Source organism: Modestobacter sp. DSM 44400 (genome assembly GCF_900107175.1).
Taxonomy (GTDB): Bacteria; Actinomycetota; Actinomycetes; order Mycobacteriales; family Geodermatophilaceae; genus Modestobacter.
Genome location: NZ_FNOZ01000007.1, coordinates 1 through 55507, shown reverse-complemented (window position 1 = coordinate 55507; position 55507 = coordinate 1). Strand labels below are relative to the sequence as shown.

The window sequence follows — 55507 nt, the reverse complement described above, 5'->3', positions numbered from 1 at the left end:
TGCGCAGCCAGCCGGCGTGGGCCGGCGGCTCGGGGAACGCTGCCATACCGCCATCCTGCTCCGCCGCCGCGGGTCGGGGCAGTTACTCGTGCGCCGATCCTCTTGAGGGATTGTTGAACAACTCTCTAGATTCGTCCGCCAGGAGCACCTCCCTCGGGTGACTCCCACCGCCGACGCGGGCAGACCCCACCCAACCCACCCGGGAGCAGGCATGGCACACGAGCCCGACGGCCCTCAGCAGACCGGCGTCCCGCCGGCGGGCCCCCAGCCCGACGGCAAGCTGACCACCAGCACGCGGTCGACCCTGCTGGGCGCGATGTTCCTGATGGCCACCTCGGCCATCGGCCCGGGGTTCATCACCCAGACGACGACGTTCACCGTCCAGCTCGGAGCCGCGTTCGCCTTCGCGATCGTCATCTCGATCCTCCTCGACATCGCCCTGCAACTGAACGTCTGGCGGGTCATCGGGGTCTCCGGACGGCGCGCCCAGGAGCTGGGCAACCTGGTCGCCCCGGGCCTCGGCTGGGTGATGGCCGCCTTCCTGCTCATCGGCGGGCTGGTGTTCAACATCGGCAACGTCAGCGGCGCCGGCCTGGGCACCGACGCGATGTTCGGCCTGGACCCGAAGATCGGCGGGGCGATCTCCGCGCTGATCGCCATCGGCATCTTCCTGAGCAAGAAGGCCGGGGTCGCCGTCGACCGGATCGTTGTCGTCCTAGGCCTGGTCATGATCGCGCTGACCACCTACATCGCGGTCACCTCTGGCCCGCCGGTCGGGCAGGCGCTGCGGAACGTCGTGCTCCCCGAGCAGGTCGACACCCTCGCGATCACCACGCTGGTCGGCGGAACCATCGGCGGCTACATCGTCTACGCCGGGGCACACCGGCTGCTCGACTCCGGGGTGACCGGCCCGGAGCACGTCCGCGACATCACCCGGGGATCGATCACCGGCATCCTGATCACCGCGGTGATGCGGGTCGTGCTCTTCCTGGCCATCCTCGGCGTGGTCGCCGGCGGGGCGGCGCTGGACCCGAACAGCCAGGCGGCCTCGGCGTTCGGTGCGGCCGCCGGCGAGGTGGGGCTGCGGGTCTTCGGCATCGTGCTGTGGGCCGCGTCGATCACCAGCGTGATCGGCGCCTCGTACACCTCGGTGTCGTTCGTGACGTCCCGGACGAGGACCAGCGACCGCACCCGCACGTTGCTGGTGTGCGGCTTCATCGCCGTCACCACGCTGGCGTTCGTGCTCATCGGCGCTGCCCCCACCACGCTGCTGGTCTTCGCCGGCGCGTTCAACGGGTTGCTGCTGCCGATCGGCATCGCGGTGCTCCTGTGGGTGGCCACCCGGCGCACCGACCTGCTGGGCGGCTACCGCTATCCGCGCTGGCTGCTGGCCATCGGCTGGGTCGCCTGGCTGCTGACCCTGTACCTGGCGGTCAACTCGGTCCGCCCGGTGATCGAGCTCTTCTCGTGAGGGAGGCTGTCGGCATGGACCTGAACTCCGACCTCGGTGAGGGCTTCGGCCAGTGGACCCTCGGGGACGACGACGCACTGCTCGGCGTGGTCACCAGCGCCAACGTCGCCTGCGGCTTCCACGCCAGTGACGCCTCGATCATGCGGCGGGTGTGCGCGAAGGCCGTGGAGTCCGGCGTCGCGATAGGCGCCCAGGTCGGCTACCGGGACCTGCCCGGCTTCGGGCGCCGGTTCATCGACGTGGAGCCCGAGGCGCTCAGCGCCGACGTCGTTTACCAGATCGGCGCGCTGGAGGCCTTCGCCCGGATCGCCGGCGACCGGGTGCGCTACGTGAAGCCGCACGGCGCGCTCTACAACGCGATCGTGCACCACGAGGAGCAGGCGGCCGCGGTGGTCGCCGCCGTCGTCGCCTACGACCGCAAGCTGCCGGTGCTCGGCCTGCCCGGCTCGGCCTGGCTGCGGCTGGCCGGCGAGGCCGGCCTGACCGTGGTGCACGAGGCGTTCGCCGACCGGGCCTACACCCCGCAGGGAACGCTGGTGTCACGGCGGCTGGACGGCGCGGTGCTGCACGATCCGGCCGAGATCGCCCGCCGTTGCGTCGCGATGGCGGCGGGCGAGCCGATCACCGACGTCGAGGGCGGCGAGCTGACCCTGCAGCCCGGTTCGATCTGCGTGCACGGCGACACGCCAGGAGCGGTGGAGATCGCCGGGCAGGTGCGGGCGGCGCTGACGGCGGCGGGGGTCGCGCTGGCCCCCTTCGCAGTCTGATGCGACTGCTCCCCAGCGGGAGCGCCGCGCTGCTGGTCGAGCTGGCCGACCTCGACGCGGTCCTGGCGCTCTACGCGGCACTGACCGACCGGCCGCCGGCCGGGGTGGTCGACGTCGTCCCGGCCGCCCGCACCGTGCTGCTGGTGACCGACCCGGCGGTCACCACCCTGGCCGCGGTGGCCGCGGTGGTCCGGACGACGGTCCCGCGGCCGGGCACTCCGGCGGGCGCCGAGGTGGTCCAGCTGCCGGTGCGCTACGACGGCGCGGACCTCGCCGAGCTGGCCGGCCTGCTCCGGCTCACCCCCGGCGAGCTGGTCCGCCGGCACACCGCCCGGGAGTGGACCGTGGCCTTCTGTGGCTTCGCGCCGGGCTTCGGCTACCTGACCCAGCCCGGCGGCGACTGGGACGTGCCACGCCGGGCGACGCCACGCACCCGGGTGCCGCCGGGCTCGGTGGCGCTGGCCGGGGAGTTCAGCGGCGTGTACCCCCGCCAGTCCCCGGGCGGCTGGCAGCTGATCGGGCGCACCGACGTCGCGGTCTTCGCCGTCGACCGGGAGCCGGCCGCGCTGCTGCGCCCGGGCACCCGGATCCGCTTCACCGAGGTGACCGGGTGACCTGCGCCGGCCTCACCGTGTTGGCGACCGGGCCGCTGACCACCGTGCAGGACCGCGGCCGTCCCGGGCAGGCCGCGCTCGGGGTGGGCCGCTCCGGCGCCGCCGACCGGGCCGCCGCCGCGCTGGCCAACCGGCTGGTCGGCAACCCGCCCGACGCTGCGGTGCTGGAGGTGACCTTCGGCGGCCTGGTGGTGCGGGCCGACCGCGACCTGCTGGTGGTCACCACCGGTGCGCGCTGCGCGGGGAGCCCGGCGCACAACGCCCCGGCCGCGCTGGCGGCCGGCGCTGAGCTGCGGCTCGGCGTGCCGGCGAGCGGGCTGCGCACCTACCTCGCCGTCCGCGGGGGGATCGACGTCCCGCCGGTGCTGGGCTCCCGCTCCACCGACGTGCTGGCCGGTCTCGGGCCGGCCGTCGTCGCCGCCGGCGACGTGCTGCCCGTGGGCGCGAGTCCCCTGCCGCTGCCCGGCGTCGACCTGGCTGCGGTCGCCGAGCCGCCGGCCGGGGAGGTGACCGTCCCGGTGCTGCTCGGCCCACGGGCCGACTGGTTCGACGTCGGGGCGTGGCCCGCGCTGACCGGCACCGCCTACACGGTGACCAGCGAGAGCAACCGGGTCGGCCTGCGGCTGGCCGGGGAGGCCCTGACCCGGCTGCGCACCGGCGAGCTGCCCAGCGAGGGGATGGTCCGCGGCGCGCTGCAGGTGCCACCCTCGGGCACCCCGGTGCTCTTCCTCGCCGACCATCCGGTCACCGGTGGCTACCCGGTGATCGGCTACGTGGCCGACCCGGACGTCGACCGGTGCGCCCAGCTGCGACCGGGGCAGTCCCTGCGGTTCCGCGCCGGGGGCCGGCCCGGTCGGTGAGCGCACCCGGTCAGTCCGCCACCGCACCCACCCGGCCGGGGCGGCCCGGCCTCGGTTCGAGGGCACGTCCGCTCGCGAGCACGGTCCCGGCGAGGGCCACCTGGGCCCCGGCCAGGGCGAGGCCGCTCCACATGCCGGCCTCCGCCCAGGTCCAGCCGCCGGCCATGTGCCCGGCGTGCCCGGAACTCCCCCCGGCGGCGGTGAGCAGCAGCAGGTGCACGAACAGCATGCCGCCGTACATCACGGCGGTGCTCCGCCACACGGCCACTCCGGGGTGGCGCCACAGGGCGCGGACGCACGGCAGGCAGGCCACCGCCATGGCGACGAGCACGGCCCTCTCCCCCGCTTCCCCGTGGCCGCCGACCGCGGCGGTCGCCACGTGCACGCCGACACACAGCGCACCGGTCGCGGCGGCCGTCCTCCCGAGCGTCCCGGTGGTGCCGTCCCCCTCGGCCCTCACGCCTGCCCGACCGGCGGGCCCGCCTCTGACGACCGGTCACGACCTCCGTCAGCCCCGCCCGGGGCCGTGCCGTGGCCACCGGAGTGCAGCCCGTGCGGAGGCACCGGCTCCTCCTCGATGGACCCGACCTCCTCGGTCACTTCCGGGGTCCGGACCCGGACGCTCAGGTACCACGCCAGCCCCAGCAGCAGGGCACCCAGGAAGATCCACGGCAGCAGGTTGTACGGCGAGGGCGGAACCGGGATGACGTTCTTGTAGAAGACGTACAGCAGGGCCAGCACCACGATGACGGCCAGCACGACGGACGCGCCCTTCAGCTCGTCGCGCCGGCGCAGGAAGGCCGGCAGGGCGACGGCCATGAGCAGGTAGGCCAGCATGTACCCGAAGGTCCCGAGGGTGCCGGTATAGGCGTAGATGTTGAACGCCGACGTCCCGGTGGCGAACATGATCACCGGGACGGCGGCGACCACCGGGGTGATCAGCCAGATCGCCACGTGCGGCGTCTTGTGCCGGGGGTGTGCCCGCCCCAGCGCCGGCGGCAGCACCCGCTCCTCGCCCATCGTGTAGAGGACCCGCGCCGCGGCGTTGATGCTGGCGATCACGACGGCGAAGAACGACGCGGTTACCCCGAGGTCGATCAGCCAGGTGACCCCGCCGAGCCCGTTGGCGGTGGCCAGGTCGCTGATCGGCGCACCGCTGGCGGCCAGGCCGTCGGCGCCGCCGAAGCCCAGCACCGTGGAGTAGGACGCGAAGATGTACAGCAGTCCGGCGAGGACGGCGCTGCCGAGCACCGCCCGCGGGATGGCCCGGTGCGGGTTGCGCGCCTCGGCGCCCAGCGAGGCCGCGCTCTCGAAACCCACGAAGCCCAGGACCGCCAGCACGATGCCGAACGTCACCCCGTCGAAGGTGACGCCGTCGAGCCGGAACTGGGACGTGTCGACCGAGAACCCGTTTCTGGCCAGCACGACGACCAGCACGAGCAGCACGGCCGAGACCGAGACGATCTCCAGGACCAGCCCGAGCCGGGTGGAGAGCTTGATCCCGGCGACCGCGAAGGCCCCGGCGGCGAGTGCGGCCACCACGAAGATGACCAGCACCGCTGCCGTCGAGGTACCCGGGAGCCCGATCGTCTCCAGGAAGTTGCCGAGGTAGATGCCGGTGCCGGCGATACCGACCATGGCGATGCACGAGTACCCGATCACCAGGCCCCAGCCGGCGGCGAGCGCCCCGCCGGGCCCGAGCCCCCGCGCGACGTAGCTGTACAGCGAGCCGGACGAGGCGAAACGCCGGGCGAACTGGGCGACGCACAGCCCGATGAGGACGACGACGACCATCGCGGCGAGGTAGGACAGCCACGCACCGCTGCCGGCGTACAGCACGATGAGCGCCGGGCCGGTGGCCATGACCGCGCTGGGTGCGATGCCGGCGACCGACTGGGCCAGCACCTCGACCTGGGTCATCGACTCGTGCGCGAGCCCGGAGTCCGAGCGCGCCACCGGCACGTCGTCCGCGTGGCGGGTCACTCCGCCGCCTGCTCGCGGGCGCTCTCCCCGACGGTCTCGCCGCCGGCGTGGCAGGCCGGCTCGGACCGCGGCATGTCCAGCGCCGGGTTGCCGTCGAAGAAGCTGACCGGCTTGAGGTGGAAGCCGGCGAAGGTGACCGGCATGACCGGCCAGTCCTCGGGCCGGACGACGTGGTGGGCGCCGAAGGAGTACCAGACGACGACGTCGGTGTCCTCCAGCGGCCGGTCGGCCTTGGCGTACTCGAGCAGCCCACCCGGACGCTGGCTCTGGTTGGGGTAGTCGCCGGCGGCGTACAGCTGCTCCGGGTCGTAGGCGGTGACCCACAGGTGCTTGTAGGCGAACTGGGCGCGGTCCCATGCCTGGGAGCCCTCCTGCTGGAGCGGCAGCACGTTGTCCCCCGGCATCAGCTTGTAGCCGGCCGGCTGGCCGAGCTCGTTGACCGAGGAGGGGTTGACGATCTGCCAGGTGCGGGCCACGAACGGGTTGATCAGTCGCTGGGCCTCGCTCTCCCGGGCCAGCAGGGTCTCCTGCGTCACCCAGGCGTTGCCGTAGGGGTTGTCCTCGCCCGGCGGGAGGGCCGCGGCATCGACCTCGTAGACGGAGTTGCGCTCGCCGTCCACCTGCATGTCCAGCCGGACGTTGAAGAAGTGCTGGTGGTGCGGGCCGTACAGGCCAGGCGCCACCAGGGTGCCGAAGCGCGGCTGCTCACCAACCGGCACGGCGCCGGTGGAGATGACCCCGGTCAGCTTGACCTCGAACTGGATCGTGCCGTCGGTGTAGAGGTACCAGAAGAACCCGTACTCGTAGTTGCCAACGGTGGCGAAGCAGGAGATGACCAGTCGACGGGACCGGCGGACCTCCATCTTCTCCGTCCGGAAGTCGGTGTGCTTCCACCCGACGCCGAAGTCCTCCTCGTGCATGCAGATGGCGTTGGGGATCGTGATCGGCTGGCCGTCCTGGTCGTTGGCGACGGCGTCGAAGTAGCGGATCTCGCCCAGGCAGTCGCAGCCGAGCTGCAGCGGGTTGAGCAGCAGGCCGACGCCGTACTCCCCCTCGTCGAACACGTTCTTGATCCGGTGGGTGGGTGCGGGGTCGGCGTACGGGATGTACATCTCCGACAGCGACGCCCGGTAGACGACCGGGCGTAGACGCCCCCGGTCCTCGTAGCCGACCTGGTGCAAGACCAGCCCCTCCCGCGGGCTGTAGCCCACCTGCAACCGCCACTTCTGCCAGCTCACCGCGTGCCCGTCGACGGTGAAGCTGGGGCCGTCCGGCTGGGTGATCTCGATCGGTCGGACGTCGTCCCGGACGTGCGTGTGGGCCGGACGGTTGTCGTCGTCGAACATCAGCTCCGGCATGTAGTTGCCCGCCTTCTTCGGCAGCGGCACCACCCCGTGGTCGCGGACGTCGATGACCTCCATCAGGTCGAGGTCCACCAGGACGACGAGGCCCTCCACCGGGCGGGCGTAGCCGTTGTCGTCCTCCCGGGACCGGACGAACGTCAGCGGCCGGATCAGCCGGCGACCCAGGGGGTCCTCGATGTCGTAGCCGGTGGCCCAGGGGTCGATCATCGCCAGCGAGAAGTCGGTGACGCCGCGCTTGCGCATGGCCTCCTGCCAGCGGGGGTCGGCCCGGGTGATCTCCTCGGTGGCGAAGAACTCCTCCAGCATCACGCCGGGCTGGACGCCCTCGACGACCCGCCACGACGTGACGACGCCCGAGGACAGCGACACGACCGTCTCGATCGCCTGCTGTGCGGCACGGTCGTAGAGGACGGCGAACGCGGCCCGCTCCAGGGGCGCCCCGTCGCCGCCCTGCTGGGCGAGGACCTCTCGCTTCGGCGGCTCCTGCAGGGTGATCGAGACGAACCGGACGCGGGGGCCGAGGTCGCGCTGCTCGCGCAGGATGGCCGACGTCCGGCCGATCTCGTCCGCGCTCAGCGGCTCCAACGGGGACCGGTTGGTCGCCGTACGGACGTCAGGGAACTGGATTGCCACGTGGGTCTCCTCGAGTGGGTGCCTGACCGAGTGGGCCGCGGAGCGCGCCCGGTGCGGCGGACCGTATACGGTGCACGGAAGCTCGCCAAGGCCTAGCGGTGAGCTGCATCACACTGCTAGGAAGGATGGTTCCGTGTCTCTGCGCCGCATCGAAGCCAGCTCGCTCGCGGACCTTGCCTACGAACGGCTGACCGAGGCGCTGCTGGCCGGCGAGCTCGCTCCGGGAGACCGCCTGGTGCAGGACGTCCTCGCCCTACGGCTGGGCATCAGCCGGACGCCGCTGCGCGAGGCCCTCCAGCGGATGGAGCGGGAGGGCACCATCCGAGCGGCGGGCGGGCGTGGGTACGTCGTCCCGGAACTGACCCGCGCGGACATCGGTCACCTCTACGAGGTCCGCGAGGCCGTCGAGGGGCACGCCGCCCGACTGGTCGCCACCCGGGCCACCTCCGCCGTCGACGACATCGAGGCGGCGCTGCACCACCTGTCCGGCGCCGCCGGACCGAGCGGACGGGACGCCTTCCAGGCCAACCGGCTGGCGCACCGCGCGGTCGTCGAGGCGGCCGGGAACCCGTTCCTGCTGGAGCTCTTCGACGATCTCTGGGGTCGCAGCGTGACCCTGCAGGCCTGGGGCGACTACTACGCCTCGGTCCATCCCGGCATCGACCTCGTGACCGACCACGCCGACGTGCTGGCCGCCCTGCGCAGCGGGGACCCCGACCGCGCGGGAGCGGTCATGGTCGAGCACGTGCGCGAGGGGCTGACCCGGCATCACGACCACCGGACACCCGCGGCCGGCGTCGCTCAGGAGCTCGGCGGCTGACCCCGTGCTGCCGCAGACTGCCGGGATGAACGGGCTCGCCGACGGGATCAGGGATCTGGGCCGCGCGTCCGGCCCGCACGGCGAGGTGCTGCTGCGCCGGCGCACCACGGACGACGGTGAGGTGCACCTGGAGCTCGTCGTCGACGGGGTCTTCGCCATGGACGACGTGGACACCTCCACCGAGCGGCTGCTGGCCGCCGCGGCGCTGAGCCGGTGCACCGGCGACGGACTCCAGGTGCTGGTCGGCGGGCTGGGGCTGGGCTGGACGGCGGCCACCGTGCTGACCGACCCGCGGGCCGCCGGGGTCGACGTGGTGGAGCTGCAACCCGCGCTGGTCGGCTGGGCCGCCCGGGGGCTGCTGCCCAGTCTGGCCGGTGTGTCCGACCGGCGGCTGCGGCTGCGGGTGGGCGACGTGGCGGCCGCGCTGGCGGCCGGGCCGGGCCGGTGGGACGCCGTCCTGCTGGACATCGACAACGGACCCGGCTTCCTGGTGCACGAGTCCAACGCGCCGCTGTACCGACCACCGGGGCTGGCGACCGCGCTGACCGCGCTGCGGCCCGGCGGCGTGCTGGCGATCTGGTCCAGCGACCCGGCCCCGGAGCTGCTGGCCGACCTGGCCGCGGTGACCGGCGCCGTCGACGCCGAGCAGGTGCTGCTGCCGGTGGAGCGCGACGGTCGCCGCTACGAGTACGCGGTCGTGCTGGCCCGCCGGGCGGGCCAGCGGTCGGGTCAGCGGTCGGTCGGGGGCACGGGCCGGGGATAGGCCGAGCCGCCGCGCAGCCGGGCGCCGACCGCGACGCGCAGCGGAACGAGCACGATGCCGTCGCGGGCCAGCCGGGCGCGCAGCTGCTTGCGGTGCCGCACCACGCCGACCAGGCCGATCGCCCAGAATACGTACTGCACGGCGAACGCCGCCCGGAAGGCACCGAGGTCGTAATCGCTGGCCCCGCCCGGGGTGAGGGCGTCAAGCACCGCACCGATGGCCAGGATGGTGCACAGCGAGGCCATGAAACCGCCCACGTTGACCACCCCGCTGGCGCTCCCCGAGCGCTCGACCGGGTTCTCGGTGCGCGCGTAGTCGAAGCCGATCATCGAGCCGGGCCCGTTGGTGCCCAGCACCATGACCAGGACGACGAGCAGCCACAGCGGCGCGCGGCCGGGCAGCAGCAGCACGACGGTCCAGATGGTGGCGGTGGCCCCCAGGATGCCGAAGACCAGGTTGGAGCGGCGCAGCGGCCAGCGGCCGACCAGCTTGCCGAGCAGCGGGCCGAACCCCATGCCGACGAGCACGAAGAAGGTGAGCAGCCCGGCCGCGGTCGCCGGGCTGAGCCCCTCACCCAGGGTGAGGAACGGAAAGCCCCACAGCAGGGCGAAGACGGTGCCGGAGAACTGGGTGACCAGGTGGGTGTACAGCCCGATCCGGGTGCCCGGCTCCCGCCAGGTCGCCACCAGGTTGGCCCGCACCTCAGCCATCCCGGCCGGCGCCGTCACCGCCGTGCCGGGCGGGGCGTCCTCGAGCGCCACCAGCACCAGGACGGCGACCAGCACGCCCACCGCGGCGGCGCCCAGGAAGGTGGCCGGCCAGGACGTGTCGCGCAGCAGGGCGACCAGCGGGTAGACGGCCACGATCTGACCGACCTGGCCGAGGATGCCGGTGAGCTGGGTGACCAGCGGGACGGTGCGCCCGGTGAACCACACCTGCACGACCCGCAGCACGCTGATGAAGGTCATCGCGTCACCGGCGCCGACCAGCACGCGGGCGACGACCGCGGTCGGAACGTCGGTGGCCAACGCGAGGACCGCCTGCCCGGCGGCCATGGTCAGGGCGCCGGCCATGATCATCGCCTTGGAACCGAACCGGTCCAGCGCCACCCCCACCGGCACCTGCAGGGCGGCGTACACCGCCAGCTGGAGGACCAGGAACAGGGCGATCGCCGAGGCGCCGGCGGAGAAACGCTCCTGCGCCTGGACCCCGGCCACGCCGAGCGAGCCGCGCTGGAAGATCGCCACCGCGTAGGCGAGCAGCCCGACGGCCCAGACGACGTAGGCCCGGCGCGAGGTCCGGGCGGTGGGCACGCTCGCCGTCGTCACGTCTGGAGAGGACACCACAGTGGCGCTCGTGCTTCCACCCGGGGGCGGTGAGTTCGCTCACCGCAGGGTAGGGACCGTCGATGAGCGTCCTGCAGCGGCTCGCCGGCCGTGCCCGCCCGGTCCCGCGCGGGACCCTCCGCGTCGTCGACCCGAATCCGCTGAACTGGCTCTACGTCACGTACAACACCGTCGAGGAGCTGGTCCGGGTCACCCGGCAGGGCAAGGTGCGGCCGGCGGCGATGCGCGCCTACCGGTGGCGGGACGGCGGCCGGACCCTGCAGGTCATCCTGCACGCCAACCAGTTCGCCGACGGCACCCGGCTGGATTCGGGCTCGGTGCACCGGGCCTTCACCGAGCAGTTCCGCTGGGAGTCCCCGCACCCGCCGGGCACGCAGTTCAACATCGACCGGCGGTCCGCCGTCGAGGTGGTCGACGACCGCACCGTGCGCCTGCACCTGCCCGAGCAGGACGGGCTGGTGCTCGGCAAGCTGCGTGCCACCCACGTGATGAGCGAGCGGTTCTGGCGCGACCTCGGCTTCGGCTACTCGCTGCACGGGACCGGCGAGGGTCACTGGTAGGTGATCGACGCACCGGGGCCGTGGGCCTCCGGACCGTTCATCCTCGTCGAGGGCCGCTCCACCATCGAGACCGAGGCCGTGGTTACCGACGGCGCCGACCGCACCTGGCTGCAGACCGAGGACCGCTCCCCCACCGTCCGGCTGCGCGCGAACCCGCACTACTGGGACCGCACCCGCGGGCCCCACCTGGCCGAGGTCGAGTTCCGCAACGATCTGGACCGGGAGGACGCCCTGGACCTCGTCTGCGACAGCGTCGGCGAGGTCGACCTCGTCACCGAGGTCCCGCCCGCGCAGGCCGACCGGGTCCGGCGGTCCGCCCACGCCCGGCTGGTGGCGGTGGACGCCGTCCGCGCGCTCGCCGGCGTGATCGACCGGGAGGCCGTGGGCCTGCCGCTGGCCGACCGCCGGGCGCGCCGGGCGCTCAACCTGGCCGTCGACCGGCGGGCTCTGGTCCGGGACGCGTTCGGCGGGCACGCCCGTCCGCTGGCCGGGCTCACGCCGCCGACCCGGCTGACCGCGCTGCACCGCTTTCCCGGCCGGCTGCGCGTACCGGCACGACCCGCGCCGGGCCGCCCGGCTGTGGCAGGCGGCCGGCGGGGCGCACCGTTCACTGCGGCTGGCCACGATGGAGGCCTTCGCCGACGCAGCCCACCTCGTCGCCGAGGACCTGCGGGGGGCGCTCGGGATCGAGGTGGAGGTCCTCGTGCTGCGCGGGGAGCAGCAACGGGACGTGCGTCGTCGGCTGGCCGGCAAGGAGCCCCGGAGCTGGGACGTGCTGCTGCTCGAGCAGGGCAGCCAGAGCGTCGACGTCCCGCCGCTGGAGCTGCACCGGGCCTTCGTCGGCCGGTCCGGGGAGTTCCGGGCCGGCCCGGTGGACCCACGGTTCGAGCGGTTGTTCGCCCGGCTGGTCCGGCAGACCGGCCAGCTGCGTCAGGTCCTGGCGGCCAACCGGCTCGACCGCCACGTGACCCGGCAGGCCTCCGCGCTGTTCCTGGTGGCCCCGCAGGTGCTGTACGCGGTCGGGCGACATGTCGACTTCGTGCCCTACGCGACGTCCTTCGAGCTGGCCGAGACCAGGGTCGGGCGACGGCACTGGTCCCGGCGCCGCTCCTGAGTCAGTCGGGACTCCGCAGGACGCTACCCAGCGGCCCCGCAGCCCGGCGGCGGATGTGACATGGACGTCGGCCACTGGACGGAAGGAACGGCCGGCACCCCGTCCGCCGGCGACTACTGTCCGACGCCGTGACAGCGGGGGTTGCAGGACAAGCACGGACCAGGACGGCGCCGCGGGGGCTCGTGCCGGTGCTGCTCTACCTCGGCATGCTCGTCGCCGTCGTCAGCAGCCTGGGTGCCCCGCTGGTCCCGGCGATCGCCGCCGCCAACGACGTCTCGATCACCAGCGCCCAGTGGTCGCTGACGATCACCCTGCTGGTCGGCGCGGTCGCCACCCCGGTGATCGGCCGGCTCGGTGACGGGCCGCGGCGGCGCACCGTCGTCCTGGTCGTGCTGGCGGTGGTGCTGCTCGGCAGCGTGCTCGCCGCGCTCCCGCTCGGGCTGGGGTGGCTGATCGCCGGCCGGGCGCTGCAGGGCTTCGGGCTGGGGCTCACCCCGCTGGCCATCGCCACCGCCCGCACCGTCCTGCACGGGGACCAGTCCCGCTCGGCCGTGGCGGCGCTGTCGGTGACCGTGGCCGCCGGCGTGGGGCTGGGCTACCCGGTCACCGGCGCCATCGCCGAGGTCGGCGGGGTACACGCGGCGTTCTAGTTCGGGGCGGTGGCCAGCGCCGGGGCGCTCGCCGCGGCGGCCGTCGTCTACCCGCCGTCGGGCGATGTGCCGTCCCGGCGGCTGGACGTCGCCGGCGCCGTGCTCCTCGGGGTGGGCCTGGCCACCGGGCTGCTCGCCCTCGGTGAGGGCGAGACCTGGGGCTGGTCGTCCCCGGCGGTCACCGGCCTGGCCGGAGTTGCCGTCCTGGCGCTGGTTGCGTGGGTGATCTGGCAGCTGCGGGCGCCCGCGCCGCTGGTCGACCTGCGGCTGGCGCGGGGCCGGGGCGCGGCCACGGCGCACGCCGCGGCGCTGCTGGCCGGGTTGGCCAACTACCTGCTGTTGTCGTCCGCGCCGCGACTGGCCCAGACGCCGGAGTCCAGCGGCTATGGCTTCGGCGCCTCGATCGTGGTCGCCGGCCTGGTGCTGCTGCCGTTCTCGGTGGCCAGCGTGCTGGCCAGCCAGGTGGCCCGGCGGCTGGACCGGCTGGCCGGCCCGCGCGCGGTGCTGCCGCTGGGTGCGGTGGTGCTGGGCGCCGGGCTGCTGCTGTTCGGCTTCATGCGGGGCGAGCTGTGGCAGCTGTTCGTCGATGCGGCGGTGGCCGGGCTGGGGGTGGGCTGCATCTTCGCGGCGCTGCCGGGGTTGATCGTGGCCGCCGTGCCGCCGGGTGAGACCGGCAGCGCGATGAGCCTGAACCAGGTGCTGCGCTACATCGGCTTCTCGGTCGGCAGTGCACTGAGCGCCACCCTCCTCGAGGTGGCCACGCCCGAGGGGGCGACCGTGCCGGCGAGCAGCGGCTACGCCGCGATCGCGCTCGTCGGCTGCGGTGCGTGCGCGGTCATGGCGGTGCTGACCGCTTTCGCACCGGCGCCGTCGGCTCCAGTTCCCGTCGGGAGTCGGTGAGGATTCGCCGCTGCCTCCTCACTGCGCCCGACGTCGCACTCCGCCCGCACGACTGGCGATCCCGAACGGGGCCGACGCAGGAAACCCCGATCCTCCGGCGGGGTTCCTGGCACCGGCCGGCGGGCGGTGATGGGATGCACCGTGCCTCCCGACCCCACCGGCCCAGCCGCGGACGCCGCCGCTCGGCCGGGCCGGCCGGCCGGTCCTCCGCCGGGACGCCGGCCGCTCGCCCTGGCCGCAGTCGCTTCAGCCGGCATCGTCGCGGTACTGGCCCTCGCCGGGCTCGCCGCCCGGAGCGGGTCGTACACGCGGGCGCTGCCGCCCGACCGCTCGGCCGCTCCGACGACCTACAGCCCGGCACCGTTCACGTTGCCCGGCCGCGTCGCGGCCGTACCGGCGACCACCGCACCAGCCGAGCCGGTCAACCCGGTGACCGGCTGGGTCCTGCTGGCCCTGATACTGGTCGTCGCGGCGGTCACGCTGGCCGTGCTGGTGCGGTTGGCCTGGCGGTTCTTCGCCGGCCGCGCCGTCCGCCGTCGTCCCGATCCGTCGCCGCTGGGCCCCGCGCCCCCGGTCGACGCCGAGCTTCCCGCCGCCGTCGAGCGGGCCCTGCTGGCCGTCGAGCAGCCCGACGCCCGCGAGGCCGTCGTCCGGGCGTGGTTGCTGCTCGGTGAGGCGGCGGCCGTCGCCGGCACCGCGGCCCGGACGTCGGAGACCGCCACCGAGTACGCCGAACGGCTGGCTGCGGTGCACCGGCTGCCGGTGCCGTCGGTGCACCGGCTGGCGGAGCTGTACCGGGAGGCGCGCTTCTCCGGGCACGAGGTCGGCGCCGCGCAGCGCGACGCGGCCCGCACCGAGCTGCAGCTGCTGCGCGGTGCGCTGGCCGGTCGGCCGGCCCAGGGGGCACGGTGAACTCCCGCTGGGCGGCTGCGACGGTGGCCGGTGGCGCCGTCCTGGGTGTGCTGGTCGTGGTGGGAGCCCGGCTCGCCGGCTGGGCGGTGCCGGTCTCGCTCGCCGTCCTCGCCGGGACGACGGCCGGGCTGCTGGCCGCGGTCGCCGCGCGGCTGCCGACGACCGACCCGCCGCCGTCCGCACCGGTTCCGACACCCGAGCCGCCGGCCAGCGCGTCCTTCGGCGACCTCGGCAGCCTCCGCTTCGCCGTCGAAACCGACAGCCGGGACGGCGACCGGTTCGAGGTCCGGCTGCGTCCCCGGCTGGCCGGGCTGACCGTCGAGCGGCTGTGGCAGCGCCGCGGCATCGACTGGCGCACCGACGCCGGGCGGGCCGCGGCCCGCGACGTGCTGACCCCCGCCCTGCTCGAGCTGCTCACCGCTCCCCCGCACACCCTGCGGTCCACCCCGCAGACCCTGCTCCGCTGGACCCGCGACCTGGAGGACCTGTGACCGGCCCCGTGCCCGACATCTCGACCGACCTGACCCCGGTCCGCACGGCCGAACTGGGCGCCGCCGTGCTGGACCGGGTCGGCCAGGCCGTGGTCGGCAAGCGCGACGCTCTGGAACTGGTGCTGGCCGCCGTCCTGGCCGGTGGCCACGTGCTGCTGGAGGACCTGCCCGGGCTGGGCAAGACGCTGGCCGCCCGCTCCTTCGCCCAGGCGCTCGGGCTGTCGTTCCGGCGCCTGCAGTTCACCCCCGACCTGGTGCCCGCCGACGTCACCGGGTCCTTCGTCTACGCCCAGCAGCGCGGGGAGTTCGAGTTCCGGCCCGGACCGCTGTTCGCCGGCCTGGTGCTCGCCGACGAGATCAACCGCACCCCGCCCAAGACGCAGAGCGCGCTACTGGAGGCCATGCAGGAGCGGCAGGTCACCGTGGAGGGGCAGACCTTCGGTCTGCCGGACCCCTTCTGCGTGCTGGCCACCGCCAACCCGGTGGAGTACGAGGGCACCTACGCCCTGCCCGAGGCGCAACTGGACCGCTTCCTGCTGCGCCTGTCCTTCGGCTACTCCCCGCCGGCGGAGGAGTGGCAGGTGCTCACCCGCCGACTGGCCCGTCGGCAGGAGGACGTCGTCCTGGCACCGGTCGTGGACGCCCCCACCCTGTTGGCGATGCGCCGCGCGGTGGAGGCGGTCGACGTCGAGGACTCGGTGAGCCGCTACTGCGTGAGCCTGGCCGCGGCCACCCGCGACCGGCCCGAGGTGCAGGTCGGCGCCTCGCCCCGCGGCGCGCTGGCGCTGGTGCTCACCGCCCGGGCGCTGGCCGTGCTGCGCGGCCGCGACTACGTCGTCCCTGAGGACGTGAAGGCGGTCGGGGTGGGCGCGCTGGCCCACCGGCTGACCCTGCGTCCGGAGACCTGGATGCAGCGCGTGAACACCGAGGACGTCGCCCGCGCGGTGCTGGCCGAGGTCCCCGTGCCGGCGTCCCGACTGGCGGGCACACCCCGATGAGGTGGGAGTCCACCGCGGCCGTCGCCCGGGTGAGCGTGCTGCCGGCGGGGCTGGCGCTGGTGGCGGTGCTGTTCCGGCAGCCGGACCTGCTGGTGCTGGCCGCGCCGCTGGCCCTGGCCGCGCTGCCCCTCGTCCGGCGACCGTCCGGCCGGCCGCGCCCGGTGCTCGAGCTCGGCGTGGACACCGTCGGCGAGGGCGCCGCGGTGCCGGCCGCGCTGTCGGTCGCCGACGCCGGCGGCGCGCAGACGCTGGCATTGTCCCTCGGCACGCCCGACTGGGTCCGCCCCGCCTCGGGAACCGCGGTCGCCACGGTCACCCGGCCCCGCGATGGCGCACCGGTCGGGGCGTCGGTCGCCCTGGTGGCCCGGCGGTGGGGCCACTCCGCCGTCGGCCCGGGCAGCGTGACGCTGTCGGCGTGCGGCGGGCTGCTGCGCGCCGGGCCCGGTGAGGTGCCGGCCCAGCGGGTCCGGGTCTTTCCGCTGGCCGAGCCCTACGCCGGCGACGCGCTGGTGCCCCGGGCCCGCGGCAACGTGGGCGTTCACCGGTCGCTGCGCGCCGGGGAGGGCAGCGAGCTGGCCGGTGTCCGGCCGTTCGCGCCCGGTGACCGGATGCGCCGGATCAACTGGCGCACCTCGCTGCGGTCCGGCGCGCTGCGCAGCGGCGAGCTGCAGGTCAACGCCACCACCACCGAACGGGACGCCGACGTGGTGCTGCTGCTGGACGCCCGGTTCGACGCCGGCACAAGCGACGGCGTGGACGGCCGGGCCAGCGGCATCGACATCGCGGTACGCGCCACCGCGGTGCTCGCCGACTTCTACCTCTCCCTCGGCGACCGGGTGGGCCTGATGACCTACACCGGTCAGGCGCGCCGGTTGCCCGCGCGGGCCGGCCGCGGACAGCGGGACCGGGTGCTCACCGGCCTGCTCGACACCTCCGCGCCCCGCGCCGGTGGCGGGGAACCGCGGCTGGCCGCGCCGGCCGGGCTCGACCCCCGGGCGCTGGTGCTGGTGGTCAGCCCGCTGGTCGGCCGATACGTGTTCGAGCAGGCCGCGGCGCTGGGCCGCGCCGGGCACACGGTGGTGGTGGTGAACACGCTTCCGGCCGACGCCGCACCCGAGGACGCCGGGCCCTGGACGGTGCCGGTCACCCGGCTGTGGCTGCTGGAGCGGGCGACCCGGATCGCCCAGCTGCGGTCCTTCGGCGTCCCGGTGGTGTCGTGGCGGGGCCGGGGCAGCCTGGACACCGTCCTGCAGCAGCTGACCCGGGCGGCGTCGCGGGGCGGTGCGTCCTGGGGCGGTGGCCGGCGGTGAGCCCCCGCGTCGCCCTCGTCGTCGCCGGGCTCGCCGCCCTGGCGCTGCCGCTGCCCTCGCCCACCATCCTGGGCATCGCCCTGACCGCGACCGGACTGGTCGCGCTGACCGTGTCGGCCACCTCGCCGGGGTCCAGTGGGCCGGCGGTGCTGATCGTCGCCGCGGCGCTGTCCTGGCTGACCTCCCCGCACGACGACTCGGTGCCGCGGCTGGTCATCCTCGCGCTGGCGCTCGCCGCCGTCCACTCCGCGGCCGCGCTGGCTGCTGTCGTCCCGTCGTCGGCCCGGGTGCCGGGCCGGCTGACGCTGCGCTGGGCCGGATGGACGGCGGCGGCGACCGCCGGTGGGGTGCTGGTGACCGCACTGCCCGGGCTGCTGCCGGCCGCGCCGCCGCCGGTGCTGGTCACCGGCGCGGCGGTCGGCGCCCTGCTTTCGGCCGTCGCGGTCGCCGCCGCGGTGACGCACCGGAATGGTGTTGGATCGGATCGTCCGCCGGACGCACGTGTGACGGGAAGAAAGCAGGTGCACGGGTGACGCCGGAAGCCAGCCTCTCCGCGGGGGGCAGCGACCTGCTCGACGGGCTCCCCGACGCGGTGATCGTGGCCGGCGACGACGGGCTCGTCCGGTACACCAACGCGGCGGTGACCACCCTGCTCGGGTACGACCCGGACGCCCTGCGCGGCCGACCGCTGACCGACCTGATGCCCGAGCGGTTCCGCTCGGCCCACGACTCCGGGTTCTCCCGCTTCCTGGCGACCGGGCGCGGCGAGCTCTTCGGCGTCACCACCCGGGTGGCCGCGCTGACCGCCGCGGGGGCCGAGATCGCCGTCGACCTGACCCTGTCCCGGCTGACCCCGCCGACGCCCGGGGGTGCCGGCGCCCTCGGCGGCGTCGTCGTCGGCGTCCTACGCGACGCCGGTCCCGCCGTCCTCCTGGAGCACCAGCTGCAGGTCAGCCGCTACCTCACCGCCACCCTGCGGGTCACCGCCGCGCTGGCCGACGCCCCCGATGCCGGAGCCGCCTTCGCGGGCCTGCTCCCCACCCTCTGCGAGCAGCTGGACTGGGACGCCGCCGTCCTGTGGCAACCGGAGGACAGCACCGGCCGGCTGACCTGCGCCGGCACCTGGCACGCGCCGGGCCGCCCCGCGCCCGAGCTGGACGGCCAGAGCCAGCGGCTCACCCTCTCCCCCGGTGAGGGTCTGGCCGGCCGGGTGTGGGAGTCCCACGAGGTTACGGTCGCGCTGGACCTGTGGACGGCGCCGAACTTCCCGCGCGGACCGGCCGCCCGGGCCGATGGCGTCCGCACCGGGCTGGCCTTTCCCGTGCTCGGCGGTGGCGCGGTGCTGGCCGTCTGCGAGCTGTTCTCCCGGGACTCCCGCGCGGTGCCACCGGAGCTGCTGGCGGTGCTCGCCGGCGCCGGCCGCCAGATCGGCCAGTTCCTGGACCGGTTGCGCGCCGAGGCCCAGTTCCGCGCACTGGCCGAGACCCTGCAGCGCAGCCTGCTGCCGGCCCGGCTCCCGGCGGTGCCCGGGGTGCAGCTCGGGTCCCGCTACCGGGCGGGCGGGGAGGACGTGCTCGCCGGGGGCGACACCTACGACGTCCTGCCGCTGCCGGACGGGCGCTGGATGGTCCTGATCGCCGACGTCTGCGGGCTGGGTGCGGAGGCCGCCGCGGTGACCGCGCTGACCCGGCACACCGCCCGCGCCGTCGCCGTGGCCGGTGGCGCCCCGGGTCAGGTGCTGGCCGCGGTGAACGCCGCGCTCCTCCAGGAGGACACCCCTGGACCGCTGCGGTTCGTGACCGCGTGCTGCCTGCTGCTGGACTCCGGCACCGCAGGTGCCGACGTCCGGTTGAGCGTGGCCGGGCACCCGCTGCCGATGCTCCGGACGGCGGACGGGTCGTGCACCGAGGTCGGCACGCCCGGCCGGGCGCTGGGCATCACGGCCGAGGTCTCCCACCCCGAGGCGGCCGTCCACCTCGGGCCCGGCAGCACACTGGTGCTCTACACCGACGGCATCACCGAGGCCCGGGACGCCGCAGGTGTCCAGTTCGACGAGACCGGCATCTGCGCGACCCTCACCGCTGCGGCCGGGCTGTCCGCGCAGGCCACGGCCGACGCGATCGACGAGGCGGTGGCCCGCCACCGCGGGGACCGACGGGGTGCGGGAGACGACCTCGCGGTGCTCGTCCTCGCCTGCTGAGCTGGGTCAGGCGTCGCCCGGCGACAGCAGTGCGGACATCGCCGGCAGCTCGAAGAACGCCGCGGTCGCCCGGGCGCTGGGCTGCCCGCCGTCCGGGTCGGCGCCGGCCGCCAGCAGGTGGCGCACCGTGTCGGCCGACTGCTTGAAGACCGCGGCCGACAGCGGGTCCTGCCCGCGGTCGTTGGTCCGGCTGTGGTCGGCGCCGTGCGCCAGCAGGGCGGCCACGGCGTCCGGGTGACCGTGGTAGGCCGCCAGGATCAGCAGCGTGTCGCCCTTGTCGTTGGTGAGATTGGCCGGTACCCCGGCGTCGAGGTAGGCGGTCAGCTCCTCGGTGTACCCGCCCCGCGCCAGGTCGAAGACCCGACCGGCCAGCTCGATCACGTCCGGGTCGATCGCCCCGCCCTGCTGCTCGCTCACGGCAGGCAGCGTAGGCGACCGACCCGGGGGCTCAGCGGGCGGCGACCCGGTCGGTGAGGGCGAGCACGTGCTGCCAGGCGTCCTGGCAGACGTCGGCCCACTCGTCGAAGGCCCGGTCGAAGAAGGAGTGCGGCGCGCCGTCGTAGACGACGTCGTCGACCTCGGCGCCCGCGGCGCGCATCGTCTCGGCCAGCGCGCGCTGGTCCTCGACCGGGGTGGCGGCGTCGGCGCCGGCGATCAGCATCACGGTGGGCTTCGCGGCGCGGGTCGCAGCCTCCCCCACCATGCTGGGCCGGCCGTAGAACCCGGCGCAACCGGCCAGGTCCAGCGAGCCGCCCGACTGGCGCCAGGAGTTGCTGCCGCCGAAGCAGAAGCCGACGGTCACCACCGGCAGGTCCGGGGCGGTGCGGCTGCGCAGGTACTCGATCCCCGCCACGATGTCGGCGTCGATGCCGGTCTCGGTGGTCTGCGGGATCTGGCTCTGCCAGTCGAACTCTTCCTCGCGGGTGCCGGTCCCGGCCAGGCCCGCGGTCCGTCCGAAGTAGTCGATGGCGACCGCGGCCAGGCCGGCCTCGGCGAACCGCTCGGCCAGCGCCACGTAGTACGGATGGAGCCCGCGGACGTCGGGAAGCACCACCACACCGCCCCGCGGGGTGATGGCCGGAGCGGCGTAGGCGGCGGAGAGCTGGTTGCCGTCGGTGGCGGTAAGGGTCAGCAGCCCCCGCTCGGCCACCTTCCCCGAGCGCGGCGGTGCGGGCGGGCGGCTGTCGTGGTCGTGGCACATGCCCGTCTGTCTACCGCCACACCCGGGCCGTCGCCCGGCGGGGTCAGGCCTCCTCGACGTCGACCGCGGACGGGTCGCCGCCGAACACCTCCGCCGCGACCTCGCGGCGCACGTCGGTCAGCCAGTGGTACTGCCGGTTGGCCTGGGTGATCAGCCCGTCCAGCAGCACCTTGTCGATGCGTGGCTCCACTTCGGCGGCGATCCGGAGCGTCTCGAAGCCGCTGCGCTTGCCGCGGACGGCGGAGGCGAGGAACTCGAACTCGAGCAGCGAGCTGGACGGGGAGCGGGTGGCCAGCCGGCCGTTGAGCTTGGCGCGGCTGGCCTTCTCCGCGATCCAGGCCGCCACCTGCTTGTACTGGCGCACCGGAACGCCGAGAGCGGCCATGGTGGCGCCCAGCGCGGACTTCTCCTCACGCAGCTCACCGAGCAGCTGGCGCAGGGGTTGCTCGTGCCGGGTGCCGCGGTGCGAGCCGATCATCCGGGAGACCAGCTCGATGCCCCCCGTGGAGGCGGCCAGGTGGTCGTTGGTGTAGACGGCGAGCAGGTCGGGGTGGCCAACGCCGCTCGTGGTCGGGTTCTCGGACACGGGATCTCCTCGCGGTGGGACGGCCGGACGGCATCCCCATTCTGTCTGGTCGCCGGGCGGGGGGCACCGCGAGCGAGGGCCGACGACGACCGAACTGATCTCATCTGTGAGATATCGTCGGCCGCGATGACGCTCACCGAGGAAGCCACCGCTCAGTCGCTGCGCCAGATCGGCAACCTGGTGCGGGACGCCCGCCGGCACCACGGCCTGACCCAGAGCCAGCTCGCCGAACGGCTGGCCACCAGCCAGAGCGCGATCGCCCGGATCGAGCAAGGCAACCAGAACCTCACCCTGGAGTTGCTCGGCCGGCTGTCCGCGGCGCTGGAGAGCGAGCTGATCACCGTTGGCCGGTCCGGGCCCACCCACCTGCGGGTGCGCGGCGGCACTCCCCTGTCGGGCCGGGTGACGGTCAAGTCGTCGAAGAACGCCGCGGTCGCCCTGCTCTGCGCCTCGCTGCTCAACCGCGGCCGGACGACGCTGCGCAACGTCTCGCGCATCGTGGAGGTCGACCGGATCCTGGACGTGCTGACCTCGATCGGGGTCTCGGCCACCTGGGACGAGGCCGGCCGCGACCTGACCATCGTCGTCCCCGAGCGGCTGGACCTGTCCGCCATCGACGCCGACGCGGCCCGCCGCACCCGCAGCATCATCATGTTCCTGGGCCCGCTGCTGCACCGCGCCGAGACCTTCGAGCTGCCCTACGCCGGCGGCTGCGACCTGGGGACCCGCACGGTCGAGCCGCACATGATCGCGCTGCGCCCCTTCGGCCTGGACGTCGAGGCGCGCGCCGGGGAGTACCACGCCACGGTCACCCGGCCGGAGTCCCGGGACCGCACCATCGTGCTCACCGAGCGCGGGGACACCGTCACCGAGAACGCGCTGCTCGCCGCCGCCCGCCACGACGGGACGACGACCATCCGCAACGCCTCTCCCAACTACATGGTGCAGGACCTCTGCCTGTACCTACAGCTGCTCGGCGTGTGCATCGAGGGCTTCGGGACGACGACGCTGGTGGTCACCGGCTCCTCCGTGCTGGACGCCGACGTCGACTACCCGCTGAGCGAGGACCCGGTGGAGGCGATGAGCCTGCTCACCGCGGGGATCGTGACCAACTCCGAGCTGACCGTGGCCCGGGCCCCGATCGAGTTCCTGGAGATCGAGCTGGCGATATTGGCCGAGATGGGCCTGCGGTTCGACCTGTCACCGGAGTACCCGGCCGACAACGGCCGCACCCGGCTGGTCGACGTGACGATCCACCCCTCGCAGCTGCGGGCGCCCATCGACAAGGTGCACCCGATGCCGTTCCCGGGCCTCAACATCGACAACCTGCCGTTCTTCGCGGTGATCGCCGCGACCGCCGCCGGCGGGACGCTGATCCACGACTGGGTCTACGACAACCGGGCCATCCACCTGTCCGACCTGACCCGGCTCGGCGCCGACGTCCGGCTGCTGGACCCGCACCGGGTGCTGGTCGAGGGCCCGACCCGCTGGTCGGCCGCCGAGATCGTCTGCCCGCCCGCGCTGCGCCCGGCGGTCTGCATCCTGCTGGCCATGCTGGCGGCCAGGGGCGAGTCGGTGCTGCGCAACGTGGACATCATCGCGCGCGGCTACGAGCAGCTGTATGAGCGACTGGTGGAGATGGGCGCCCGGATCGAGGTGTTCACCGATTGAGCAGTGCGGCATGCGAAGCATCCCGCACTGCTCAAGAAGCATCCCGCACTGCTCAATCGGGACAGGAAGGCGCTCGGCGCAACCCCTGACGTGGCCCTTCGGACCCCGTCAGGGGTTGCGGAGCAGGGTGGCAACCCCGGCGCAGCCGACCGCCCACAGGCCGCTGGCCAGCGTGCCGATGATGAAGCGCTCGGCGGCGACCGGCGCCTTCAGCTCGTTGAACCGGCCGAGCCCCTTCACCGCAATGAGAACGGCGAGCCCCTCCTGCCAGCCGGCGAGCAGGGTGCCGGCCACCGCGATCCGCTCGAGGACGCCGATCCACGCGCCGCCGCGGAGCACCTCCGGGTCCGACGCGCGGCGGCGGGACGGCCCCCGGTCGGGGTCGGCGACCCGGAGCACCGCGGTGGTGATCGGTCCGCCGCCCGTGGCCGCCGTGGCAACGCCCAGCAGCAGCCCGGTCGTCCGCACCGTGTCCGACGCCGGTGCCGCGCGCCACGCCAGCAGCGCGGCCGCGGCGAGCAGCAGGAGCAGCAGCACCGCGCCGACTGGACCCCGGACCCGCTCCCCGCGCAGCGCCAGCAGGGTCCCGGCGAGCACCAGGACGCCCTGCACGGCCAGCGTCGCGATGCTCACTGCTCGACTCCCCCCGTGCTCCGCTCCTCGGTCGCCGGCGCTCCCTGCGATGCTCGCGCGGGCGTCGTCGTCGCGACGCTCATCCACCCGCCAGGGCCAGCAACCGGACCGCGGTCGGCCGCAGGTCGCGCTCCACGTCCCAAAGGCCGGCGGCCAGCCGCTGACCGACCGCCTGCCGGGTGACCCCGAGCTCGGCGGCGGCCTCGGCCTGGGTGCGACCCGCCGTGACCAGGACGATGGCCTCCCACGCCTGGGCGCTGCGCCGGTCGACCAGCACCGCGAGGGCGGTCAGCACGGCCTGGGCATCCGCGGCCGCCGTCGTCGCGGGGCTCCGGACGGCGACCCGGGAGGGCCGCCGCTTGGCTGCCTCCACCGCGGCACGCGCGCAGATGAAGGCGGCGCCGGCGCCGGCCCGGGTGCTGGCGGGCAGCGGGGTCTGCACGGGCCCCGCCCCCACCCCGATGCTCCAGCCGCCGGCGCGCACCAGGTCCAGCACCACGCCGACGACCGCGACCGGGTCGTCCAGCACGCCCTGCAGCTCGTCGCCGGCCGTCCGCTCGAACCGGAGAACCGTGGGCGCACCGGACAGCGCGGACAGCGCGCCGGGCACGCGGTCGGGACCGCGGCGGCTGCCCTTCTGGTCGATGGTCAACACGAACGGCACCCCGCAAGTTAAGCACCTTGCCTGACGTAGAGCAAGGCTCAGGCCTTGTCGACCACGGAGGGTGGAAAGCCGCCGGTGGCGACCGGGCCCCAGCGCTCCACGGTGACGCGCACCAGCGACTTGCCCTGCCGCGCCATCGCAGCGCGGTACTCGTCCCAGTCGGGGTGCTCGCCGCTGATCGACCGGAAGTACTCGACCAGTGGTTCCAGCGCCTCGGGCAGGTCCAGCACCTCCGTCGCACCGTCCAGCTGCACCCACGGCCCGTCCCACTCGTCGGAGAGCACGCACAGCGACACCGCTGGGTCGCGGCGGACGTTGACCACCTTGGCCCGCTGCGGATAGGTGGACACGACGACCCGCCCCTCGGCGTCGACGCCGTAGGTGACCGGCGACAGCTGGGGGCTGCCGTCGCCCCGGCGGGTCATCAGCACGGCGCGGTGGCGGGGTCGGAGGAAGGCGAGCAGCTCGTCGCGGTCGACGCGGTCGGCGGTAGCGGTCGTCGGCATGCCGGCAACCTACGACCGTCTCCCGACACTTCCGGCGGCGCACCGCTCACCCGGTGTCCGGGGGGTGGGTGTGTTGGGATCGACGCATGCCTGACAGTCCCGGCGAGTCCGCCGTCCCGGTCCCCCACGGGAGCACCAACGCCGACACGGGCACCGCCACCACCAAGGCCCCCGTCCCCGGCCCCGACCGGGCGGAGAAGCTGCAGCGCGCCAGCCGGCGGGTGGCCACGGCCTCCGGCCAGCTCCTGCTCATCGTCGCCGCCCTCATCGTGGTCGGCTACGTGCTGGGCAAGCTCTGGGTCGTCCTCCTGCCCGTCGTCCTGGGCCTGTTGTTCACCACGGTGCTGTGGCCGCCGACCCGGTTCCTGCGTAAGCACGGCTGGCCGGCGGCGCTGGCCAGCATCGTCGTGCTGCTGGTCTTCCTGGGCGCCCTCGGCGGGATCATCGCGGTGATCGCACCGCAGGTCATCAGCCAGGTCGAGGACCTCGCCAACGGGGTCACCGGCGGACTGCAGCAGCTGCAGGAGTACATCGCGGGCCCGCCGTTCAACCTCGGTGACCAGCAGATCGGCAATGCCGTCGACTCGGTAATCAACAGCGTGCAGAGCAACGCGCAGAACATCGCCGGCTACGCGGTCACCACGGCCACCACCGTCGGCAACGTCCTGATCAACCTGGTGCTGGCGCTCGTCCTGGCGTTCTTCTTCCTCAAGGACGGCCCGCGCTGGACCCCCTGGCTGGCGGCGCAGACCGGCGCCCGCGCGGCACCGCACATCGCGGCGCTGTCGGCGAAGGCATGGACGACCCTGTCGGAATTCATCCGCCAACAGGCGCTCGTCGGGTTCGTCGACGCCTTCTTCATCGGGCTCGGCCTGCTGTTCTTCGGCGTGCCACTGGTGCTGCCGCTGACCGTGCTGACCTTCTTCGGCGCCTTCGTCCCGATCATCGGCGCCTTCGTGGCCGGCTCATTCGCGATCCTGATCGCGTTGGTCAGCAACGGGGTCAGCACCGCGATCTGGATCCTGGTCGTCGTGCTACTGGTGCAGCAGCTGGAGGGCAACGTCCTGCAGCCGATCATCCAGGGCCGCGGGCTGAACCTGCACGCCGCCGTGGTGATCCTCGCGGTGACCGCAGGCAGCAGCCTCGCCGGCATCATCGGGGCCTTCCTGGCGGTCCCGGTGACCGCGCTGATCGCCGTGGCCTACCGCTACGGCCGTGACCAGCTCGACGGGCTCGCCCCGGAGGTGGACGCAGACGGCACCAGCCAACAGCTCACCGGCGACTCCTCCGGCGCCCAGCTGGTGCGCCGGCCGGCCGAGGAGGAGGCCCCGGCCAACCCCGACGCCGAGGGCGTCGCGCCGGCGCTGGCCGGGGCCTCGGCCAGCGGTGCGCGCGGCTCCCGGACCGTGCTCGGGAATGCCCGGCGCCTGCTCCGGCTTCACCGCTAGAAGAGCTGGACCGACCGAGCGGGAGGACCCACAGTGCGCCAGCGACCGGAGGACCTCGTCGAGGTGCTCCCCGAGGCCGAGCAGCTGCTCGCCCGGGAGGCGGCGGTCGGCGAGCCCGCCGACCGGGGCGTTCTGGTACTGGTGCACGACCTCGCCGGTGACTTCGACGCCGCCCACGCCGGGGCGCTGGCCGGGTCGCACCTGCTGGCCAGCCTCCCGCACCAGGTCATCGCCCGTTTCGACGTCGACGCCCTGGTCGACTACCGCGGGCACCGACCGCGGATGGTCTTCTCCGGCGACCGGTACGAGTCGATCACCTCACCGGCGATCGACCTCTACGCCGTCGAGGACGACGCCGGCACCCCGTTCCTGCTGCTGCACGGCACCGAGCCGGATTACGCGTGGGAGCGGTTCAGCGCCGCGGTACTGCAGCTCGTCGAGGCCTTCGGCGTCACCTCGGTGGTCGCGCTGCACGCCATCCCGATGCCGGTGCCGCACACCCGGCCGGTCACCGTGACCGCGCATGCCACGCGCCGACAGCTGATCGAGGCCTATCCGGTCTACTGGGGCGAGATGCGCATCCCGGGCAGCGCCGGCGCGCTGTTGGAGCTGCGGCTGGGCGAGGGCGGGGTGGACGCCCTCGGTGTCGCCGCGCACGTTCCGCACTACCTGGCGCAGGCGACCTATCCCGCCGCCTCGCTCACCCTGCTCGAGCAGCTGCACCGGCTCACCGGGCTGCACGTGCCCACCGAGACGCTGCGCGAGGCCGCCGAAGCCAACCGCACCGAGATCGACGAGCAGATCGGCCGCTCGGTGGAGAACACCGCCGTGGTCGCCGCCCTCGAGGAGCAGTACGACTCGTTCACCTCTGCCCGGGAGTCCACCGACCTGCTCGGCTCGGCCGGCGAGGTGCCCAGCGGTGAGGAGATCGGCGCCCAGATCGAGCAGTTCCTCGCCGAGCAGGACCGCAAACGCCCCCGCGACTGAGGGCGGCCCCCCGCTGGACACGGGTCGGTGCGCAGCACGTACGCCACGAACAACACTGCGGGCCGCCCCCGGGGAATCCGGAGGCGGCCCGCAGTGTCCTGCCGGTCAGGCTGACGTCAGAGCGTGACCTCGGCGTGCTCGTTGGGCACGCAGTGCGTCATGGTCAGACCGGAGACGTCCCGCGGTGAGTTCTTGCCCAGGTTGGCAGCGCGCTGCTGCTCCTCCTCGGACAGCGTCTGGGTCTGCAGCGGCGGCAGTCCACGGACGTCGTCCGCACTGATCCCGATGCCCTCGCCGACCCGCTGGCCCAGCTCTTCCTCGCACATGAAGAAGTGCCAGACCATCCGCTCCTGGATCTCTCGACGGCACTGCGTCAGGGCGCCGACCAGGTTGGCGACCAGGTCGTCCTTCTCCCACTGCTCCGACAGCCGGTAGCGCTCACCGGCCTGCTGGTAGTCGTTGGTGATCGGGATCCGCTTGCGGGTGACCCGACCGGTGATGACCGGACCCTGTTCGTCGTGTGTCGGGTACTCCGCCTCGCGCAGGCCCCCGAGGATCGACGGCTCGTAGTTCACGTGCGGATTCTGGCCGGCGCCGAGGTCCACGCCGAGGGACATCTGGCCGTCACGCTGGTTGGTGGCGACCCGGGCGTTCCTGGCCTGGTTCACCGGCAGCTGCAGGTAGTTCGGCCCGACCCGGTAACGCTGGGTGTCGGAGTAGGAGAACGTCCGGCCGACCAGCATCTTGTCGTCGGAGAAGTCCAGCCCGTCGACCAGCACGCCGGTGCCGAAGGCGATCTGCTCGCTCTCGGCGAAGAAGTTCTCCGGCGCGCGGTCCAGCGTCATGGTGCCGATCTTGCGCAGCGGGAAGACCTGCTCCGGCCAGACCTTGGTGTCGTCCAGCGGGTCGAAGTCCAGCTCGGAATGCTCGCCGTCCTCCATCAGCTGTACGTGCAGCTCCCACTGGGGGTGGTCGCCGCGCTCGATGGCGTCGTAGAGGTCCTTGGTATGCGAACCGGTGGTCTGCGCCTGGACGGCCGCCCCGTCGGCGGCGGTGTAGGACTGCACGCCCTGCTTGGGCACCCAGTGGTACTTGACCAGGACGGTCTCGCCCTGGTCGTTGACCCACTTGTAGGTGTTCACCCCGAAGCCCTGCTGGTGCCGGTAGGTCGCCGGGAGACCACGTGGGCTGAACACGAGGGTGACCATGTGCATGGCCTCGGGCGTCTGGCTGAAGAAGTCGAAGGCGCGCTCGGCGACGTTGGCCTCGAAAGTGACGGGGTCCGGCTTCTGCGAGTGGATGAAGTCGGGGAACTTGATGGCGTCCCGGATGAAGAAGACAGCCAGGTTGTTGCCGACCAGGTCCCAGTTGCCCTCCTCGGTGTAGAACTTCACCGCGAAGCCGCGGGGGTCGCGGGACACCTCCGAGGAGTCCCGGCCACCGGCCACGGTGGAGAAGCGGACGGCGAGCTCGGTCCGCTTGCCCCTCTCCTGGAACAGCCCCGCCCGCGTGTACTTCGCGATGGGCTCATCGCCCACCGTGCCGTCGGCCTCGAAGTAGCCGAAGGCGGTGGTGCCGCGGGCGTGCACGACCCGCTCCGGGATCCGCTCGCGGTCGAAGTGGCTGATCTTCTCGAGGAACTGGTAGTTCTCCAGGGTCGCCGGGCCACGCGCGCCCACCGTCCGCTGGTTCTGGTTGTCGTAGACCGGATGGCCCTGACGGTTGGTCAGGACGGCGCGGTCGGCCTCACTGGCTGCCGGTCCCTGCGATGCGACGTCGGTCATGCTGTTGCTCCTCCTCGGATTGCGATCCCAGCTCCGTACCCGTGCTGCCTGCGCGCGACCTGACAGCCCGCGCAGAGTCCCCAGAAGACGACCTCGGCCTCATCGACGACGAACCCGGCCGCGTCCGAGGGGGTAAGGCACGGAGCCGCCCCCACGGCGCAGTCGACGTCGGCGACGTCCCCGCACTCCCGGCAGACCAGGTGGTGGTGGTTGTCGCCGACCCGCAGCTCGTAGAGCGCCGGCGCGCCGGCGGGCTCGATACGGCGGGCCAGACCTCCGCCGACCAGGGCTTTGAGCACCCCGTAGACCGCCTGCGGCGAGATCGACGGGTGCACGACGCGGGCGGCGGTGGCGATGGTGTCGGCGTCGACGTGCGAGTGCTCGGCGAGGACACCGAGCACGGACAGCCGGGGCCGCGTCACGCGCAGCCCCGCCGAGCGCAGGCGGTGCTCCCAGGTCGTCTCCATCGCCAGCCACTCAACCCGGTTGTCTTGACTGAGTCAAGAGAAGGGGACCCCGGCGGGGCGAGGCGTAGGAAGCTTTCCACCCGGTTTCCGGCCGAGAACCGGGTGGAGAGCTTCCTATGCCCGCGGGTGGCGGGGCGGCTCACGCGAAGACGATGGTCTTGGCGCCGTCCACGATGATCCGATCCTCCACGTGCCAGGTGACCGCCTGGGCGAGCACCTGGCGCTCGACGTAGCGGCCCACCCGACGCATGTCCTCGACGGTGGCGCGGTGGTCGATCCGGGCGACCTCCTGCTCGATGATCGGCCCGGCGTCGAGCTCCGCGGTCACGTAGTGCGCAGTGGCGCCGATCAGCTTCACACCCCGGTCGGCCGCCGCCTGGTACGGGTTCGCACCGACGAAGGCCGGCAGGAAGCTGTGGTGGATGTTGATCAGCCGCTCGGGGAAGCGGCTGCAGAAGTCCGCCGACACGACCTGCATGTACCGGGCCAGCACCACCAGGTCCGCGTCCCCGACCAGTTTCAGCGCACGGGCCTCGGCCTCGGCCTTGGTCTGCGGGGTGACCGGCACGTGGTGGAACGGCACCCCGTGCACGCGGGCCACCGGCTCGAGGTCGGGGTGATTGGACACGATGACGGCGATCTCGGCCCGCAGGTCCCCCGAGCCGACCCGGTAGAGCAGTTCCTGCAGCCCGTGGTCGGCCTTGGACACGAAGACCGCCAGCCGGGGCCGGTGCGCGGCCTCGGTGAGTCGCCAGGTCAGCTGCCACTCCCCCGCCAACGCGGCCAGCCCGGCCTCCAGGTCGGACCGGCGGGTGGCCAGGTCGGCGAGGAAGAACTCCAGCCGCAGAGTGAAGGTGCCGCCCGAGGGGTCGGAGGAGTGCTGCTGGGAGTCGATGATGTTGGCCCCCGCCTGGGCCATCAGCCCGCTCAGGACGGCGACGATCCCCGGCCGGTCCGGGCAGCGGACGACGAGGCGGCCGACGTCGGTCAAGCGGGCCTTCCGGAAGTCGGGGGCGGACACGCGGCGCATGGTGCCAAAGTGGCCACATCGGCCGGACAGCGGGTCAACCCGGGGGCAGGGCGCCCCGGCGCCGGGCCGCGATGTCGAACAGGTCGCCGAGCTCGTCGACCCGGGCGAGGACCGCCGCGGTGTCGAACCGAACGGTCGCCGGGTCGGCACCGTCGCGGACGGCGTCGAGTTCGGCCCAGCTGATCGGCGTGGACACCGTTGCGCCGGCCCGGGCGCGCAGCGAGTAGGGCGCCACGGTCGTCTTGGCCGTGTTGTTCTGGCTCCAGTCGACCAGCACCTTGCCCGGGCGCAGCGCCTTCTCCATCCGCCAGACGACGTCCTCGGGCGTCTCCCGGATGAGCCCCTGGGCCAGCGACTTGGCGTACCGGCTGGGGTGGTCGGCGTCCTCGCAGACGATGGGCGCGTAGACCTGCAGCCCCTTCGAGCCCGAGGTCTTGACCACCGGGTCGAGCCCGTCGGCGACCAGGCGCTCACGCAACCGGTGGCCGACCCGGGCGCACTCCGTCACGCCGGTGCCCGGGCCCGGATCGAGGTCGAGCACCAGCAGGTCGGGAAGCTCGGCCCGGCCCGCGGCGTCGAGCCGCCACTGCGGCACGTGCACCTCGAGCGCGGCCAGGTTGGCCGACCAGACCAGGTCCGGGACGGCGGTCAAAAGCACCATGTCCAGTGTTTCCCGGCCCTTGCTGCTGCCCGGTGAGGGAACGGTGGCCGACCGCACCCAGGCGGGGGCGTGCCGGCCGCTGTTCTTCTCGAAGAAGGCCTGCCCGTCGACCCCGTTCGGCCAGCGGGTGAAGGTGACCGGCCGGCCGGCGACGTGCGGCAGCAGCACCGGAGCGATCCGGACGTAGTAGTCGATGACCTGCGCCTTGGTGAACCCCACCTCCGGGAAGAGCACCTTGTCCAGGTTGGACACCTCGAGCTGGCGGCCCTCGATGTGCACGCGCTGGCGACTCACGGCTCGACCACCACGTCGGCCGGGACGACATCGTCCCGCAGGCCCCGCCACGAGGGGTGCCGCAGCCGGCCCTCCCGGGTCCACTCCGTGAAAGCCACCTCCCCCACCAGCCCCGGCTCCACCCACTGCGCGTCGCGGGTGACCTCCCGTGGCAGCGCGTCGGTGAACGGCGACGTGAGGCGTGCGGTGACCGCCGCGCCCAGGTCGGCCAGCATCTTGCCGGTGAAGCCCGTGCCGACGTGGCCGGCGAACACGAAGGCGCCGGTGTCGTCGTGCACCCCCACCAGCAGCGACCCGATGCCGCCGGCCCGCCGTCCAGCCCCGGGCCGCCAGCCGCCGACGACGACCGCCTGGGTACGGATGTTCTTCACCTTGCGCCAGTCCGGCCCCCGCCCGCCCGGCCGATACGGCCCGTCCAGCCGCTTGGCGACGATGCCCTCCAGCCCGTTCTCCAGGCTGGCCGCCTGCACCCCCGACCCGCCTCCGCGGAACCACGGCGTGGGGACCCAGCGGTCAGCCGCCAGCCCGAGGGCGTTCAGCCGCTCGCGGCGCTCCGTGTAGGGCAGCGAGAGCAGGCTCTCGCCGTCCCAGGCGAGCAGGTCGAAGACCAGATAGCTGACCGGCGCGGCTGCGGCCAGCCGGGCGACCTCCGGGCCGCGCCGGTGGATCCGGCCCTGCAGGAGGCCGAAGTCCGGGCGCCCGGCCGCGTCGAAGGTGACGACCTCGCCGTCCAGTACGGCGTCGTGCCCGGTCAGCGCCGCGGGCAGCCGGCCGAGCTCGGGATAGGTGCCGGTGACGTCGTTGCCGCTGCGGGCACGCAGGCTGAGCCGGCCGTTTCGCACGTGCGCGAGCGCGCGGACGCCGTCCCACTTGAATTCGAAGCCCCACCGCTGGTCGGTGTCGAGAGGCAGCTCGCCGGCGGCGGCCAGCATCGGGGTCAGGTCCTCCGGGACGCCGGGGGCGACCGGGGCACCCGAGGTCGGATCGGCAGGGCGCGCCGCAGGCGTCGGGTTCCCCACTGGAGGTGTGTGGTCCAGCTTGCGCACGTTCCAGGTTCCGTCAGGCAGCCGGAACAGCACGTACCGACCGGTCAGCCGGGCGCCGTCGAAGGCGACGGTGATGTGGTCGTCGGCCCACTTCTCGGTGGCGTAGCGGCCGGCGTCCCAGATGCCGACCTCCCCGCCGCCGTACTCACCGGCGGCGATGGTGCCGCTGAAGGAGGCGTACTCCAGCGGGTGGTCCTCGGTGGGCACGGCCAGCCGGTTCAGCCCGGGCTCGGTGGGCGGCCCCTTGGGCACCGCCCAGCTCTTCAGGACGCCGTCGCGCTCCAGCCGCAGGTCCCAGTGCACCCGATCCCCGGTGCGCCCACGGGGGGTGTGGTGCTCGTGCACCACGAACGTGTCGTCGTCCCCGGCCGGCAGCGGCTGCCAGGCCGGCGGGACCGGCTCGGCGGTGCGGGCCGGGTCGCGCTTGGCCCGGTAGCTGGCGAGCGGATCGGGGCGGGCGGGCATGCGGATGACCGGCGGTGGGGATCAGGCGGTCTTGCGCGGCCGGGCGGTCCGCTTCGCCGGCTTCTCGGCCTCGCTGGCGGCCGCCTTCGCCGCCGGCGCCTTGGCCGCCGCCTTCTTCGCCGGCGCCTTGGTCGGGGCGGCCTTCCTCGCCGCCGCCTTCCTCGCGGGGGCCTTCGCCGGGGCCTCCGCCGGGGCCTCGTCGTCCTCGGCCTTGTCGCCCGCCGGTGCCGTTCCTCCGGCCCGCTCGACGCTGCGGCGCAGCGCGCTCATCAGGTCGACCACCGCGCCACCGTCGGTGTCGGCGGTCTCCGGCACGGCCCGGACCTCACCGCCGGACTGCTTGGCCTCCAGCAGGGCGGTCATCGCCTCGCGGTAGTCGTCGGTGAAGGCGCCGGCGTCGAAGTCGCCAGCCATGGTGGAGATCAGCGACTCGGCCATCTGCAGTTCCTGCGGGCGCACCGGCACCTCGTCGTCAAGGAAGGCGAAGCCGGGACGGCGGATCTCGTCGGGCCATCGCATCGTGTGCAGCACGAGCACGCCCTCGCGCACCCGCAGCGCGGCCAGCGACTCCCGCTGCCGGATGGCGATCTTGGTGATGGCGACCTGGCCGGCGTTCTCCAGGGCAGTGCGCAGCAGCACGTAGGGGCGGGTGGCGACGCCGTCTGGCTCCAGGTAGTACGTCTTCTCGAAGTGGATCGGGTCGATCTGATCCTGGTCGACGAACTGCAGCACCTCGATCTCGTGCTTGGTGCCCAGCGGCAGCTCGTCGAGGTCGGCGTCGGTGAGCACGACCAGCTGGCCGTCGGGCAGCTCGTAGCCCTTGGCGATGTCGCCGTACTCGACCTCTTCGCCGTCGATCGAGCAGACCCGCTTGTACTTCACCCGGCCACCGTCGGTCTTGTGCACCTGGTGGAACCGGATGTCGTGGTCCTCGGTCGCCGAGTACAGCTTCACCCCGATGGAGACCAGGCCGAAGGAGACCGCGCCACGCCAGATCGACCGCACGACCGCCTCCTGTCCACGCAGAGCTGTCACCCGCGACAGCCCGACAAAATCGCAGGATAGGTCCGGACGCGGCCCTCTGGCGCGGTGAGGGCGCTGGTGGAAGCCGCATCCCACCCCGACGGGGCAGAGCGACCCCCGGGTCAGGACTCCGCGTCGCCGTCCGACTCCAGAGCGCCGTTCTGGATGGCGTCGTAGAGGAACTGCCCGACGTCGGCGCCGGCCACCATCGTCATCGTCAGGCCGACCAGGCGGGTGGCCCGCGGCGCACTTGCGTAGCCGAGCACCAGCGCGGTCGCCGTCCACTGGGCCAGGCAGAACGGGCAGGTGACGAGCTCCCCGATGGCGTGCTTGACCCCGCCGTGCACCCGAACCTCCTCGGCCACCTCGGCCTCGCCCGAGGTGCCCTGGTAGCTCGTGAACGGTGCCCGCAGCGGGCTGGTGACCGGGTCCTTCGCGATGGTGCGCGCCAGCCGGAAGGCCGCGACGGTCAACAGCACGGCATCGCCGAGCGGGATCCTGGTCGGCAGCTCCTTGCCCGCCGCCCGCACCGCCGCCGCGCCGGCGGCGGTCACCCCCAGATAGACGCCCATCGCGCCGAGCAGACCCGCCAGCGGGCGGGGCTCCCCGTGTGCGTACTCCTGCTGCTGGGTCCGGGCCCAGTGGCGGACCGGCCCTCCGATCCGCTGCACACCGTCTGGAATCGCCATGCCGCCCCGCTACCCCTGCCGACACGGAGCCATGCCCATGCGGAGCCATGCCCACCGCCGCGACGGGACTCACGCATGCCCGCCGGGCCCGCGGGTAGGGCGGTGATCACGACGCCGGTCATCCGACCGGCTCCACCCGTCGCACCTGGACGGTCGAGCGTGTGAGGAACCCCGCACGCAGAACGGAGGCACACCCCATGACCGAGCTGGACCCGGACCGGGCGGCGGTCGACTCCGCCGCGAACGACGCGGAGTTCCCCGACGACGAGCGTGGCCTCACCGGGACACATGACCGCCGCCGCCCCGGCACCAACGGAGCCGAGGGCCAGACCGCCCGGGACATCTCCTACGAGGACGATGGCGTGCCCGACATCGCCGACGACGACCACCCCACGGAGGCACTGGCCGAGGACCCCGAGTTCGCGCCGGTCCCCGGGGAGCGGGCACGCGCCAGCGTCGACGTCGGCACGACCGCCGAGGAGCAGGCCGAGGGCGAGTCGCTGTCCGGCCGGCTGGACCGGGAGGAGCCCGACGTCGGCGGACTCGGCGACGTGCGCGCCGCCGAGTCCGCCGAGTCCGCCGAGCGCACGGTCCCGCAGCTGGACCAGGACGTCGACACCGACCGCGGCGACGACTCCGGCACCGACACCGTGAAGGACGACGTGATCGCCACCGGCGAGGCGCCGACCGGCGGCGAGGGGCCCGAGGATCGGGCCATGCACGTCACCGACGGCTGAACCGGCCCGGGGGCTGCTGGCGGCTGAGTGGTGCGTTGATCAGCGCTCAACTACGTTGGGCGCTACGGTTGAGCAGCCAGCCGTCGGCCCGCCCGGACGACCGGGTGGGCCGTGTGCGTGTCCGGCGGTGTCCAGGGCGACGGTCGGTCGGTGCGGGGTGCAGCAGTACCCTGTCCGTCGAACGGGTACCCAGGAGCACCGCCCCTGAGAGGAGCTGCAGTCCGTGACCTCATCTGATCTGCCCGCCGAGGGAACGCGCGACGTGTCCGCCCCCTCCGACGTCGCCGAAGCGCCCTTCGACGACGTGATTACGCTGTCGACGTCCAACGATGGTGACGGCACGGTCACCGTGACGGTCGTCGGCGAGGTCGACACCTTCACCGCCCCCGTGCTGCGCGCCTCGCTGGACACCCAGCTGGAGCAGCAGCCCACCGAGCTGGTCATCGACCTGTGCGGCGTCCAGTTCCTGGGCTCGGCCGGGCTGGCCGTGCTCGTCGAGACGCAGAAGTCGGCCCGCTCGCGGGACGTCGGTCTGCGGCTGGTGGCGAACACCCGCGCCGTGACCCGCCCCCTGGAGGTCACCGGCCTGATCGACCTGTTCAGGATCGGCGACAAGAGCTGACCTCAGGCTCACCCGCACCAGGGCACGACGGCGCCCCGCCTCGGCGGGGCGCCGTCGTGCTATCCGACTCAGGCGCTCAGCAGGGCACAGACCGCGGCCTCGACGGTCCGCTGGGCGGTTCGGTCGTCGGGAGCCTGGGAGGCTTCGCTGAGGGACTCGGCGATGGTCTCGCCGTGCTCGAACCGATCGACCACCCGCGGGTCGACGTAGCTGGCCTTGCACACCGCGGGGGTGTTGCCCAGCTGCTCGGAGACCTTCACATAGGCCTGCCGGACCACCTTTTTGCGTGCGGTGCGGCTGGTCGGCGGTGGCGTCTCGGCCAGGGTGGCGGCCATCATCACCGTCGCCGTCCAGGTGCGGAAGTCCTTCGCGGTGATCTCTGCGCCGCTGATCTCCTTGAGGTAGGCGTTGACCTCGTCGCTGGTCACGTCATGCCAACTGCCGCAGGCCAGCGGGTAGCCCAGCAGGTCGTCGCCCTGCTCGGCCGGCCGCTCCAGCAGCTGGCGCACCACAGTGGCGGTGGGCCGGTCGACGAGCTCCAGCTCACGGTCGATGCCGCCCTTGGCCGTGTAGTGGAAGAAGACGCGTTCACCGCGGACCTCGACGTGCTCGCGGCGCAGCGTGGCCAGCCCGAAGGTGCCGTTGTCCTCGGCGTACTGCTCGCTGCCCACCCGGAACGCCCCGAGGTCGAGCAGCCGGACGCCGCAGGCCAGCACCCGCTCCCGGTTCAGCCCGCGGGTGCGCAGAGCCGTGACCACCGCGTCCCGGACGTCGGGCAGCTGGTGGGAGATCTCCAACACCCGCTCGTGCTTGGCGGCGTCCCGCTTCAGCCGCCACTGGTCGTGGTAGCGGTACTGCCGGCGTCCGGCCGCGTCGGTGCCCACGGCCTGGATGTGGCCGTTGGGCCACGGGCAGATCCACACGTCATTCCAGGCCGGCGGGACGGCCAGCGCCTTGATGCGGTCCACCCGGTCGTCCTTGAGAAGCACGCTGTCGCTGTCGTAGTAGGCGAACCCCCGCCCCGCCCGTCGCCGGGTCCAGCCCGGTGCGTGTACGTCGCTCCGCCGCAGTCTCACCCCGCTCAGATGTGCTCGGCCCAGCGGGCTCAAACCCCGCGGCGGTCGCCATTCCCCGCCCGGGACCACCGCGGGACGGGGATCGCAGATCGGAGGTTTGCCTCCATCCGCAGCCGCGCATATCGCGTCGGCACTGCGTTTCCCGCCGGGCGCCCCCGGGCACTCCGGGTTGTCGTGTCCCGGCGGGGCAGCGGCTCTCGGTCGTGCTCCGGACCGGGCCGGCCGGCGCGTGCGCGATGATGAACGGGCCCGTCCCCGCCCCGGGGGCGCGGTGCTGACGAAGGAGCAGACGACGGATGGTCGACACTACGGGCGCGCCCGCCGCCGAGCGGCGTGCGGAGCGGCTGGAACTGCGCGTCCCCACTTCGCCGACCCAACTGCCCGCGGTGCGGGCGATGGCCGGTGACCTGGCCATGCGGATGGACTTCGACCTCGACGCGGTGGAGGACCTCCGCCTCGCCGTCGACGAGGCCTGCGCGACGCTGGCCGCCGTGGCCCTGAGCGACAGTCCGCTGACAGTGGTCTTCGAGGCCTCCCGCGACGCCCTGCGGATCGACGCCTGGGTGCCCACCACGGAGGGCACGGACGTCTCGCGCGACGGCTTCGGCTGGGCCGTGCTGCACACGCTGGTCGACTCGGTGGACGCCGGCCCGAGCACGCAGGCCACGGTGCCCGCCGGGGACGGCAGCGCCTCCCCCGTCGCCTGCATCGCGCTGGCCAAGTACCTCCGTCGCCACTCTCCCAGCGCGGCCGTGGAGCAGCCTCACCACGACGTGTCGGTCGCACGGTGACCCGGTCGGCTGCCGCACGTCAGCCGGCCACGGACGACATCCCCGTCCTCGGTGCCGCTGAGAACGCCCGGCCGGCCGAGCCGGCGCCGGTCGCCCTCGACGCCGGCGTTCCCTCGGTCGCCGCCGGCGTTCCCTCGGTCGCCGCCGGCGTCCCCGAGGCCCGCCAGCCCGGCGACGCAGCGGCGGGCACGCCCATCCCCCTGCCGGCCGAGGTACCGGCCGAGGAGGCCGTCGATACGCCGGCCGCGGCACCGCCGCTGTCGGAGAACCGCAGCCGGGCAGAGCGCACCGCGCCGCTGTTCGCCGAGCTGGCCACCCTGGAGAAGGGCGACCCGCGGCGGGAGCGGCTGCGCGAGATCCTGGTCGAGGAGCACCTGCCGCTGGTCCGGCACTTCGCTCGCCGGTTCAGCAACCGCGGTGAGCCCTTCGACGACCTGCTGCAGGTGGGCACGCTGGGTCTCATCGCCGCCATCGACCGGTTCGATCCCACCCGCGGCGTGGAGTTCCTGTCCTTCGCGGTGCCGACCATCACCGGGGAGATCAAGCGGCACTTCCGGGACCAGGGCTGGTCGGTGCGGGTGCCTCGGCGGCTGCAGGAGCTGCACCTGTCGCTGAACGCCGCGGTGAGCGAGCTGGCCCAGAAGAACGGTCACGCGCCCAACCCGAGCGAGCTGGCCGAGCACCTGGGCATCCCCCGGGCCGAAGTCCTCGAGGGCCTGGCGGTGGCCAACGCCTACCGCAGCAGCTCGCTGGACGAACGGCTGTCCGGGGAGGAGGACTCCCCCACGCTGGCGGCCACCCTCGGCGAGGAGGACGCCGCGCTGGAGGGCGTGGAGTACCGGGAGTCGTTGCAGCCCCTGCTGGCCACCATCCCGGCGCGGGAACGGCGCATCCTGATCCTGCGCTTCTTCGGGAACATGACGCAGTCGCAGATCGCAGCGGACATCGGCATCTCCCAGATGCACGTCTCCCGGCTGCTTAGCCAGACGCTGGCCAAGCTCCGCGAGGGGCTGCTGAAGGACTGAGCACGCGGTCCTCCGCACGATGTACGGCCGGCTCCCCTTCCCGGGGAGCCGGCCGTCTCGTCGTCGGGCCTACTGCTGCAGTTGCGGCGGGTCCTCGAGTGGCGGGTACCCGGCGGACTGCTGCACGTCCCGGGTGACCTCCGACAGCGGCGGCGGAGTCGCTACCCCGGGCGTGGGCAGGCTGGGCTGGACGCCGATGCTCGTCATCTCGATCCTGGCCTCCGGCTGCTCAGCCGCCGGCGGGAGCTGCGACTCGAACCAGGTGCTGGTGTCCAGCGAGGTCGCCGGGGCTGGGGCAGCGGTGGCTGCCGAGCCGTTCGCGGAGCCATTCCCGGCTGCGGACGGCGCGTCGACGTCCATCCAGGACCGCCCCTCGCCGCCGTCCGCGCCACCGAGCCGGGACAGCCCCTCGAGCGCCTTGCTGAACTCGCTGGGGACGATCCACATCTTGTTGGCGTCGCCCTGGGCGATCTTCGGCAGCGTCTGCAGGTACTGGTAGGCCAGCAGCCCGGAGTCCGGCTTCCCGTCGTGGATGGCCTGGAAGACCGTCTCGATCGACTTGGCCTGGCCCTGTGCCTGCAGGAACAGCGCCGCGCGCTCACCCTCGGCGCGCAGGATCCGGCTCTGCCGTTCGGCCTCGGCCTCCAGGATGGCGGCCTGCTTCTTGCCCTCGGCCGACAGGATCGCCGAGGCCTTCTGCCCCTCGGCGGTCGTGATGGCCGACTGCCGCTGGCCCTCGGCGGTGAGGATGACCGCCCGCTTGTCGCGGTCGGCCCGCATCTGCTTCTCCATGGAGTCCTGGATCGACGCCGGCGGGTCGATCGCCTTGATCTCCACCCGGGCGACCCGCAGCCCCCACGGGCCGGTGGTGCCGTCGAGCACCTCGCGGAGCTGGGAGTTGATGCCGTCCCGGCCGGTGAGTGCGCCCTCCAGGTTCAGCCCGCCGACGACGTTGCGCAGGGTCGTGGTGGTCAGCTGCTCCATGCCGGTGATGTAGTTCGCGATCCCGTACACGGCCAGCCGGGGATCGGTGACCTGAAAGTACAGGACCGTGTCGATGCCCACCTGCAGGTTGTCGGCGGTGATCACCGGCTGCGGCGGAAAGGAGATGACCTGCTCGCGCAGGTCGATGGTGGCGCGGACCCGGTCGACGAAGGGCACCAGCAGCGCCAGCCCCGGCGAGAGCGTGCGGCTGTACCGACCCAGCCGTTCGATCACCTTGGCCTGGGCCTGGGGCACGATCGTCACGCTCCGGGCGAGGACGAGGATCACGAGCGCGGCGATCACGATGAGGGCGATCAGTGCGGGTGTCACGGGAGTCGGTCTCCGTCTCCTCGGAGGATGGTGCGGAGTTCCGATGATCCTCTCTTCTCACGGTGCCGGTCAGCCTCCCGGCACCGCGTCACCCGATCGCGGTGGTCGAGCTGGGGCAGACGGTCACTCCAGCGCGTCGGCGACGAGGGCGGTGGGGCCGTCCAACTCCATGATCCGGACCTTCTCGCCGACCTCGAACACCTGCCCCTCGTACTCGCTCCGGGCGCTCCAGACGTCGGCGCCCATGGTGATGCGGCCGCGCCGATGGTCGACGCGCTCGGTGACCACTGCTGTCCGGCCCACGTAGACGGCCACGCCGTCGATCTGCTCCGGGGTGCGGTTCACCAGGTGCCGCACGGCGATCGGGCGGATGAGCACCAGTAGGCCCACCGAGACCACGATGAAGGCCGCGATCTGGATCGGGGCCGCCAGGCCGACGAGCGCGACCGCCATCCCGCCCAGGGCGCCGCCGGCGAACATGAGCAGCACGAGGTCCAAGCTCGCGAGCTCACCGGCGGCGAAGAGCCCGCCGGCGATCAACCAGAGCAACCAGGCACCCACGTCGGCAGTCTGGCACGGCTGCGTGTGCGCGGGGCCCGACGCGCGCCCGGCGGGGTGGCGGCCGCGTCGTAGCCTCGACAGTCGTGCACGACTACCCCGCCGGCCGTTTCGCTGTCTGGGCGACCGCCTGGCTCACCGGACGGACCTCCTACGACGAGGCCCTCGACGCGCTCCTCGGCGACACCGCCCACCGGGTGGTCGGTCTCCCCGCCACCACCGAGGCCGTGCCGCTGGGCTGGGCGCTGAGCGCGCTGCGCGGCCTGGGCGAGCGGCGGCTGCGACTGGTGCTGCCGGTGCCCGGCGACGTCCGCGGGCTGTCCGCGGTGCCCGGGCTGGTGGCGCTGGCGCTGGAGGCCGGGCAGCTCGCCGTCGGCGACCGGGTGGCCCTGGTCCCCGAGGACCTGGGACCGGAGGCCGTCTCCTGGACCGCCGTCCCCCTGGACGGCGCGGCGCCGGCCGCCCCACCGGTGGAGGGCACCCTGCGGCAGACCTCCGGCGCGCTGGACCTGGCCGTCGGCGACGCCGCGCGGACGCTGGTGTCGCTGGACCTGGCCCGCTGGAACCCCGAGGTGCCCGCGCTGCTGGCGGGGCTGGCGAAGACGATCAGTGCGCCGGGGCTGCCGCCCGATCACGACCCACTGGCCCTGTCGATGCTCGGCCGGGCGCAGCGGCTGGCCCAGGTGCTGGACCTCGCCGTGGCCGACGCCCCCGGTGCTGCGGTCACCCATGCGCAGGCCGCGGCCCGCGACGACGCGCTGCGCCCGCTGGCGGACGCCGTCCGGGAGGCGACCGTGGCCGCCTACAACTGGGTTCCGCGATAGGGCGCCCACTTCTGCGCTGTTGCCCCTGCTCTTGCGGTGTTGCAGCACTGCAAGAGCGGCAGTAACACCGCAAGAGCAGCCTCTCCGAGCTCAGGCGTCAGGTCGGGTGGGTCGCTGTGCAAAGCAGCAGGACGCCGGGCAGTTGGTGCCCAGCCGCGGCGCTCCGCCGGCCCGACGCTCCTGCACCAGCCCGCGCACGGTGGCCACGAACGCCGGGTGGGTCCCCGCCGTCGCCGCCCGCATGAAGCTCAGCCCGAGCTCACCGGCGGTCTCCTCGGCCTCGTTGTCGAGGTCCCAGATCACCTCGAGGTGGTCGCTGACGAAGCCGATCGGGAAGACCACCACGGCCTTCTCCCCCGCCTCGGCCAGTGCACGGAGGTGGTCGTTGACGTCGGGTTCCAGCCACGGCACCGACGGCGGGCCGCTGCGGCTCTGCCACACCAGGTCGAACGGGCGCCCCGGCGCGGCCGCATCCACGACCAGTTGGGCGGCGCGTCTCAGCTCGGCCTGGTAGGACCCGCCGTCCGGCCCGGCCACGGCGGCCATCACGTCGGGGATGCTGTGCGCCGTGGCGACCAGCCGGGCAGTGTCCCGGACGTCGTCGGGCAGCTGCGCCAGCGCGGCGGCCAGCGCCTCGGCGTTGGCCTGCAGGAACCCGGGCGCGTCGAAGTAGTGCGGCAGCTTCTCCGCGGTCGGCCCGGCCGGGGCAGCGGGGTCCGCGGCCAGGGCGACGCGGGCCCGCGCGACGTCCTCGTGGTACTGCCGGCAGCCGGAGAACGAGGCATAGGCGGAGGTGGCGAAGACGTAGGCGTGCTCGATGCCGTCCTCGGCCATCTGCCGCCAGGTGTCCTCCACGTAGGGCGCCCAGTTGCGGTTGCCCCAGTACACCGGGACGTCGACGCCGGCGCGGGCGAACTCGGCCTCCACCGCCGCGATCAGCGCCTTGTTCTGGTCGTTGATCGGGCTCACGCCACCGAAGTGGTGGTAGTGCTCGGCCACCGCCGCCAGCCGCTCCCGGGGGATGCCGCGACCGCGGGTGACGTTCTCCAGGAACGGCATCACGTCCTCGTGCCCCTCCGGGCCGCCGAAGGACAGCAGCAGCAGCGCCTCCCGCCGTCCGGCCGGGGCCGGCTGCGCGGTCGGCTCGGTCCCGCCGTTGTTGCGGACGGCGAGCGACGGGTCCTGGTCGGGCTGCTGCCCGGCAGGGGTGATCGACGCACCCGCTGGCATCGGATGGGCCGGGCGGGACAGGTCAGACACCGACGGCATGACCATGCACATCACACGCCTACGGCGTGGAAGCCACCGTCCACGTGCACGATCTCGCCGGTGGTGGCCGGGAACCAGTTCGACAGCAGCGCCGCGACGGCCTTGCCGGCGGGCTCGGTGTCGGTGACCGACCAGCCCAGCGGCGCGCGACCCTCCCAGGCCTCCTCGAACTGCTTGCTGCCCGGGATCGACTTCATCGCCATGGTGCGCAGCGGCCCGGCGGCGACGAGGTTCACCCGGACGCCGTCCGGGCCCAGCTCGCGGGCGAGGTAGCGGGAGGTGGACTCCAGAGCGGCCTTGGCCGCGCCCATCCAGCCGTAGACCGGCCAGGCGACGGTCGCGTCGAAGGTCAGCCCGACCACCGAGGCGGTGTCACCGAACAACGGCCGGCAGGCCTGGGTGAGCGAGGCCAACGACCACGACGAGACCTGGAACGCCGTCGCGGCGTGCTCCCAGGCGACCTCGGGGAAGCCGTCGCCCATGGCCTCCTGGGGGGCGAACCCGATGGAGTGGACGACGCCGTCCAGGCCGTCGACGTGCTCGCGCAACCGGTCGGCCAGCGTGTCCAGGTGCTCGGTGTTGGTGACGTCGAGCTCGACGACGGGTGCCTCCTGCGGCAGCCGCTTGGCGATCCGCTGGCAGAGCGAGAGGGCACGGCCGAAGTTGGACAGGACGACGGTCGCGCCCTGCTCCTGTGCGATCCGGGCGACCGAGAAGGCGATCGACGCCTCGGTCAGTACTCCGGCAACCAGGATCCTCTTGCCCTCGAGAATGCCCTTTACCTCAGTTGCCATGATCTAGTGCCCCATCCCGAGTCCGCCGTCGACCGGGACGACGGCCCCGGTGATGTACCCCGCCTGCTCGCCGGCCAGGAAGCGCACGACGCCGGCGATCTCGTCGGCCTGCGCGTACCGCCCCAGCGGCACCTGCCCGAGGATCTCCTGCTGCCGCTTCTCCGGCAGCTCCGCGGTCATGTCGGTGGCCACGAAGCCCGGGGCCACGACGTTCGCGGTGATGTTGCGGCTGCCCAGCTCGCGGGCGATCGAGCGGGCCAGCCCGACCAGCCCGGACTTGCTGGCGCTGTAGTTGACCTGCCCGGCCGAGCCGGAGAGCCCGACGACCGAGGAGATGAACACCATCCGGCCGGTCCGGGCGCGCACCATCTTGGGCGCCGCCCGCTTGGCGACCCGGAAGGCGGCGGTGAGGTTCGCGTCCAGGACGTCGGTGAACGCGTCCTCGGCCATCCGCAGCAGCAGCCCGTCCCGGGTGATCCCGGCATTGCTGACCAGGACTTCGACCGGGCCCTGGTGCTCCTCGACCTCGGTGAACGCGCGGTCCACGGCCGCGGCGTCGGTGACGTCGCACTGGACGCCGAACAGACCCTCCGGGGCGCCGCTGCCGCGGTGTGTGACCGCAACCGAGTCGCCGTTCTCGGCGAAGGAGCGGGCGATGGCCAGCCCGATCCCCCGGTTGCCGCCGGTCACCAGCACCGACCTGCCCACACGCCCACCTCGACATTCGCAGTTCTGGGTCTCGTTACCGCGAGATGAACCTAGTCGGTGAGCGTCGGCCCCACCCGCCGGAGCCCGGGGTTCCTACCGGGCGAGGAAGCCGAGCACCCGCTGGGTGAGCAGCGCGGTCGCGGGCGCGTCGTAGGAGGGCAGCGTGCTGTCGGCGAAGTAGTGCTGGTCGCCGGGGTAGAGGAACAGCTCCGCGTCCTCGGCCTCCTCGACCAGCGCGCGAGCCGCGTCGATGTCGCCCTCGTTCACGAAGATCGCGTCGGCGTCCATGCCGTGCACCTGCACCGGCACCCCGACGGGCCAGGCCGGGGTGAACTCCGACACCGGCAGGCACGAGTAGAAGAACAGTGCGCCGCGCGCTCCCGGCCGGGTCTGCGCCAGCATCTGGGCGGGGACCACACCCAGCGAGAAGCCGGCGTACACCAGCTCGGCGGGCAGCCCTTCGACTGCCCGGGCACCCCGCTGCATCACCTCGCCGAACCCGATCTCCTGGGCGTGCCCGACCCCCTCCTCGATGGAGGGGAAGGTGCGGCCCTCGAACAGGTCCGGGGTGTGCACCGTGTGCCCTGCCCCCCGCAGCTCGTCGGCGAAGGCGACCACGCCGGGGGTCAGCCCCAGCGCGTGGTGGAACAGCACGACCTGGGCCATCTGCACTCCGGTCTGTCAGCGGGAACGGGGGGCGATTCCGGACTCTGGACCATCTCCGGGCACCGGGGCAACACCCGGTGGCCACGCTCTCCCCTGTCCAGCCGTCGCCGGACGCACCGGCCGCCCAGGTCGACGGCGCTGCGACGTCCGCGCCTGCGTCGCGACTCAGCGGTCTGTCGGCGTGGCAGACCGCGGCATCGGCTGCACCCGGCCGCGCACGGAGGGCGCCCCCAGCAGGGGAACGGCGGTCACAGCGATCGAGATCGCGGTCTCTCCCAAGCCTTCCGTGCCCTGCACTCCGAACAGACCCACGGCAGCGATGATCGCCGTCACGATGCCCTGCGTGATGGCCGGCTCGCGAACGACCAGGGACGTGCTGCCCGCGGCGGGCACTGTGCCTTCTGGATCCACCGCGGCCGGACCGGTGCCGGTTGGGTCCCCGTCTCACCGGCCGCCACGGATTCGCCTGGTGGTAGCGCCGCCCCACGGATCATCGAGGACGGATCCGATCTCCGCGTTCCTGCGACCGGGAGGTCCGACGTCAGCCCCGTCCGTGTCAAGTGCTCCGACCTTGGCTGGGACCGGCGCGTCTGTCACAGCGGGAGGGGATGACGCAGGACGCCGCTGCCGGGCAGCCGACCGGACAGGACCCGGACGAAGTCGAGGGCGTCGATCTCGACGTGCTCTCCCCCGCTGCCCTGGCTGTAGGTGCCGCCGGCGGGTCCGGTGAGCACCAGGTCGAAGGGCTCCCCGTGCAGCCCTGCCCACTCGGCGACGATGTCGCCGACCAGCCGCCCGTCGTGATCGGCGGTCAGGTACATGTCCCTGCCCAGGGCCGCGCAGATGTCGATTCGATGCGCCCAGACATCCCGGGTGAAGCCGACGTCGAGCAGGTACTTCAGCGGCGCCCAGCCGACCGGGCCGCCGAACGGGAGCGGCAGGTGGCGTATGGGCAGCGGTGTGCCCCACCGCCCGACCACCGCGCGGGACCGACCGCGCCCAGCGCCGTCACCAGCTCGTCGGTGGACAGGTGTGCGCGCTCGCGGATCTGCACCTCGTTGAGGCCGTCGATCCAGTGGTCGGGGGCCATCCGCCGGTTGAGCCGCAGGCCGTGCACGAGCTGGTGCAGGAACTGCCCCACCGAGGCCTGGGCCTCCGCGGACCCGAGGACGTGCAGGGCGACGGTACGGAGAGAGACGGCTGACGGATGCCGAGCCGGCGGGCCAGCTCGTGCAACGAGATCCCCGCGACGCCCTGCTCGCGGGCCAGCTCCCATGCCTCGGCCACGATCTCGGCGACCCGCGCCTGCTGTCGTGCTGCCACCTTGCCGGTCACCCGGGAAACATCGTCTATCGGCGATAGGTAGCCAAGGCCCCGGAGGACGGGCCGCCTGGACGTTCCCGGACAGGCTGGTCGGGATCACCGTGGGGAAGAGATGCCGGATGCGGTCGCCGGGCAGGCGCGCGAGCGCGTGTGCCCCGCGAGTTCATGGGCCGGCAGTCAGGTTCCTTCCGCAGATCGGCCAGGCGCCGGCGCCCTGGCCGGCCAGGACCTTCTCCGCGACGGCGATCTGCTGGCTCGGTGGGGCCAGGTCCGCGCGCGGGGCATGAGCAGCGCCCCCGTAGGCCTCCCAGGTGGACTGGCTGAACTGCAGGCCGCCGTAGTAGCCGTTGCCGGTGTTGATGTTCCAGTTGCCGCCGGACTCGCACTCGGCGACAGCGCTCCAGTCGTGAGCTGGTGCGTCCGGTGGCGGACCACCGGAGGACGAACCGCTGCCGGAGGTGGTGGACGGCGGGGAGGACCGTGACGGGGTCGGCTGCACGGTGGTCGGCGGTGCGGCTGCACGGTGGTCGGCGGTGCGGCGGTGCGGCGGTCGACGGTGCGGCGGTCGGCGGTCGGCGGTGCGGCGGTCGACGGTGCGGCGGTCGACGGCGCGGCGGTCGACGGCGCGGCGGTCGACTGCGCGGACGTCCGCTGTGCGGCGGTCCGCTGGGCCTGCAGGGCCACGAGCGTGGTCCGCGCCTGCTGGAGCTGGGTCTGCATCGCGGCCTGCTGTGCCCGGAAGGCGGTGGCCTTCTCGCGGGCGTCGGTCTCCAACTGGTCGGCGGAAGCCAGCTCGGCGGCGGCCCGACCCTCGAACGTGGCCGCTGCGGCCAGCGTGGAGCGCGCTGCGGCCGAGGCGTCGGCGGACTTCCGCTGGACGACGGTCAGCCGGTCGAGGACATCGGACCGGCGCTGGCCGACGGCATCGAGGAGCGCGGCCCGCTCGAGCAGCTGGGCTGGGCCGGCGGAGGTCAACAGCGCCTGCAGCCGTGTCGAGGTGCTGCCGCTGATGTAACTGCTCCGCGCGAAGGCGATCACGTCCGCTCGCGATGCAGCCACATCCTGGTGGGCCTGCTGGGCTGCCGCCTGTGCGGCGTCTGCGGCCGCCTGGGCGCTCTGGTAGCTCGCGAGCTGCTGCTCGTACTGATCGCGGGCGGATGCGGCGTGGGCGTGCGCGGAGGCCACCGCCGCCTGGGCGGCGCCCAGCTGCGTCAAGAACTCACCGACGCGCGCGGCGGCGTCGCCGGCGGCCTGCTGCGCGGCACTGAGCTGCCCGTCGGTCGGGTCATCCGGCTGCGCTGACGCCGTTCCGGGGACGACGACCAGCCCGATGGCCGCAGCGATCGCGACGCCGCTCATCCGGCCCGTCGAGCGGCAACGTGGGGCCCGACCCGTTCCGACTTCCTCGCGCACGGACCGACTTCCTCCTCCGCCGGGGACTCCCGTCCCCGGGGTCGCCGCGATCAACCGTCTCCCTGGCCACCCACCCCGGCGCTGACAAGGTCGGCCCGACCGCAGGATTCCTTGAGAGCACGGTGCAGACCCCTCCAACGTCCGGGTGATCGGCCGTCGCCGGCCCGGCACCCATAGGCACTGGGACGGCGCCGCACCCAAGCCCGCGATCAACGCGTCGCGTCCGGAGCCTGGCCTCTCCGGCACGCGAGCCGTGCAGGTCACCCGCTTCGGCGGCCCCGAGGTCCCTGACGTCGTCGACCTGCCCGGCCCCATCCCCGGGGACGGCGAGCAGCTCTACGAGGTTTCCGCGGTGGGCGTCAACTTCGCCGACATCCATCACCGGCTCGCACATCTGACCTGAGGCGCTCACCTGGCAGGGGTGGGCCACGGCGTCCCCGGACTCACCCCGGGGCATGCTCGCGCCACTCTCAGCTCGCGCCAGCGCTCTTGGCGAGGTGCAGCCAGGTTTCGACGACGGTGTCCGGGTTCAGGGACATCGACTCGATCCCCTGCGCCACGAGCCACTCGGCCAGGTCGGGGTGGTCGCTGGGGCCCTGGCCGCAGATGCCCACGTATTTCCCGCGTTCCAGGCACGCCCGGATCGCCATCTCCAGCACGGCGAGCACCGCCGGGTCGCGTTCGTCGAAGCCCGCCGCGACCAGGCTGGAGTCGCGGTCCAGGCCCAGCACCAGCTGGGTCATGTCATTGGAGCCGATGGAGAACCCGTCGACGTGGTCGAGGAAGGCGTTGGCGAGCAGCGCGTTGGAGGGCAGCTCGCACATCATCACCACGGAGAGACCGTTCTCGCCGCGGCGCAGACCATGCTCCCCCAGCAGCCGCACCACGCCCTCGATCTCCGCGACCGTCCGGACGAACGGGATCATGATCTTGACGTTGGTCAGGCCCATCTCGTCGCGGACGTAGCGCAGCGCCTCGCACTCCATGGCGAAGCAGTCGGCGAATTCGGCCGACAGGTACCGGGAGGCTCCGCGGTAGCCCAGCATCGGGTTCTCCTCGTGCGGCTCGTAGCGCTCCCCGCCGAGGAGGTTGGCGTACTCGTTGGACTTGAAGTCGCTCATCCGCACGATCACCGGCTCGGGGGCGAACGCCGCAGCGATCATGGAGATGCCCTCCGCGACGCGCTGCACGAAGAAGTCCCGCGCCGAGGAGTAGGCGACGATCCGTTCCTCGATCTGCGCCTTGAGCGGGTCGTCGAGCTGCTCCAGGTCCAGCAGCGCGCGCGGGTGGATGCCGATCTGCCGGTTGATGATGAACTCCAGCCGGGCCAGCCCGACGCCGGCGTTGGGCAGCCGGGAGAACGCGAAGGCCTGCTCCGGCGTCCCCACGTTCATCATGATCTTGGTGGGGATCTCCGGCATGGCGTCCAGAGAAGTCTCCGCCACCTCGAAGCCCACCTCACCGGCGTAGACGAGGCCGGTGTCGCCCTCGGCGCAGGAGACCGTTACCGGGTCGCCGTCGTTCAGCACCCGGGTGGCGGTGCCGGTGCCGACGACGGCCGGGATGCCCAGCTCGCGGGCGATGATCGCCGCGTGGCAGGTCCGACCGCCGCGGTTGGTCACGATCGCCGAGGCCCGCTTCATGATCGGTTCCCAGTCCGGGTCGGTCATGTCGGCGACGAGCACGTCGCCGGGGGTGAAGGAGTCCATCTGGTCGATGTCGCTGAGCACCCGGACGGCGCCGGCCCCGATCTTCTGCCCGATCGCCCGCCCCTCGATCACGACGTCGCCGGTGCCGGTGAGCTTGTAGCGCTCGGTGGTGTTGCCGGAGCGGGACTGCACGGTCTCCGGCCGGGCCTGCAGGATCAGGATCTTCTCGGTCAGCCCGTCTTTGCCCCACTCGATGTCCATGGGCCGGCCGTAGTGCTCCTCGATGCGGCAGGCCTGCCGCGCCAGCTCGGTGACCTCGTCGTCGGTGAGGGACAGCAGCCGGCGGTCGGCGGGGTCGACGTCGACGAACTCGGTCGTCCGGCCGACCTCGGCGTGCTCGGTGTAGACCATCTTGGTGGCCTTCTCACCCACGCCCCGCTTGAGGATCGCCGGGCGCCCGGCCCGCAGGGCGGGCTTGTAGACGTAGAACTCGTCGGGGTTGACCGCCCCCTGCACGACGCCCTCGCCCAGGCCGTAGGCCGACGTCACGAACACGGCGTCCCGGAACCCCGACTCGGTGTCCATGGTGAACACCACCCCGGAGGCCCCGACGTCCGAGCGCACCATCCGCTGCACGCCCGCCGACAGCGACACCGTCTCGTGGTCGAATCCGTGGTGCACCCGGTAGGCGATAGCCCGGTCGTTGTAGAGCGATGCGTAGACCTCTCGGACGGCCTGCAGCACCGCGTCGATGCCCCGCACGTTGAGGAACGTCTCCTGCTGCCCGGCGAAGGAGGCGTCGGGCAGGTCCTCGGCCGTGGCGCTGGAGCGCACCGCGAAGGAGGCCTCGGCGTCGTCCCCGGCCAACTGGTCGTACGCCGCCCGGATATCGGCCTCCAAAGCCGGCGGGAAGGGCTGCTCGATCACCGCTCGGCGGATCTCCCGGCCGGCCGCGGACAGCGCGCGGACGTCGTCGGTGTCCAGCGTGCGCAACTGCTGGGCGATCCGGGCGGCCAGGCCGGTGTCCCCGAGGAAGCGCTGGTAGGCCGCGGCCGTCGTGGCGAAGCCGTCCGGAACGCTGACCCCGGCGTCGGCCAGGTTCGAGATCATCTCGCCCAGCGAGGCGTTCTTGCCGCCGACCACCTCCAGGTCGCCGAGCCCCAGCTCGGCGAACCACCGGACGTTGTCGCCGTCGCCGGCCGCCGGACCGGTCGGTACCTCGGGTGCGGTGTCGGTGCTCATGAGCGGGTGGTCCTTCCTCGCCGGAGGTCGTGGCCGGACTGCGGGCGCCCGCCGGAGCTGCGCCGTTGCCGGGCCAGGGTCTGGATCACCACGGCGGCGATCTCCTCGACGGAGGCCGCCGAGGTGTCCACCGTGGGCAGATCGTGGGTCTCATACATGGCCGCCGCCCGGCGCAGCTCGAAGCGGCACTGCTCCTCAGAGGCGTACCGGGAGTCCGGACGCCGCTCCTGGCGGACCCGGCTGAGCCGGGCCACTGTGGTGGTCAACCCGAAGCACCGGTCGGCCAGGTCGTTAACCGGGCGCGGCAGGTCGGTCGTCTCCAGGTCCTCATCGACGAGGGGGTAGTTGGCCACGAACAGGCCGTGCTGGAGAGCGAGGTACATCGCGGTCGGGGTCTTGCCGCACCGCGACGGCGCCAGCAGCACGACGTCGGCACGGTCCAGCCCCCGGGGGCTCAGGCCGTCGTCGTGTTCGATGGCGAACTCGATCGCCGCCATCCGGTTGTTGTAGCGCCGGACGTCGCCGACCCCGTGCAGCCGCCGCGCCTCGTGGAGCCCCCGGGCGCCCAGCTGCTCCTCCACCCGGCCCATGTGGATGCCGAAGAAGTCGATGATCGGGGCCTTCGTCTTCAGCAGCTCCTCGCGCACCTCGTCCACCGCAGCGGTGCTGAACACCAGCGGGGTCACCGGGCCCTCCATCGCCTCGTCGAGCTGAGCCACGACCTGACGGGCCATCTCCACCGTGGAGATGAACGGGATCAGCGTCCGCTCGAAGTACACGTCCGGGAACTGGATCAGCAGGGCGTTGCCCATCGTCTCGGCGCTGATCCCGGTGCTGTCGGACAGGAAGAAGACCGGGACGACCGCTTCCGCGTCGCGGTCCGGGAAAGAGGCCGTGGGCGGATCGGTCAACGGGCACCACGGCGCGACGCCCTGGCACGTCGGTCAAGAGTCATGTCTGCACCTCTGGTGTCACGCCACGTTGCATGGAGCAGTAGCCGGCTCGGTCGTCAGTATCATCCGCCGGCAACCTCGTGGCGCACCTGCTCGGGGTCCGCGTGAGCCGGGCCTCCCCCGACGGCCGATGCTCTGGAATCAGCGACGTCCTAGCCTCGGGTCATGCGAGCCGGGCGGATCACCCGCTTCGGCGGCCCCGAGGTCCTCGACGTCGTCGACCTGCCCGACCCCGTCCCCGGGGACGGCGAGCAGGTGTACGAGATTTCCTCGTGCGGGGTCAACTTCGCCGACATCCACCACTCCGCGTCCTGAACTGAGAGCCAGTTGAACGAGCTGCGCAGCGCGTAGGGCCCCGCACGACGCCGTGGGTCATGCGCTGCGTGTCCATCCTGCCGGGCCGTGGGTAGGACCGGCTGCCAGCCCACTACCGCCTGCACTGCCCCACATGCCTGGTAGGGCGTTGTGCGGCGCTAGTCGGCTGACCGGGGGAACGTCGTCAGGCGGACGGTCTCCGGCAACGCCCGGAGCTCTGACAGCAGGGTTTCGGACAGTTCGCCGTTGACGTCGGTCACGGCGTAGCCCAGTTCTCCTCGCGTGGCGAGCACCTGGCCGTCGACGTTCAGGCCCTGCTCACCGATCAGCGCATCGACACGCGCCAGGACCCCCGGGACGTTGCGGTGCAGCAGCGTGAACCGGGCCGCCGAGGACCCGTGCAGGGCAACCGCGGGCAGGTTGACGCTCAAGGTCGTCGCGCCGGTTCGGCTGTAGTCGACCAGTTTGCCGGCGACGAACCGCCCGATGTCGTACTGGGCCTCCTGGGTGGATCCGCCGACGTGGGGCGTGAGGATGACGTTGGGCAGCCCGCGCAGCACCGAGGTGAAATCGTCACCCTGCTCCCTGGGTTCGTCAGGGAACACGTCGATGGCCGCACCCGCCAGGTGGCCGTTGAGGATGTGCGCCCGCAGCGCCTCGTGATCGACGACGAACCCGCGGGAGAGGTTGAGGAACAGGCTCCGCCGGGGCATCCGGGCGAACTGCTCGGCGCCGAACAGGCCCGCGTTCCCGGCGCGCCCGTCGACGTGCAAGGTCACCGTCTCCGAGCGCTCGAGCAGTTCCTCCAGGCTTCCGCAGGCCTCGGCGTTGCCGAGCGCGAGCTTGTCCTCCAGGTCGTAGAACAACACCCGCATGCCCAGGGCCTCGGCCAGCACGGAGAGCTGGCTGCCGATATTGCCGTAGCCGACGATGCCCAGCGTCCGCCCGCGGATCTCATGGCTCCCGGTCGCTGACTTGTTCCACGTCCCGGCGTGCAGGGCGCGATCCCGGTCGATCAGCCGCCGGGCCAGGCAGATGATCTCGGCCAGCGCGATCTCCACGACGCTGCGGGTGTTGGAGAACGGCGCGTTGAACACCGCGACGCCGGCCGCCGCAGCCGCCGCGACGTCGATCTGGTTCGTGCCGATGCAGAAGGCGCCGACCGCCGCGAGACCGGGACTCCGGTGCAGGACGTCCGCGGTGACCAAGGTCTTCGACCGAATGCCCAGCAGGTGGACCCCGTCCAGCGCGGCGACCAGGTCGGCCTCGTCCAGCGCTCCCCGCAGCGACTCGAGCTCGTAGCCGACCGAGCGCAGCAGTTCTGCTGCCACCGGATCGATGTTCTCGAGCAGCAGAGCTCTGGGCTTGTCCAATGAATCCTCCTCGAGGCGCGGCGCGCAGCCAGCCCTCAGGGTCGCCGCTACCGCAGAAGCCCGGACGTCCGGGGGCCGCCGGCCTCCAAGAACGCACCCCGGCCACCTCCTCAGGTGGAAGCCCGAGCGCGGCGGCAAGAACTCTACGTTCGCGGCGGGCAGGAGGGGCTGCGGGAGACGCTGGTGCAGGCCGCCAGATTTCCGTGGCTGCCCCTGGAGCCGGCGGTCTCCCCGACGCGTCGCCGTCCGAGGGCGCTTACCGCATTCGACGACCGGCGCGAGCGGCGAAGTCGTCGAGAGCTGTGAGCACCTCGGTGGCCTGCCACATGCGATTGCGCCTGAAGCCGGTGAATTCGGTCAGCACGCCGGAGTCCGCGAGGGCCGCGACCACCCGCTGCGTGTTTTGCGGTGCCAGCCCGAGTTCCGCGGCCACGGTGGCCGCGTCAACGACCGGCTGGCGCAGCAGCAGGTCGGCGAGCCGCCAGGCGCCCGCTCCCCGCCGGGCCTTGATCGCGTTATCCCATCCCGCCCGAATGGCGTGCAGGTCACGCACCAGCTGGCGCCCGTTCGCTGTCGCCTCGAACGACGCCTCGGCAAGGCTGACAACGATCGCGGCGGGGTCGCCCGTCCGGTAGGCCGTCAGCGCGTCGAAGTAGCTGGTCGTGTCCGTCAGCAGGCCCGCGGACACCGGAACGGTCACGTTCTTGGTCAAGCCGTGGCCGCGCAGCATTGCGTTGATCAGGGCCCGGCCGGTGCGGCCATTGCCGTCTGGGAAGGGGTGGATGGTCTCGAACTGAGCGTGCGCGATGGCGGCCCGGGCGAGCAGCGGCACGTCGGTCCGCCGCGCGAAGCAGACGAGGTCGTCAACCAGGGACGGGACGTGCTCCTGGTGCGGCGGCACGAAGGAGGCGGCGTGCGGTCCGAAGGACGTCCCGCCGATCCAGACCTGCTCGTCGCGCCACGTCCCCGCCATGCCAGGGTGGACCGCGCCCATCAACGCGGCGTGCATCGTCAGGATCGCCTCCGCGTCGAGGCGGTCGGCCAGGGCGAGGGCGGCTCGCATGGCTCCGACGTTGCCGACGATCTCCGTGGCGTTGCGCTTATCGGTGCTGCCTAGCTCGGCGAGCGCGATCGCCTTGGCCCCGGACGTCAGGTTCTCGATCATGGACGACGAGGCTGACTCCGACCGCAGCAGCACCGAGGCGAACGGGGCGACTTCCGAGCCGAGCTCCGCGTCGAAGCGCGCAATCTCCGCTGAGGCGTCCTCGGAGAGGGCCAGCACTTCGCCGGAGAGCCGGGGGGTCAGCTCGGCGATGTGCGGCACGACCGCGGCTCGGTAGGGACCCGCATGCCGTTCACGGACCGCCGCGGACACCAATGACGGCGGAATCCTCGGCTGCCAGGATCGGTCCTCCCAGTCGAGGGCGGGCCAGTTCACTTCTGAGAACATGACAGGAGCTTACGCTTGGATAGCCTCTAAGTGATACTAAGACTCATGCATGTATTCACTTCGGCGTACCGGGCCCCGACAGTCATGAGGGCGGAACTGCCCTCAGGCGTGCTTGCATGGCCGTTGACCGCATCCGGACGCCGGTGTCCCCTGACCGGTCTCGCCACCTGGCCCCTAGCCTCGAGATTTCATACCAGCCGGCCTCGACGGGAAGTTGATCAAACGGAAAGTGCCCCTGACCTGCGAGAATGGGACTTGTCGAGAGTCCATGCCACGCTGATCGAGGAGCACCTTCCAGGTGAAGAAACCTACCCTGCTCTACCCCCGGCTGTCTGTGGACACCGCGCCGGTTCCAGCCGTCGGTCAGGCCGGTGGAGTACTGCTCACCGAGACCGTCGCGGCCAGTGGTCTGGGGGCCGGGCTGCGGGCGGGGTTGTCGCCGTGGCGTAAGCCGCTGGCGATCCACGACCCGGGCAAGGTCGTGCTGGATCTCG

At 73.0% G+C, this 55507-nt stretch carries 61 protein-coding genes and 2 pseudogenes (1 of these 63 cut by a window edge); 30 read left to right on the top strand and 33 right to left on the bottom strand.

All coding sequences use genetic code 11. The annotated features are described in order from the left end of the window. Positions 1-46: the 5' portion of a GntR family transcriptional regulator gene (locus BLW04_RS06825; protein ID WP_091538028.1), read on the bottom strand. It extends 680 nt beyond the left edge of the window; the window shows 46 of its 726 coding nt (coding positions 1-46); it begins with the start codon at positions 44-46; its stop codon lies off the left edge, out of view. Between the two features lie 165 nt (positions 47-211). Here BLW04_RS06825 and BLW04_RS06820 point away from each other — a divergent pair, with 165 nt between their 5' ends. From BLW04_RS06820 to BLW04_RS06805, 4 genes are read left to right on the top strand one after another with little or no spacing between them, the layout of a single operon-like run. Further along, on the top strand, positions 212-1471 hold the full coding sequence (locus BLW04_RS06820; RefSeq protein ID WP_091538027.1) for an NRAMP family divalent metal transporter: 1260 nt from the start codon (positions 212-214) through the stop codon (positions 1469-1471). 14 nt (positions 1472-1485) lie between these two features. Further along, positions 1486-2238 carry a LamB/YcsF family protein gene (locus BLW04_RS06815; protein ID WP_091538026.1) on the top strand — a complete coding sequence of 251 codons (753 nt, stop codon included), beginning with the start codon at positions 1486-1488 and terminating at the stop codon, positions 2236-2238. Further along, positions 2238-2852: a 5-oxoprolinase subunit B family protein gene (locus tag BLW04_RS06810; protein WP_091538025.1), complete on the top strand. Its 615-nt coding sequence runs from the start codon at positions 2238-2240 to the stop codon at positions 2850-2852. Before BLW04_RS06815 ends, BLW04_RS06810 begins: the two co-directional genes overlap by 1 nt. Continuing rightward, entirely contained in the window at positions 2849-3712 is an 864-nt protein-coding gene (locus BLW04_RS06805) for a 5-oxoprolinase subunit C family protein (RefSeq protein WP_091538024.1), read from the top strand. Before BLW04_RS06810 ends, BLW04_RS06805 begins: the two co-directional genes overlap by 4 nt. Before the next feature lie 10 nt (positions 3713-3722). On the opposite strand, the gene BLW04_RS06800 is transcribed toward BLW04_RS06805, so the two are convergent. The 3 genes from BLW04_RS06800 to BLW04_RS06790 are packed head-to-tail and all read right to left on the bottom strand — an operon-like array spanning position 3723 to position 7692. Then, entirely contained in the window at positions 3723-4172 is a 450-nt protein-coding gene (locus BLW04_RS06800) for a hypothetical protein (RefSeq protein ID WP_091538023.1), read from the bottom strand. Further along, complete coding sequence (locus BLW04_RS06795; RefSeq protein ID WP_254781137.1) at positions 4169-5695, bottom strand: APC family permease; 1527 nt, start codon at positions 5693-5695, stop codon at positions 4169-4171. Before BLW04_RS06795 ends, BLW04_RS06800 begins: the two co-directional genes overlap by 4 nt. Next, on the bottom strand, positions 5692-7692 hold the full coding sequence (locus tag BLW04_RS06790) for a primary-amine oxidase (protein ID WP_091538022.1): 2001 nt from the start codon (positions 7690-7692) through the stop codon (positions 5692-5694). Before BLW04_RS06790 ends, BLW04_RS06795 begins: the two co-directional genes overlap by 4 nt. Before the next feature lie 133 nt (positions 7693-7825). Between BLW04_RS06790 and BLW04_RS25755 the strand changes: the two genes are divergently transcribed. Both BLW04_RS25755 and BLW04_RS06775 read left to right on the top strand, forming a co-directional pair. Continuing rightward, the gene (locus BLW04_RS25755) at positions 7826-8512 is read left to right on the top strand and encodes a GntR family transcriptional regulator (protein ID WP_175483928.1); all 687 of its coding nucleotides are present in this window, start codon (positions 7826-7828) and stop codon (positions 8510-8512) included. A gap of 25 nt (positions 8513-8537) precedes the next feature. Continuing rightward, positions 8538-9275 (top strand): spermidine synthase, encoded by a 738-nt coding sequence (locus BLW04_RS06775; protein WP_139306756.1) that lies wholly within the window; start codon positions 8538-8540, stop codon positions 9273-9275. Here BLW04_RS06775 and BLW04_RS06770 read toward each other — a convergent pair. Beyond that, positions 9242-10588, bottom strand: a complete 1347-nt coding sequence (locus BLW04_RS06770; RefSeq protein ID WP_254781136.1) for an MFS transporter — start codon at positions 10586-10588, stop codon at positions 9242-9244. The genes BLW04_RS06775 and BLW04_RS06770 overlap by 34 nt on opposite strands. A gap of 95 nt (positions 10589-10683) precedes the next feature. Here BLW04_RS06770 and BLW04_RS06765 point away from each other — a divergent pair, with 95 nt between their 5' ends. The 11 genes and pseudogenes from BLW04_RS06765 to BLW04_RS06730 all read left to right on the top strand — a co-directional run bounded on the left by BLW04_RS06765 (position 10684) and on the right by BLW04_RS06730 (position 19756). Continuing rightward, a complete protein-coding gene (locus BLW04_RS06765; protein ID WP_091538018.1) occupies positions 10684-11181 on the top strand; it encodes a periplasmic substrate-binding domain-containing protein in 498 nt (165 codons plus the stop codon). After that, a pseudogene (locus BLW04_RS29505) lies at positions 11182-11676 on the top strand (ABC transporter substrate-binding protein); the annotation flags it as partial. It abuts the gene before it with no gap. 130 nt (positions 11677-11806) lie between these two features. Further along, positions 11807-12295 (top strand): hypothetical protein, encoded by a 489-nt coding sequence (locus BLW04_RS28165; RefSeq protein WP_254781135.1) that lies wholly within the window; start codon positions 11807-11809, stop codon positions 12293-12295. Positions 12296-12483: 188 nt separating this feature from the next. Beyond that, positions 12484-12945: an MFS transporter gene (locus tag BLW04_RS28160; protein WP_254781134.1), complete on the top strand. Its 462-nt coding sequence runs from the start codon at positions 12484-12486 to the stop codon at positions 12943-12945. Positions 12946-12954: 9 nt separating this feature from the next. Further along, positions 12955-13845: an MFS transporter gene (locus tag BLW04_RS06755; RefSeq protein ID WP_254781133.1), complete on the top strand. Its 891-nt coding sequence runs from the start codon at positions 12955-12957 to the stop codon at positions 13843-13845. A 141-nt stretch (positions 13846-13986) separates the two neighbouring features. After that, positions 13987-14757: a DUF4129 domain-containing protein gene (locus BLW04_RS06750; RefSeq protein WP_091538016.1), complete on the top strand. Its 771-nt coding sequence runs from the start codon at positions 13987-13989 to the stop codon at positions 14755-14757. Further along, a complete protein-coding gene (locus BLW04_RS06745) occupies positions 14754-15248 on the top strand; it encodes a hypothetical protein (protein ID WP_091538015.1) in 495 nt (164 codons plus the stop codon). Before BLW04_RS06750 ends, BLW04_RS06745 begins: the two co-directional genes overlap by 4 nt. Beyond that, entirely contained in the window at positions 15245-16246 is a 1002-nt protein-coding gene (locus BLW04_RS06740; protein WP_217630880.1) for an AAA family ATPase, read from the top strand. The genes BLW04_RS06745 and BLW04_RS06740 overlap by 4 nt, the downstream gene beginning before the upstream one ends. Continuing rightward, positions 16243-17556, top strand: coding sequence for a DUF58 domain-containing protein (locus BLW04_RS06735; RefSeq protein WP_091538014.1), 1314 nt, complete (start codon positions 16243-16245; stop codon positions 17554-17556). Before BLW04_RS06740 ends, BLW04_RS06735 begins: the two co-directional genes overlap by 4 nt. After that, the gene (locus BLW04_RS28155; RefSeq protein ID WP_254781132.1) at positions 17553-18089 is read left to right on the top strand and encodes a hypothetical protein; all 537 of its coding nucleotides are present in this window, start codon (positions 17553-17555) and stop codon (positions 18087-18089) included. Before BLW04_RS06735 ends, BLW04_RS28155 begins: the two co-directional genes overlap by 4 nt. Continuing rightward, entirely contained in the window at positions 18086-19756 is a 1671-nt protein-coding gene (locus tag BLW04_RS06730; protein ID WP_254781131.1) for a SpoIIE family protein phosphatase, read from the top strand. The genes BLW04_RS28155 and BLW04_RS06730 overlap by 4 nt, the downstream gene beginning before the upstream one ends. Positions 19757-19762: 6 nt before the next feature. On the opposite strand, the gene BLW04_RS06725 is transcribed toward BLW04_RS06730, so the two are convergent. Genes BLW04_RS06725 through BLW04_RS06715 form a run of 3 tightly spaced genes read right to left on the bottom strand, consistent with a single transcriptional unit; the run spans position 19763 to position 21543 of the window. Beyond that, positions 19763-20173: an ankyrin repeat domain-containing protein gene (locus BLW04_RS06725; protein ID WP_091538012.1), complete on the bottom strand. Its 411-nt coding sequence runs from the start codon at positions 20171-20173 to the stop codon at positions 19763-19765. A 31-nt stretch (positions 20174-20204) separates the two neighbouring features. Then, positions 20205-20957: a dienelactone hydrolase family protein gene (locus tag BLW04_RS06720; RefSeq protein WP_091538011.1), complete on the bottom strand. Its 753-nt coding sequence runs from the start codon at positions 20955-20957 to the stop codon at positions 20205-20207. A gap of 43 nt (positions 20958-21000) precedes the next feature. Further along, positions 21001-21543 carry a hypothetical protein gene (locus BLW04_RS06715; RefSeq protein ID WP_091538010.1) on the bottom strand — a complete coding sequence of 181 codons (543 nt, stop codon included), beginning with the start codon at positions 21541-21543 and terminating at the stop codon, positions 21001-21003. A gap of 126 nt (positions 21544-21669) precedes the next feature. Between BLW04_RS06715 and BLW04_RS06710 the strand changes: the two genes are divergently transcribed. Next, positions 21670-23214: a helix-turn-helix domain-containing protein gene (locus tag BLW04_RS06710; protein WP_091538009.1), complete on the top strand. Its 1545-nt coding sequence runs from the start codon at positions 21670-21672 to the stop codon at positions 23212-23214. A 108-nt stretch (positions 23215-23322) separates the two neighbouring features. Here BLW04_RS06710 and BLW04_RS06705 read toward each other — a convergent pair whose 3' ends face one another. The 3 genes from BLW04_RS06705 to BLW04_RS06695 form a co-directional block, all read right to left on the bottom strand. Next, the gene (locus tag BLW04_RS06705) at positions 23323-23847 is read right to left on the bottom strand and encodes a hypothetical protein (protein WP_091538008.1); all 525 of its coding nucleotides are present in this window, start codon (positions 23845-23847) and stop codon (positions 23323-23325) included. A 79-nt stretch (positions 23848-23926) separates the two neighbouring features. Further along, complete coding sequence (locus tag BLW04_RS06700) at positions 23927-24502, bottom strand: hypothetical protein (RefSeq protein WP_254781130.1); 576 nt, start codon at positions 24500-24502, stop codon at positions 23927-23929. Positions 24503-24549: 47 nt separating this feature from the next. Further along, positions 24550-25017 carry a PPOX class F420-dependent oxidoreductase gene (locus BLW04_RS06695; protein WP_091538006.1) on the bottom strand — a complete coding sequence of 156 codons (468 nt, stop codon included), beginning with the start codon at positions 25015-25017 and terminating at the stop codon, positions 24550-24552. 86 nt (positions 25018-25103) lie between these two features. Between BLW04_RS06695 and BLW04_RS06690 the strand changes: the two genes are divergently transcribed. After that, positions 25104-26465, top strand: coding sequence for an AI-2E family transporter (locus BLW04_RS06690; protein ID WP_091538005.1), 1362 nt, complete (start codon positions 25104-25106; stop codon positions 26463-26465). A gap of 33 nt (positions 26466-26498) precedes the next feature. Next, on the top strand, positions 26499-27452 hold the full coding sequence (locus tag BLW04_RS06685) for a proteasome assembly chaperone family protein (protein WP_091538004.1): 954 nt from the start codon (positions 26499-26501) through the stop codon (positions 27450-27452). A gap of 116 nt (positions 27453-27568) precedes the next feature. Here BLW04_RS06685 and BLW04_RS06680 read toward each other — a convergent pair whose 3' ends face one another. The 7 genes from BLW04_RS06680 to BLW04_RS06650 form a co-directional block, all read right to left on the bottom strand. Next, entirely contained in the window at positions 27569-29236 is a 1668-nt protein-coding gene (locus tag BLW04_RS06680; protein WP_091538003.1) for a catalase, read from the bottom strand. Beyond that, positions 29233-29703: a Fur family transcriptional regulator gene (locus BLW04_RS06675; protein WP_091538002.1), complete on the bottom strand. Its 471-nt coding sequence runs from the start codon at positions 29701-29703 to the stop codon at positions 29233-29235. Before BLW04_RS06675 ends, BLW04_RS06680 begins: the two co-directional genes overlap by 4 nt. Before the next feature lie 139 nt (positions 29704-29842). Continuing rightward, positions 29843-30724 carry a formyltetrahydrofolate deformylase gene (gene purU / locus BLW04_RS06670; RefSeq protein ID WP_254781129.1) on the bottom strand — a complete coding sequence of 294 codons (882 nt, stop codon included), beginning with the start codon at positions 30722-30724 and terminating at the stop codon, positions 29843-29845. 43 nt (positions 30725-30767) lie between these two features. After that, positions 30768-31688, bottom strand: coding sequence for a non-homologous end-joining DNA ligase (gene ligD, locus BLW04_RS06665; protein ID WP_175483927.1), 921 nt, complete (start codon positions 31686-31688; stop codon positions 30768-30770). Then, positions 31685-33199 (bottom strand): non-homologous end-joining DNA ligase, encoded by a 1515-nt coding sequence (gene ligD, locus BLW04_RS06660; protein ID WP_091537999.1) that lies wholly within the window; start codon positions 33197-33199, stop codon positions 31685-31687. The genes ligD (BLW04_RS06665) and ligD (BLW04_RS06660) overlap by 4 nt, the downstream gene beginning before the upstream one ends. Positions 33200-33220: 21 nt before the next feature. After that, complete coding sequence (locus BLW04_RS06655) at positions 33221-34204, bottom strand: non-homologous end joining protein Ku (protein ID WP_091537998.1); 984 nt, start codon at positions 34202-34204, stop codon at positions 33221-33223. A 140-nt stretch (positions 34205-34344) separates the two neighbouring features. Beyond that, positions 34345-34911: a DUF1360 domain-containing protein gene (locus tag BLW04_RS06650; RefSeq protein ID WP_091537997.1), complete on the bottom strand. Its 567-nt coding sequence runs from the start codon at positions 34909-34911 to the stop codon at positions 34345-34347. Between the two features lie 197 nt (positions 34912-35108). Here BLW04_RS06650 and BLW04_RS06645 point away from each other — a divergent pair, with 197 nt between their 5' ends. Both BLW04_RS06645 and BLW04_RS06640 read left to right on the top strand, forming a co-directional pair. Then, entirely contained in the window at positions 35109-35648 is a 540-nt protein-coding gene (locus tag BLW04_RS06645) for a hypothetical protein (RefSeq protein WP_091537996.1), read from the top strand. Between the two features lie 223 nt (positions 35649-35871). Beyond that, positions 35872-36270 carry an STAS domain-containing protein gene (locus tag BLW04_RS06640; protein WP_091537995.1) on the top strand — a complete coding sequence of 133 codons (399 nt, stop codon included), beginning with the start codon at positions 35872-35874 and terminating at the stop codon, positions 36268-36270. Between the two features lie 68 nt (positions 36271-36338). Here the strand turns inward: BLW04_RS06640 and BLW04_RS06635 are convergent, their stop codons facing one another. Beyond that, complete coding sequence (locus BLW04_RS06635; protein ID WP_091537994.1) at positions 36339-37346, bottom strand: DNA topoisomerase IB; 1008 nt, start codon at positions 37344-37346, stop codon at positions 36339-36341. Positions 37347-37642: 296 nt separating this feature from the next. Between BLW04_RS06635 and BLW04_RS06630 the strand changes: the two genes are divergently transcribed. Further along, positions 37643-38137: an ATP-binding protein gene (locus tag BLW04_RS06630; protein WP_091537993.1), complete on the top strand. Its 495-nt coding sequence runs from the start codon at positions 37643-37645 to the stop codon at positions 38135-38137. After that, positions 38134-39162: an RNA polymerase sigma factor SigF gene (locus BLW04_RS06625; protein WP_254781128.1), complete on the top strand. Its 1029-nt coding sequence runs from the start codon at positions 38134-38136 to the stop codon at positions 39160-39162. The genes BLW04_RS06630 and BLW04_RS06625 overlap by 4 nt, the downstream gene beginning before the upstream one ends. Before the next feature lie 69 nt (positions 39163-39231). Here the strand turns inward: BLW04_RS06625 and BLW04_RS06620 are convergent, their stop codons facing one another. Together BLW04_RS06620 and BLW04_RS06615 are read right to left on the bottom strand one after the other, a co-directional pair. Continuing rightward, the gene (locus BLW04_RS06620) at positions 39232-40476 is read right to left on the bottom strand and encodes an SPFH domain-containing protein (RefSeq protein WP_091537992.1); all 1245 of its coding nucleotides are present in this window, start codon (positions 40474-40476) and stop codon (positions 39232-39234) included. 123 nt (positions 40477-40599) lie between these two features. Continuing rightward, a complete protein-coding gene (locus BLW04_RS06615; protein WP_091537991.1) occupies positions 40600-41037 on the bottom strand; it encodes an NfeD family protein in 438 nt (145 codons plus the stop codon). 83 nt (positions 41038-41120) lie between these two features. On the opposite strand from BLW04_RS06615, the gene BLW04_RS06610 reads away from it, so the two are divergent. Further along, a complete protein-coding gene (locus BLW04_RS06610; protein WP_091537990.1) occupies positions 41121-41858 on the top strand; it encodes a hypothetical protein in 738 nt (245 codons plus the stop codon). A gap of 90 nt (positions 41859-41948) precedes the next feature. Here BLW04_RS06610 and BLW04_RS06605 read toward each other — a convergent pair whose 3' ends face one another. From BLW04_RS06605 to BLW04_RS06575, 8 genes are all read right to left on the bottom strand, one after another. Continuing rightward, a complete protein-coding gene (locus tag BLW04_RS06605) occupies positions 41949-43118 on the bottom strand; it encodes a ferrochelatase (RefSeq protein WP_254781127.1) in 1170 nt (389 codons plus the stop codon). Positions 43119-43138: 20 nt separating this feature from the next. Continuing rightward, complete coding sequence (gene fabI, locus BLW04_RS06600; protein ID WP_091537989.1) at positions 43139-43921, bottom strand: enoyl-ACP reductase FabI; 783 nt, start codon at positions 43919-43921, stop codon at positions 43139-43141. Between the two features lie 3 nt (positions 43922-43924). Next, the gene (gene fabG / locus BLW04_RS06595; RefSeq protein ID WP_091537988.1) at positions 43925-44629 is read right to left on the bottom strand and encodes a beta-ketoacyl-ACP reductase; all 705 of its coding nucleotides are present in this window, start codon (positions 44627-44629) and stop codon (positions 43925-43927) included. Positions 44630-44722: 93 nt separating this feature from the next. Further along, positions 44723-45295, bottom strand: a complete 573-nt coding sequence (locus BLW04_RS06590; protein WP_091538100.1) for a dienelactone hydrolase family protein — start codon at positions 45293-45295, stop codon at positions 44723-44725. Between the two features lie 165 nt (positions 45296-45460). Next, on the bottom strand, positions 45461-45688 hold the full coding sequence (locus tag BLW04_RS06585) for a hypothetical protein (RefSeq protein WP_091537987.1): 228 nt from the start codon (positions 45686-45688) through the stop codon (positions 45461-45463). Between the two features lie 200 nt (positions 45689-45888). After that, on the bottom strand, positions 45889-46275 hold the full coding sequence (locus BLW04_RS06580; protein ID WP_091537986.1) for a maleylpyruvate isomerase mycothiol-dependent enzyme family protein: 387 nt from the start codon (positions 46273-46275) through the stop codon (positions 45889-45891). After that, positions 46194-46436, bottom strand: coding sequence for a hypothetical protein (locus tag BLW04_RS25750; RefSeq protein ID WP_139306755.1), 243 nt, complete (start codon positions 46434-46436; stop codon positions 46194-46196). The genes BLW04_RS06580 and BLW04_RS25750 overlap by 82 nt, the downstream gene beginning before the upstream one ends. Before the next feature lie 345 nt (positions 46437-46781). Beyond that, positions 46782-47117 carry a transglycosylase family protein gene (locus BLW04_RS06575; RefSeq protein WP_091537985.1) on the bottom strand — a complete coding sequence of 112 codons (336 nt, stop codon included), beginning with the start codon at positions 47115-47117 and terminating at the stop codon, positions 46782-46784. Positions 47118-47159: 42 nt separating this feature from the next. On the opposite strand from BLW04_RS06575, the gene BLW04_RS06570 reads away from it, so the two are divergent. The 3 genes from BLW04_RS06570 to BLW04_RS28150 all read left to right on the top strand — a co-directional run bounded on the left by BLW04_RS06570 (position 47160) and on the right by BLW04_RS28150 (position 48434). Next, the gene (locus BLW04_RS06570; protein WP_139306754.1) at positions 47160-47633 is read left to right on the top strand and encodes a hypothetical protein; all 474 of its coding nucleotides are present in this window, start codon (positions 47160-47162) and stop codon (positions 47631-47633) included. A gap of 50 nt (positions 47634-47683) precedes the next feature. Next, on the top strand, positions 47684-47920 hold the full coding sequence (locus BLW04_RS06565) for a hypothetical protein (RefSeq protein WP_091537983.1): 237 nt from the start codon (positions 47684-47686) through the stop codon (positions 47918-47920). A gap of 256 nt (positions 47921-48176) precedes the next feature. Continuing rightward, the gene (locus tag BLW04_RS28150; protein WP_254781126.1) at positions 48177-48434 is read left to right on the top strand and encodes a hypothetical protein; all 258 of its coding nucleotides are present in this window, start codon (positions 48177-48179) and stop codon (positions 48432-48434) included. Positions 48435-48501: 67 nt separating this feature from the next. Here the strand turns inward: BLW04_RS28150 and ppsA are convergent, their stop codons facing one another. Next, positions 48502-50922 (bottom strand): phosphoenolpyruvate synthase, encoded by a 2421-nt coding sequence (gene ppsA, locus BLW04_RS06555; RefSeq protein ID WP_091537981.1) that lies wholly within the window; start codon positions 50920-50922, stop codon positions 48502-48504. Further along, positions 50919-51833, bottom strand: a complete 915-nt coding sequence (locus tag BLW04_RS06550) for a pyruvate, water dikinase regulatory protein (RefSeq protein ID WP_091537980.1) — start codon at positions 51831-51833, stop codon at positions 50919-50921. The genes ppsA and BLW04_RS06550 overlap by 4 nt, the downstream gene beginning before the upstream one ends. Positions 51834-52040: 207 nt before the next feature. On the opposite strand from BLW04_RS06550, the gene BLW04_RS06545 reads away from it, so the two are divergent. After that, on the top strand, positions 52041-52190 hold the full coding sequence (locus BLW04_RS06545; protein WP_091537979.1) for a Zn-dependent oxidoreductase: 150 nt from the start codon (positions 52041-52043) through the stop codon (positions 52188-52190). A 158-nt stretch (positions 52191-52348) separates the two neighbouring features. Here BLW04_RS06545 and serA read toward each other — a convergent pair whose 3' ends face one another. After that, positions 52349-53563: a phosphoglycerate dehydrogenase gene (serA, locus tag BLW04_RS06540; protein ID WP_091537978.1), complete on the bottom strand. Its 1215-nt coding sequence runs from the start codon at positions 53561-53563 to the stop codon at positions 52349-52351. 256 nt (positions 53564-53819) lie between these two features. Continuing rightward, positions 53820-55001: a Fic family protein gene (locus tag BLW04_RS06535; RefSeq protein WP_217630879.1), complete on the bottom strand. Its 1182-nt coding sequence runs from the start codon at positions 54999-55001 to the stop codon at positions 53820-53822. Positions 55002-55311: 310 nt separating this feature from the next. Between BLW04_RS06535 and BLW04_RS06530 the strand changes: the two are divergent. Next, positions 55312-55507 (top strand): annotated as a pseudogene (locus tag BLW04_RS06530) (IS1380 family transposase); the annotation flags it as partial.

Coding starts and splice junctions, on each gene's coding strand:
- BLW04_RS06820 (WP_091538027.1), top strand. CDS start 212: ATGGCACACGAGCCCGACGGCCCTCAGCAGACCGGCGTCCCGCCGGCG.
- BLW04_RS06815 (WP_091538026.1), top strand. CDS start 1,486: ATGGACCTGAACTCCGACCTCGGTGAGGGCTTCGGCCAGTGGACCCTC.
- BLW04_RS06810 (WP_091538025.1), top strand. CDS start 2,238: ATGCGACTGCTCCCCAGCGGGAGCGCCGCGCTGCTGGTCGAGCTGGCC.
- BLW04_RS06775 (WP_139306756.1), top strand. CDS start 8,538: ATGAACGGGCTCGCCGACGGGATCAGGGATCTGGGCCGCGCGTCCGGC.
- BLW04_RS06765 (WP_091538018.1), top strand. CDS start 10,684: ATGAGCGTCCTGCAGCGGCTCGCCGGCCGTGCCCGCCCGGTCCCGCGC.
- BLW04_RS28165 (WP_254781135.1), top strand. CDS start 11,807: ATGGAGGCCTTCGCCGACGCAGCCCACCTCGTCGCCGAGGACCTGCGG.
- BLW04_RS06735 (WP_091538014.1), top strand. CDS start 16,243: ATGAGGTGGGAGTCCACCGCGGCCGTCGCCCGGGTGAGCGTGCTGCCG.
- BLW04_RS06720 (WP_091538011.1), bottom strand. CDS start 20,957: ATGTGCCACGACCACGACAGCCGCCCGCCCGCACCGCCGCGCTCGGGG.
- BLW04_RS06710 (WP_091538009.1), top strand. CDS start 21,670: ATGACGCTCACCGAGGAAGCCACCGCTCAGTCGCTGCGCCAGATCGGC.
- BLW04_RS06695 (WP_091538006.1), bottom strand. CDS start 25,017: ATGCCGACGACCGCTACCGCCGACCGCGTCGACCGCGACGAGCTGCTC.
- BLW04_RS06690 (WP_091538005.1), top strand. CDS start 25,104: ATGCCTGACAGTCCCGGCGAGTCCGCCGTCCCGGTCCCCCACGGGAGC.
- BLW04_RS06680 (WP_091538003.1), bottom strand. CDS start 29,236: ATGACCGACGTCGCATCGCAGGGACCGGCAGCCAGTGAGGCCGACCGC.
- BLW04_RS06675 (WP_091538002.1), bottom strand. CDS start 29,703: ATGGAGACGACCTGGGAGCACCGCCTGCGCTCGGCGGGGCTGCGCGTG.
- ligD (WP_091537999.1), bottom strand. CDS start 33,199: ATGCCCGCCCGCCCCGATCCGCTCGCCAGCTACCGGGCCAAGCGCGAC.
- BLW04_RS06650 (WP_091537997.1), bottom strand. CDS start 34,911: ATGGCGATTCCAGACGGTGTGCAGCGGATCGGAGGGCCGGTCCGCCAC.
- BLW04_RS06645 (WP_091537996.1), top strand. CDS start 35,109: ATGACCGAGCTGGACCCGGACCGGGCGGCGGTCGACTCCGCCGCGAAC.
- BLW04_RS06630 (WP_091537993.1), top strand. CDS start 37,643: ATGGTCGACACTACGGGCGCGCCCGCCGCCGAGCGGCGTGCGGAGCGG.
- fabI (WP_091537989.1), bottom strand. CDS start 43,921: ATGGCAACTGAGGTAAAGGGCATTCTCGAGGGCAAGAGGATCCTGGTT.
- BLW04_RS06590 (WP_091538100.1), bottom strand. CDS start 45,295: ATGGCCCAGGTCGTGCTGTTCCACCACGCGCTGGGGCTGACCCCCGGC.
- ppsA (WP_091537981.1), bottom strand. CDS start 50,922: ATGAGCACCGACACCGCACCCGAGGTACCGACCGGTCCGGCGGCCGGC.
- BLW04_RS06545 (WP_091537979.1), top strand. CDS start 52,041: ATGCGAGCCGGGCGGATCACCCGCTTCGGCGGCCCCGAGGTCCTCGAC.